At 68.2% G+C, this 57,671-nt stretch carries 8 protein-coding genes (2 of these 8 cut by a window edge); all 8 read left to right on the forward strand.

All coding sequences use genetic code 11. From position 1 onward, the window contains the following. Positions 1-2,680: the 3' portion of a hypothetical protein gene (locus BLW84_RS23805; protein ID WP_093269033.1), read on the forward strand. The gene continues 14 nt to the left of window position 1, outside the view; only the last 2,680 of its 2,694 coding nucleotides appear in the window; its start codon lies off the left edge, out of view; its stop codon occupies positions 2,678-2,680. A gap of 64 nt (positions 2,681-2,744) precedes the next feature. After that, complete coding sequence (locus tag BLW84_RS23810; RefSeq protein WP_093268978.1) at positions 2,745-6,047, forward strand: right-handed parallel beta-helix repeat-containing protein; 3,303 nt, start codon at positions 2,745-2,747, stop codon at positions 6,045-6,047. A gap of 111 nt (positions 6,048-6,158) precedes the next feature. Further along, entirely contained in the window at positions 6,159-6,569 is a 411-nt protein-coding gene (locus tag BLW84_RS23815; RefSeq protein ID WP_093268981.1) for a YbaB/EbfC family nucleoid-associated protein, read from the forward strand. Positions 6,570-6,675: 106 nt separating this feature from the next. Next, entirely contained in the window at positions 6,676-7,641 is a 966-nt protein-coding gene (locus BLW84_RS23820; RefSeq protein WP_093268984.1) for a hypothetical protein, read from the forward strand. A gap of 154 nt (positions 7,642-7,795) precedes the next feature. Then, a complete protein-coding gene (locus BLW84_RS23825) occupies positions 7,796-31,708 on the forward strand; it encodes a hypothetical protein (RefSeq protein ID WP_143061071.1) in 23,913 nt (7,970 codons plus the stop codon). Positions 31,709-31,906: 198 nt separating this feature from the next. Then, the gene (locus tag BLW84_RS23830) at positions 31,907-32,587 is read left to right on the forward strand and encodes a type VII secretion system-associated protein (RefSeq protein ID WP_093268989.1); all 681 of its coding nucleotides are present in this window, start codon (positions 31,907-31,909) and stop codon (positions 32,585-32,587) included. Positions 32,588-32,851: 264 nt separating this feature from the next. Next, the gene (locus BLW84_RS23835) at positions 32,852-34,141 is read left to right on the forward strand and encodes a YrhB domain-containing protein (protein ID WP_093269035.1); all 1,290 of its coding nucleotides are present in this window, start codon (positions 32,852-32,854) and stop codon (positions 34,139-34,141) included. Between the two features lie 562 nt (positions 34,142-34,703). Then, positions 34,704-57,671, forward strand: the 5' portion of a protein-coding gene (locus BLW84_RS23840; RefSeq protein ID WP_177226653.1) for a DnaJ domain-containing protein. Its footprint extends 5,532 nt past the window's final position; only the first 22,968 of its 28,500 coding nucleotides appear in the window; the start codon lies at positions 34,704-34,706; the stop codon falls past the right edge of the window.

A 57,671-nucleotide genomic window follows, 5' to 3' on the forward strand; every position in this document is an offset into this window, starting at 1 on the left:
CTCGTTGTCCCCGCTGAACAGGCGTCGCCGGGGCGCACCGGAGCTCGCGCTCGCCAGGCACACCGTCGGCAACGTGCTCGTCGTGTGCCCGGAGAAGAAGATGACCCCGGAGGCGCAGGCGCTGGCCATGTCCGTGGCCGCCGACGACGAGCACGAGATGGTCGTCGTCGACCTGCCCGTCGGCGTCCCGATCACGGCCTGGGATTCCGTCGCCGAGCTGCTGCCGCGGCGGCGTCGCGGGGTCCGGCTGATCCTCGGCGGCCGGTCCCGGGAGGCCACGGCCCTGACCGGCCAGTGGCTGTCGGAGCGCATCGGGCGCACCGTGGTGGCCCCGGACGGGGCGATCTTCCCTGGCGTGGGCGGGACGTTGTTCGTCCACTCCGGCAGGGGCAGCGGCTGGATCCGGTTCCGGCCGGGCCGGCCGCCAGAGTGGGAGGCGAAGCGCTTTCCCCGTCCTTCCTGGGATTCCGGCGCCACCGACCCCGTGCCCACCAGTTCCGTCGGCATGGCCGACCCGATCCCGGGCGGGGTGTGGATCCACGCCGCGGCCCGCGACGCCGGGTCGGGCGAGCATTGGTCGCGGCTGGTGAGCAGCATGCCCTGCCAACCGGACGTGCTCACCGTCGTGCTCGGTTGCCCGGGCACGCCGCCGCTCTCGCTCGACGACGTGAGCCGGTTCTGGCGGCAGCTCGACGACCAGGTCCGGGAGAAGGTCCGCTTCGTGCAGTACGGCCCCGTCCGGCTGCCGTCGGGCGGCACGCTCGGGCAGGCGCTCGCGGACCTGCTCGGAACCCGGGTCGTCTGCTACACGGGAATGCCGGTCGGCTCGACGACGACCCCGGACATCTACACGGTGTGCGCGGACGGCGGGCTCGGCTGGCACGCCTTCGCCCGCGAGGTCGGGTACCTGCCGAGGACGGACCCCGCGTTCCGGGAGACTCCCGTGCTGCTGTCGCACCGCATCCCGGTCGGCGGGGTGGAACAGGTCGCGCCGGCGGTCTACTGGTACACACCCGACGCGGTGCTGGAGGTCGTGCAGTCCGGCCTGTGGGTGCGCCCGCCGGAGGGCGCGCAGAACGCGGCGGCGGTGCGCGCCGAGCCGCCGCGCGCCGACGTCAACGTCCTGGCCTTCGACGCCACCGACGAGAAGCGCGCCGAGCGCATGCGGCTGCTCGCCCAGGACGTGCTGGCCCGGCTGGATCCCGCCACCCGGGTGCGGTGCCGGCTCGTGCCGGCCTCGGAAGTGGGCCGGGCGGAGATCCGCATCGCCGGTCCCGCGCAGGGCGAGCTGGTCGCCGAGGCGCAGCCGTCCGGGCCGTCGGTGGGCAACTCGTCGGTGATCGACACCGTGCAGCTGCCCGTGGTGAAGGCCGAGGTGCGCGCCGACACCGGTGGGCCCGCGGTCGTCGCGAGCCCGGTCGTCGAAACCCCGGTCGACACCGGGATTTCCCTCGACACCCGGGCGCCGGCCGACGTCGTCGTCGAGACCGGTGCCGAGGCCCCGCCTGAACCCGCGCCCACCATCGCAGCGGCCGCGTCCGAACCCGCACCCGCCATCGCAGCGGCCCCGTCCGAACCCGCACCCGTCATCGCAGCGGCCGCGATCGAACCCGCACCCATCGCCGCAGCGGTCACGACCGAGCCGCGGCCCGAGCCCGGCCCCGTCTCGGCGATGTCGATCCGCCTCGAGAGCTCTCCGATTCCCACCGTCGGCGAACCGCCTGCACCGCGACCGGCCGGCACCGCACCGTCGGCTCCGGAACCGCCCGCACCGAGTGCCACCCCGGCGCCGGAACCGGCCCCCGAACCGGCCCCCGAGCCGGTCAAGGCCGAAGACAGCCGCCCGGAAGAGCCGGAGGAATCCGCCGAGCCGCGACTCCAGCCCACCCCGCAGCCCGCGGCTTCGGCGCTGGTGGCCGATCACGGCCTCACCGAGGAGCGCGCCTGGCTGCGCCGGACCCTGAGCCGCGATTTCGACACCCTGTCCCACTCGATCTCCCGGATCCTCTCGGAACACCCCGGTTTCCAGGGCTCCGACGGCCGGTCGTCCGCCGACGTGCTGACCGATACCGTCGCCGTGCGGCTGTACCTCTCGGAGCGCGGCGACGCGATCGACCAGGCCCTGCGGACCGGCGCGAACGGGCCGCACGTGCCCTTCTCCCGCTGCGTGGTCTCCGGGCTGACCCGGCTGCCGTCGCATCGCGGCGCGACCACGTTCACGGCGTCGCCGACCCCGCAGCAGTGGGAGCTCTACCAGCAGCGGCGGTTGGTGACCGACTGGAGCTTCATCCACGCGCTGACCGAGCCCAGCCCGGACCAGCAGGGCGAGCTCGACGTGCTGGTGTGGTCGATGACGGCCCGCCGCACCAAGCTGCTCGAACCGGGCGGCGTCGACGAGGTCGACAACCGCGTTGTCTTCGTGCCCGGCACCAGCTTCAAGATCCTGGAAATGGCGGAGCCGGGAGCGGACGGCACGCGGGGCCGGATCCTCCTCCGCGAACTGGCGGAGTCCGAAGTGGACGAATCCGGGCGGGTGGACGCGCGCGGATCGCTGGACGAGCTGGCGATCACGTCCCTGCGGCGCTGCGTCGAACGCTGGTCGGCGGCCCAGCCCCGAGGCGTGGTGGGGGAGTCCGCCACCCGCCGGTTCGGCTGGATGCCGGGGCTGGTGCAGCGGTGATGGCGGGGGAGAACCGCGATTTCGCGCGGAAGCATCGAGGGCGGCGGAGAGAGGATGACGGGCGATGAACCGTGAACTGCTGGTGGTGGGCGGAGATCGGGCGGGGGCGCACCCCACGATCTCCTCGGCCCTCGCGGCGGCCCCCGACGGGGCGATGATCAGCGTCCGCGCCGGCCGGTACGAGGAGAACCTCGTCGTGAACCGGATGGTCAGCATCGCCGCCGAGGACGGCGACGGCTCGGTGGAGGTGCACGCCGCCGAGGGCAGCGCGCTGGTGGTCGACGCCGGCGGGGTCCAGCTCCGGGGCCTGCGGCTGGCCTGCGATGACGCCACCGTCGCGGCCGTGGACGTGCGGCACGGCGAGGTCGCTCTCGACGGCTGCTGGGTGGCGGGCTCGTCGTGGGCGGCCCTGCTGACCAGGGGCGCGGGATCGCTGGCCATGCGCGGGTGCGAGGTGACCAACACCGGCGGCGCCGGGATCGTGATCACCTCCTCGTCGCCGAGCACCGTGGAGGACACGGTCGTGGCCGACGTGGCCTCGTCGGCCGCCGTCGTCGGCGAGGACGGTTCCCTGACGCTGCGCCGGATCGTGGTCCAGCGACCGGCCGGCAACGGCATCTGCGTGAACGGGCGCGGCCGGTGCGTCATCGGCCAGGGCGTGATCACCGCCGCCGCGAAACCCGCGATCGTCGTGGAACAGGAGGGAAGTCTCGACGTCAGCGACCTGACCGTGCAGGACGGCGAGAACGTCGATCTCTACTTCACCGGCGGCTCCTCGATCACGATCGCCGAGTCCACGTTCTCCGGCGCCGCGGTGCAGGCCGCGCACATCTCGGGCACCGCGCGGCCGGTGCTGCGCGGCTGCACCTTCACCGGCGCCGGCCGCAACGCGGTGCAGGTGACGGGGCAGGCGGCGGCCAGGCTGATCGAATGCGTCCTGGCGGACTCCCCGGTGGGGCTCATCGTGGACGGCGAAGCGTCGCCCAGGGTCGAGAAGACCTCCGTGCGCGGGTCAACCGAGGCGATCGCGCAGCTGTCCACGGCCGCGTCGGTGCACTTCGCCGGTTTCCGGGCCAACGCGACCGAAGGTGCCGGCCTGCTGGTCGAAGGCGGCGTGGTCGAGTTCGACTACGCCTCGATCGAGACCGGCACCGCCACGGCGGTGGAGCTTTCCGGGACGGCGAAGGCGAAGCTCACCGACGTCACGATCAGCACCCGCGCCGAATCGGCCGTCGCGCTCACCGGCAACGGGCGCGCGGAGCTGACCTCCTCGATGCTGCGCGGCGGCGGGCTGGCGGTCGGCTCCGCCGAGGTCGTGATGCGGGACACCGAGATCGTCGACGTGTCGTCGGACGGCGTCCGGGTCGACCGGGGCGGCTCGATCATCGGCACCCGCTGCCGCATTCGCGGGGCGAGCGGGCACGGCATCCGCGTCACCGACGGCGCCCGCGCGGAGCTGGCGGAGTGCGAACTGCTCGACAGCGGCGGGGACGGCGCGCACTTGGAGACCGCCGAACCGGTGCGGTTGAGCCAATGCGTGGTGAAGAACAGCGGCGGCATGGCGGTCCGGCGCCCGGCCGATGATCGCCAGGTCGTGGTGGAGAACCTGGTGACCCAGTCCGCGAGCAGCTCGCCGCGGCCGACCGGGAACGAAGGGCCGCAGCCGGAACCCGAGGCGGCCGGACAGGGCGATGCAAGCCTTCGCGAGGCGGGCGGCGCGGTGCTCGACGGCCCGCTCGCCGAGCTCGACTCGCTCATCGGCCTGGAAGGCGTCAAGCAGGAAGTGCGCGGGCTGATCAACCTGATCCGGATGTCACAGGTGCGGCAGGAGATGGGCCTGCCGATGCCGCCGATGAGCCGGCACCTGGTGTTCGCCGGACCGCCCGGCACCGGTAAGACCACGGTCGCGCGGCTCTACGGCGCGGTGCTCGGCGAACTCGGCATCCTCTCCAGCGGCCACATGATCGAGGCCGCCCGCGCGGACCTCGTCGGGCAGTACATCGGGTCCACCGCCATCAAGACGACCGAGCTGGTGACCAAGGCGATCGGTGGGGTGCTGTTCATCGACGAGGCGTACACCCTGACCGCCAGCACCGGCGGCGTCGGCCCGGACTTCGGCCAGGAGGCCGTGGACGCGCTGATGAAGATGATGGAGGACCACCGCGACGAGCTGGTGGTGATCGTCGCCGGCTACTCCGAGCTGATGGAGAAGTTCCTCCAGTCCAACCCCGGTCTGGCCTCCCGGTTCACCCGGACCATCGAGTTCCCGAACTACAGCGTCGAAGAACTGGTCACGATCACGACCAACCTCTGCCGCAAGCACTACTACGAGCTCACCGACGACGCGGTGGAGGAGCTGACCGGGTACTTCACCCGGGTGCCCAAGGGGGAGACGTTCGGCAACGGCCGTGTGGCCCGCAAGCTCTTCGAGTCGATGATCAGCACCCAGGCATCGCGGCTCGCCCAGAGCCCGCCCGCCAGGGACACCGACTTCAGCCGGCTGACGGCGGCGGACATCGCTCCGCAGAGCGCGATGCTGGAACAACTTCCGGCCGAGGAGACGGCGTCCCCCGACGCCGCCACCGACCCCACCTCGGCGGTGCGGGCCAGCCGGGCGTGGCGGCGGATGTCCGACCTGATCGGGCTCGAAGGTCCGCGCCAGTCGGTCGGTGCGAAGCTCGTTTCGCTGTGCGAGCGCAAGAACCACCGCCGGGCCATCGGGCAGCACGGCAACGCGGTGCTGACCGGGCCGCGGGGCAGTGGCAAGCGGGAACTCGCCCGGCTCTACGCCCAGGGGCTTGCCGAGCTGGGGTTGGTCGGCATCGGCCAGGTGGTGCGCGCGTCGCTCACCGAGAACCTGCGCCCGGGGTGGCCAGGACAGGCGGAAACCTTGGTGCACAGGGCGTTCCAGGACGCGCAGGGCGGACTCCTCGTGGTGGACGTCGACGCGGACGGCGAGCCCCAGCCGGAGGAGGCGGAGGCGCTGCTGGTCGCATTGCGCTATCACGCCGCCGATCCGGTGGTGGTGCTGACCGGCACCCGCCCCGGTGTGGAGCGCCTGTTCGGGAGCGTGCCGCAGCTGCGCGACTCCTTCGGGGAGTGGTGGGAGATCGACGCGTACTCCGCGGCTGACCTGGCCGCCATCGCGGTCCGGCAGCTGCGCGAACGCGGCCACGAGGTGCCCGACGATGTGCGCGCAGCGTTGCGCGCGCACATCGAGGCGTCCGGGGAGACCACGGTGCACGGCGTTCACCAGCTCTCCCGGCACCTGGCAAGGATGGCGGCTTCGCGCACGTTGGCCGCCGCCGACTTGGCGGGCCTGGCGCGGGTCGTGCCCGCGGTCGGTGGGCTGGCCTCGGTCGGCTGAGGTGGTGGTCCGGGCACACCTCGTGCCCGGAGGGCTCCTGGTCGGCCCACGCCGACCAGGAGCGACTTGTCGTGCCGTTGACTTGATTCGGAAAGCTTTCAGGAGGCTCGAATGTCCGAAGTGGATCGTCGTAACGTGGAGATGTTGCGGGAGGAGTACGAACGCCAGGTCACCGGCCTCGCCGAGTCGCAGCGGCGGATGAGCGAGGCATCGGCGACCGCGGTGTCCCCGCGCCGCGAGCTGTCGGTCACGGTCGGCCCGCAGGGCGTGATCACCGAGCTGAAGTTCCTGACCAGCACGTACCGCCGGCTGGCGAAGAACGAGTTGTCGGAGCTGGTGATCCGCACGATCGCCGACGCCCGGGACAAGCTGAACGACCAGCTCGCGGAGATCATGACGCCGATGATGCCGCCGGGGCTGGACGTGAAAGCCATGCTGAACGGGGAGATCAGCGCCGAGAAGCTGGCCCCCGACGAGTCCAAGCTGCCGCCCCTGCTCAGGGAGCGGCTGAACCGGCGCTGAGGACCGGACGCCGCGCTTTTCGCGGCCGCGTTGGGGGCTTGCGCGCCCCGGAGAAGCGGTAACGGGACCGAACTCGACCACGGGTGTGAGCGGAGGAACGAGGACCATGAATCAGTTCTGGGTAGATCCGGAGAACCTGAGCAAGACCGGTCAGGGTTACGGAGAGGTGCATGCGAGGTTGATCGGGCTCCAGCAGCAGTCCGCCCCGCTCAGCGCCCGGTACCAGGCGAGCTTCGGCGACGACGACGAGGGCCGCGAGTTCTTCCAGAACTTCGAAGACGGCCAGCAGACGTTCCTCGACGGGGTGGGAGGGCAGTCCAAGGCGTTGCTCTACATCAGCGACGGCCTGTACGAGAACGGGAAGATGTACGCCGGTTCCCGGGACGAGGCCGACCAGGTGTCGCACAAGTTCAAGACCGCGGGCGAGAACGGTTCCGGCGATTCCCAGAAGCCGACGGGCTACAACCGTCCCGCCGAGAAGGTCCCGCTGGAAAAGACGACCGGCTACGTAGCGGCCAGGGCCTCGAAGGCGCTAGCGCCGAACCGCGGTGTCGAGCCGAGCAAGCCTTTGGAAAAAGGGAAGTTCGTGAAGTCGCAGCGTGCTGTTCCCGCCGGCGGGCACGCGAATGAGGGCCTCAAACCGCAGCTGCCCGTTTCCGACCGCGGATACGTGCTGAACGGGCTCAAATCGGAGGACGTGAAGGTTCGCAAGCCGGAAATGACCTCCGCGATGAAGCTGCGCGCCCTGCGCGAGAACGAGCAGCCCATGGTGTACGGCCACCCGTTGGGCGAGGGGCAGCACATCGTCAGCGCCACCGAACTGCCGAACGGGGCGGTGCGGATCGGCGTCGACGGCTACTCCGACATCACTCCGCTGAGCGGCCGCGATCTGACGCTCGACAACCCGAACAACCCGTCCGAGTCGAAGCCCTACCCGACCGAGGATGGGGAGCGGCTCTTCCTGGTCACGGAGAAGCCTGGATCGGAGCAGCCCGAGAAGTCGCTCGATGATCGGGTGTACATGGAGTTCCCGCGTGACGGGGAACCGAGTTTCTTCCGCTACCGCAAGTAGGCGAGAGGCCTGGTCGGGAGGTGGTGCGGCCGGCGGTACGTGTCTGAATCGGATGGTGTGGTGAGCGATGGGTGAGATCCAGATTCCTGAGGATGGCTTCTGGGCGCCTATTTACTATTCGATGTACGTGCTGGTCGGTAATAAGCCGCCGAAGGTGATTTCGAATGACATGTACGCGTTGGCTCGCGAGGCGCGGGAGAACGCGGATGCTTATGTGGCGATCACGAACAACGTTGCTGCGTTGTCCTCTGGTGTGTGGGCGAATCTGGAGGGTGAGACGGCGAATGCGTTCGGCGACCACATCAAGGGGTTGACGCAGCCGGTTCAGGCGCAGGCGGCTGCGATGCGGTATACGGCTGATTTGGTGGACAAGTTCGGGTTGAACGGGGAGGAGGCCGAGTACGAGATCCTCATCGCGCTGGCGTTTTTCGCGTCCACGATCGCTTCGCTGTACATGATGGGGCCGCCGGGGTGGGCGATGGTTCCGGAGTGGATTTCGGCTGGGCGTCAGTTCATCACTGAGATCATTGCGGTGGCGAAGCAGCAGGCGAAGTCGCTGTCGTCGTATTTGCAGTTGGGGTGGCAGGGCGTTCATGAGTTCGCCCAGGAGATGTTCGAGGCGTTCTTGCCTCAGGCGTTCACGACGGGGAACGGTAACCGCAAGCACGGTTGGGATGTCGATGACATGCTCATCGAGGGTGCTGTCGGGGGCTGGGCCGGGATCAACGGTTCGTTGTTGCATCGTCTGGCGAAGATGAACAAGCACACGGACAATTTTGTGAAGAAGCCGTTGGGGGCGGGGCAGCTGGATGCTGCTTCGGAGCTGCCGGCCGAGGGCATTGTGATCACGGCGATCGGCGGCGATTTCGACGCGTTCGGGACTTATATTTCGAGTGTTTCGATGGGCTCGATGGAGAAGCACGCGCATAACAGGGCGGTGGAGAGGCAGAACAACCGCAACGCGAATAATTCGCCGACCGGAGGCTCGAACCAGCCTCCGCCGCCGGCCTACAACCCGGACGGTAAGGGCCTGCCCGGCGACACGGAAACTCCCGGCGGAGGACCGGATTCGAAGGTGCCGCCGGTTGGGTCGGATTCGAAGGTGCCGCCGGTTGGGGTGGATTCGAAGACGCCGCCGGTCGGGTCGGATTCGAAGACGCCGCCCGTTGGGTCGGACTCGAAGGTGCCGCCCGTGGATTCCCCGGACGGGAGGCCTTCCGACGTCCCGCCGCCCCCGTACTCACCGCGTGGTGAGGCGCCACCATCCAACGAGGTGTGGGGGAACGAACAGCCCCCGCCCGCGTACCAGCCCCCGCCCGCGTACCAGCCCCCGGCCGCGGAGCAGCCTGCGGGCTCTCTGCCGCCTGGTTCGGTGCCCCCGCCTGTGGGTGTTTCGCCTGCGGGCTCTCCGCCGCCTGGTTCGGTCCCGCCGCCTGCGTCGGCGCCGCCGGTGGGGTCTCCGCCGCCGGGCGTCGGCGGGGAAACGCCGCCACCTGCGGGCATCGAAACCGGGCCGGTTTCGGTGGACCAACCGGCCGGGCAGCCGCCGGTTTCCGGCGGGCCGCAGGACATCGGCTCGGGCAAGGGCTTGCCCGGTTTCGACACGACGACGCCACCGGGTAACGCGCCGCTGGGCGTGGATCCGGCCGTCGGCGACCAGAATCCCCAGGCCCAGCAACCGTCTGCCGAGCAGCCGCCGGTGCGGCATACGCCCGTCGAGCAGCCGCCAGCCCAGCAGTCGCCGAACCTGCAGTCGCCGGAACAGCACGCTCCCGACCAGCAGACCCCGAACCAGCAGGTTCCGGGTCAGCAGGTTCCGGGTCAGCAGTCGCCGGAACAGTCGACGTCTGGTCAGCAGAACGCTGGTCAGCGCGGCCTTGACCCGAACCCGGTGTCGCTCGAGCGCGATCAGCCGGGAGCGGACCAGCGGGAGCAGGACGGAAACGCGTCAGCGCAGCTCCGCCCGACCGGCCAGCAGGCCGGGCCGGGGCAACCGTTGGGGACGCCGAGCGCCACGCCCACGACGTCTGGTCAGAGCAGCAACTCGCAGGCACCTTCGAACCCCGTCGGCACGCCGAGCACCGTTACGCAGGACGTGTCCCGGGACAAGTCCGGCCAGCCGGCCGTCGGTGATCAGGGCGGCCTGTCTCGGCTTTCGGCGCAGCTGTCCTACGAATCGCCGACGGGTGCGACGTCGACCGGGAGTCAGTCCCCGACTCAGCGTGACGTGCCGTCCGCGGTGTCCTCCGGTGGCGATCAGGGGACGAGTTCGACGACGTCTGGCAGGGCCGGAACGTCGAAGAGCGGTGGTGAACCGCGGTTGCAGGTGGCGCCGGAACGGCCGGTGGTGCCGGTGGAAGGCCCGCCCGGTGATGAAGGTTATGTGAGCGGGGACGAGTCCAGGGACGACGGGAACGCGTCGTTGGTCCGGGACGCGCCGGAGACGCCGGGGGAGACTGCCTCGGTGTCGGTCACGGACCAGCCGGTGGGTGCTGTTCCGGTGGTGGCTTCGGTGAAGGACTCGTTCGTCGATGAAGGTTATGAAAGTGGGGACGAGTCCGATCCCGACCCTGGTGGCGGGCGCCGCGACAGCGATTCCGGCGCCCTCGCCGATCAGGGCAGTTTCGACATCGGCAGGGGCCATGCCGGGAACGACCGCGACCGTGGGCAGCAGGAGGCCATCGAGTCGCTGTCCGATGAACACGCGTCCACGACGAACCAGCAGACATCGAACGCGGCCAACCCGTACCACTCGCATCTGCTGAACGACCCGAGCATGGCCGTGCCGCCGGGAGCGGTGCGCACGGCACGGGATTTCGCCAACGAGGAGGCCGGGCGCAAGTTTCTGCGGAACAACACCGAATACGGGCACTACGTCCTGGAGGCGAACCGGGCGACGCGGGAAAGCGGCGCGTCGGAGAACAACTGCGCGCCGGCCAACGCGCAGTTGGCGAATTCCATCGAACACAAGAAGATGTTCACCGCGGGCCCGAGCGGGAAGTGGTCGCTCCGCGATATGGAGCGGATGGCGAACCGAAAGGCCATGGGCCCGTTCTACGACAAAGACCCGGTCTCGAGGTTTCTGCTTTCCCCGGTCAACGACTACACCCAGGCATTGGTCACCCGGAAGACCGGTGACACCGGCCACGTCATGCTCGCATCCGTCGACGAACACGGCGTGGTCAACTATTTTGACGGGCAGAAGGGCAACTTCACCGAAGTTCTCCCGATCGATCCGAAGACCCCCTTCAAGGATCTGTATTCGGCCGACAACGGGATCAGGTTCATCCCGCTGCCGCATGACACGGTGTTGTCCGCGGACTTCGCCGCTTATAACAGGGAAACCGACTCCGCTTCCAACGCACGGCACGACAGCAGTCCGGAAGCCCGCCAGGACGGCAGCCACGAGAACAACCAGGACAAGGCCGTCTTCGGGGCCGACCGGAGCCATCGCCGGGACCGGAACCGACGGGATCGGGACCGGGATCGGGATCGGTCGGGGCGTTCCGGCCACTCGAGCCGGTCCGACCACGGTGGGGCACCGGACGCATTCGAGGGCCGAGGGGCCCAGGAATTCCGGGGTCCCTGGCCGACGATCACACCGGCGCCTCGCCCGAATCCCGAGTCGGTGCGGCAGCGTTTCGATCCGCCGGAGGAGCGGCTGGCGCATTACCTCGCCGCTATGGAGGGCGGTGAGCGCGAGACCATGCACGCGCGCCGGTCCGTGGCGCTTGCCGAGTTCGACCGGCCGATCCCCAGCCCGAAGCTGGTCGACGTGGACGAGCAGACCGCCGACTACCGGCCGCACCCCACGAAACCCGATAGCGAGGTTCCGGAGTCCGGCGGGCACTTCCACAACCTCTACGGGCGGGACGACGCGGGCAGTGTCGCCGTGATGATGGAGAACTACCGCGCCAGGGGGGAGAGGTACACCGCCAGTGATGCTTTCATCCATCAGTGGTCGAAGGCGGAGGCGCTGTTCAATGGGGTGACCAAGGCGAGGGAGATCGACAAGCGGGCTCCGAAGGTGTTCGGCAGGACGACGACGCCCGAGGATGTTCCGGATCGGCTTCCGGACACCATCTTCCGGCAGAACATCTCCGGCACGGCGGCGAAGGAGGTCTTCGGCAACTTGCTGGCCGGCAGGAACGGCGTGGATTTCGTTGCCCGTGATGGTGTCTACGCCGAGGTCATGAGGACGGTGAACGGTAAGTCCACGAGGAACATCGTGGACACGTTCAACGAGTTGAAGCAGCTGTCCGATGACCAGAAGTTCCACATCTCGGGTGGTGGCGTCAGGCGGGACGGCTCGGGCGGCTTCCAGTTGCGGTTCGACATCAGCAGGGTCCATGCCGGGACCGGCCGGCAATCCCCGCGCGGGTACGAGGGGCGGATTGTCCAGGACAACCACGCTCGGGATTGGTATGGACGGTATGACCGTGCCCAGGCCGGTGGGTGGGCTCCTGGTATGGGTGGTGCGTCGTCGGCGGTGTCGGGTGAGGCGTCGGTGCGTCCGGACGTGGTGTCGGCGGAGACTTTCGAGAATGATTCTGTGGGTAATGCTGCGTTCCTGAAGCGGCATTTCCCGGATATGCGTTTTGTGAACGAAGCGAATCGTGTTGCCGGTCTTGAGGGCAGTGGCACGAACTGTCTGGATTCCTCGCTTATGGGGATCAATCTGGACTTGCATCGGATGAAGCACGGTGACGTGACTCCCGAGCAGGCGGCGGAGTTCAAGGCCAAGCTGAGCGGGCCGGTGGACCCGAATCGCGTCCCGGAGTCGGGTTTGGGTCCGTTGTCCTTGCAGGGGCCGGGGCAGCAGGGTTACGCCAAGGTGTTCGACTATGTGGCCGGTAGGACGAACGACGGTCCGCATCAACTGGTGTACTCCTATTACGGCAACGGCAAGGGACATTTCATCGGCGCGTACAAGCGCGGTGACTACGTCGTGTTCGTCGATGCCGCGAACAACGAAATCGTGTTCGCTGGTGTCGATAAAAACGATTTGACGGAGCTGGGCAACCCGGAGCAGGTGTGGGCCTCGCCGGTGACTTCGGACCGGGTGCTCAAGCACGTGGTTTCGCCGGTGGGTACCAAGGTTCCTGGGGGGACCGAGAACCAGGCGAGTTCCGCCCAGGACGGTGCAGCGCGCCTCAAGCGCATCACCGACCTGGCCGACACCTACCCAGCGGACATCATTCGAGCGACCAGTGCCGAAATGGACCGGCACCCGGCAGAGCCGAACAACGTTGCCCTCCGCGACGGCCCGAACATGATCCCGCTGACTCCGGCGCTAGCCCGGGCATGGCTGGCCGAAAACGACATCACCTATCCCCGCGATGGTGGCATACCGCTGGCCGTCGCGCTTTACACCGCCGGCAGAGCGGACCCGGATAACGCGCCTCGCCAGGAATACAGGCTCGACGTCGACGAGGCACAGCGCTTCTACGAAACGGTTCGGAATCTGGCGGACCAGCACCAGCAGGCCGAGCGGCGGCACGTCTTGACCGGGATGGACGCGCTGGCGGGTCTGATCGTCCGCACCCATCCGCCGGACCGCTACAGCTATGTGGGTATCGGCCGCAGTCCGGCTCCGGTCGTCGCCGCTCTCCAGTCCCGGGGCCACGACGCGGTGTCCATTCCGCTGTCGTCCTTCCGGCCGTTGCCACCGCAAGATTCGGTTCTGCACGTGCCCTTCCAGACCCCCGGCCGCGGCGAACCCGCGTCCGAGCACTACTACGAACCCACGCCCGAGCAAATGAGCATGCTCGAAAGGCATTTCGACGAGTTCCTGGGGCATCTGCCCGCGGACCGTGATGTGGTGCTGTTGGACTACACCCAGTCCGGGCGTTCGCTGATCGCGGCGCAGTACTTCCTCCAGCAGCACCTTGGTTCCGGCCGGGTGGTGCGCGCGGTCGCGATGTACGCGCCCGGGGGGAGACTGCTCGATACCCACGCCCGCATCGCTAACAACGATGCTCTCGACTTGGCGGAACGCAAGCAGTGGTGGGAGCGGTTCGCGGTCCTGCCGGTCGACTCGAACAGATGGCTGGGCAATCGCGCCGATCTGGTGGTGGAGGCGTTCGAGAGGGAGACGTTCGACGAACAGGCCGAGTACGGCAAGTACAAGATCCTGAGCGCGAACCCGGACGACCCCATGCCGCGGCGAGCCGACCGCCAGGACGGCTACCGGACGCTGCGGGACGCCATGGACACGGCCCGCGGGATAAAGGACCCGGTAGCCGGGGACATTCCTCCCGGCCGCGGTGGTGGTGCCATGATGTCGACCCCGTCCGAGCGTCTTCAATGGATCGTCGATGCCGCCGAGGTATTCGACGAAGACATCACCCTCGTAACCGATGCCGAAGCCGCCCGGCACCCGGCGGGGTACAACGACGTCTACCTCCGTGACGGTCAGCACACGATCCCGCTGACGCCGGAGCGGGTCCGGATATGGCTGACCGAGAGCGGCATCAAGGAGTATCCCGTCGACGGTGGCATAGCGCTGGCCATCGCGCTGTACACCTCCAGGGAGCCGGCATGGGACGACGACGCACCCCTTCACCGGGAATACCGAATCGACGAGGCACAGCGCTTCTACGACACGGTCAGCCGCCTGGCAGCCCAGCACCATCTGGCTGAGCAGCAGGGGGTCGTGAGAGCGATGGACGGCGTGGCGGAGTCGATCGTCGCCAACTATCCGCCGGAATCGTTCAGCTATGTGGGTATCGGCCGCAGCCCTGCTCTGGTCATCGCCGCTCTCCAGAAACATCACCCGGACGCGGTCGCGGTCTCGATTCCGCTGTCGTCGTTCCGGCCGTCACCGCCGAAAAGCTCGTTCCTGCACAGGACCTTCCGGGAAGGCAAGTGGTTCGTACCCGATCGCGAACAGATCAGGCTGATAGGAGAGCATTTCGACGAGTTCCTGGGTGATCTGTCCGCGGACCGCGAGGTGCTGCTGGTCGACTACACCCAGTCGGGTCTGTCGCTGATCTCGGCGCAGTACCACCTCCAGCAGCATCTGAACGCACGGGCGGGCGGTTCCGGTCAGGTGGTGCGCGCTCTCGCGATGTACGGTCCCGTTTGGGAAAAGGACGTCCATCACATCTACGACAGCATCGTCAACGACAGGTTCCTCGACAGCGTCCGCGTAACGGAGGAACGCCGGCGGTGGCAGTCGCGTTTCGACCTCATGCCGCTGCACCACCTGCACGAGTCCGGAGATGCGGCGGAGCGCGCGCTCGATCGGGAGGCATTCGGAGGGCTCGCCGAGTACGGCTCCTACAAGGTCCTGCGTGCACGTCCGGGCGACCCGATGCCGCGGCGGACCGACCGCCGTCCGCAGGACGGCTACAAGTTGCTCCAGCTCCTCGTCGACGACGTCCGGCGGGGGCCGGATCCGGACAAGGCCGCTCGGTTCGAAACCGATGACGCCTTGTCGGGGCCGCCGGGCATGGGCGGCGCGTTGCCGGCCGGTCTCGTGTCGGCCGAGCGGACGGGCATGGTGTCGGACGACTCGGTCGGCACGACGTGGGATCCCGCCGCGCCTGCCGCCGACTGGGATCCGGCCGGGGCGGCCAGGGACTGGGATCCCACCCGGGCGATCCAGGACTGGAATCCCGCCGAATCAGACGTGACGCGGGATCGCGAGGGCGGACAGACCGAGACGCCGGCCCCTGTTGCGCAGCCGCCGGAAAACGATGTGCAGACGCCGACCGATACGCAGCAACCACCCGCCGGCGGGCGACTGGAGCAGGCCCGCGCCGAGCAGTGGAAACCGGCCGGCCCGATCGACGGCGCGGAGCTGCGGGCGAAGATCAAGGAACGCGTCGCCTCCGACGACGAGGTCCTGCAGCAGGTGATCGACAAGCAGTTCTCCGACGAGAAGCTGCAGGACAAGTGGTCGCTGTCGATGGAAGGCATGCACACCGAGAACCTCGGTCTGCACGCCGGGCGGGGCCCGGAGGTGACGCTCAAGGTCATCGACCTGACCGAGCCCACCGATCCGCACGAGATGACGGGCGAGACGACGACCGGCAGCGCCGGGCCCTCGGTGCGCTCCGGGGCATCCAGCAGCCGGCCCACCATCGGCACCGGGGCGTTCGCGTTCCGGGTGCCGACGCCGTTCATCACCGTCGCCGGCCGGATCATGGGCCTGTCCGCGAACAGCCGCGGATCGGGCCTGAGCGCTTCCTCCGAGCACAAGACCTCGACGAAGGTCACCGAGCGCAACGCGGGCGCGATCGCCGCCGGCCACAAGGTGACCTACCAGGTCGTCGTGCGCGAGGGGTACCAACGGCCGTGGAAGAGCGGTACCGAGTCGGCGGACACGGTGACGGTCGACGTGCCGCTGAAGTCGGTGCCGGCCGAATCCGACGGCGGCAAGCCGGGCCACCCGGACGCGATCGAACACGCGGAGTTCTCCGGAATCGGCGACATCTACCGCTCGGTGGAGAGCGCCATCGGCGGCAAGTTCGCCGAGAACGACCCCGAGGCCGGCCGGTTCCGCGACGTGCTGGACTCGCTGGGCGACCGCGATCAGGCCAGAGAGGTCTACGGTGGCCGGCTGTTCCTGGGATCCTTCGCCTTCAAGGGCGTTCGTTCCCCGATCGAGGTAACCCTCGCCGTGTCCGACGCGCGGCGGCTGAAACTGCCCACAGTGGACGGAACCGTCGAGCGGACCAGCGAGGCGACCGGCAAGACCGGTTCGGACAGGTCGATCACGGCCAAGTCCGGTGGCACCGGGTTCATCGGCGGCGGCGACCCCACCGCGGTCATCGGCGGTTTCATCGGCCCGATCGCGGAACGGGTCTGGACGGATTCCGCCAGCAGCGGCACGACCGAGTCCTTCGGGCACAAGACCAAGACCAAATACGACGGCCCGCTGGACAAGCACCGGGTCGGCCACACCTTCGTCGTGGACATCAAGCGCCGCGATGGAAAGCCGCTCACCCCGCCTGACCGCAACGGTGACGGTGAACAGCTGACCAAGAGCACGATCAAGACCGTCCCCGGCGCGGCGACGCTGTGGATGAAGCCGAGCAACGCCGCGAAGTACGGCTGGTCCGGCGACACGGCCCCGGCGCCTGTGCAGACGACGGACGCCGATGTGCGGACGAAGGACGCCAGTGCGCAGACGACGGCCCCGGCGAGGTCGAAGGAGGAGCTGGAACAGATACCGTACCGGGCCGACGCGCGTTACGAGATGCCCGACTTCACGGTGGACACGGTGGTCGGTCCCGCGCTGACACAGATCCAGGCGAAGCACCAGCTCAAGTCGAACGACCTGGCGCGTGTCGCCAAGGAGTTCCGGAACTTCGTGCGCAAGCGCGGCAAGGACATCAACCAGGGCGGCGCTCGGTTCCCGCTGAGCGCGCATGTCAGGGGCGCCCCGGACATCTTCGTCAAGGGCACGATGCACAGCGCGGACGCCGAGCCCATCGACGCCGACAAGCGGGAGACCGCGAAGAGCGAAATCTCCGTCGGCCACTCCCGCGACGTCGAGATCGCCCGGGGCAAGACCGGCGCGACTGGCATCGCGGCCATGCTCTCCAGCGAGTTGGTCTGGCCGACCCTGAAGGGGCTCACCCGGCAGAAGATGGTCACCAACGCCGGGAAGATCAAGCAGAGCACCGGCCGCAAGCACGTCTTGTCCGCCAAGCGCCCGTTGGAGAACCTCCGGTACCCGACGAGCTTCGACATGTGGATGGGCGGCACCTGGTCCTCCCCGGGCGAGCGGATCGGCGTCAACGACCAGGGTGTCTCCGAGCTCATCGCGGACGTCAACGTGTCGGTGCCGGAACAGGTCGGTGTCGCGCTCGGCCAGCCGGCTACCAGCCACACCGAAGACTCTGCGCAGATGACGGAAACCGGTGGGCAGACGACGGAAACCGGTGTGCAGACCACGGAAACCCGTGGACGGACTGCGGAAACCGCTGCTGAACCGGTCTGGCGAGATGGCACCGCGCCGGCGCCGGAACGCGAAGGCCTGTTGCCCGAGGGATTCCAGCTGGAGTCGGCCAGGCCCGTGCCCGGGTTGATGACGACCGTGGCGGGCATGCTGGGCAAGACCCCCGCGGCACACTGGAAGGAGTGGCTGAAGCTGCCGGTCATCGGGCGCAAGCCGGTCCGGTTCGACGAGCACAGCGGCCACCCGGTTCGTCCCGCGGCGCACGTGCAGAACGAACGCAACGCCGCGCTGAGCGCCCTGGAGAACTTCGCGAACGTGGACGCGCGGATGGCCCGGTTCGACCGCGCCGCCATGCGGAACGGGCAGCACTCGGTGCATCTGAAGACCCACAACCACGGCGGACTTTTCGGGAGTCGTGAGCTGTTCGGTACCGCGGCCCTGCAGACGAAGCTGAGTAACCCGACCATCGTGCGGCGCGACGACGACCACGAGTTCAGCGCGGAGGCGTACCGATCGACCGCGACGGCCCAGGGCGACAAGCGTGCGAAGGGGTGGCGCCTGGAAGGCGGCTTCACCCTCTTCTTGCCGGTCTTGCAGTTCCTTACGATGGGCATCGACTTCAGCGGCGATATCAAGCTCATGCGCGGCAAGTCCGGCGAGGTCGCCCAGAAGTCCAAGACGACCAAGAAGTACAGCCAACGTGGACGGCGCTACCTGGTCCGCTATGACGACACCCACCAGGTGCGGACCTCTGTGCGGCGACGCTGGCAGTCCGTCTTCCACTCGGTGCACGACGGCGCCTCCACCGACAAGGTCAAGTGGGTGCACGTGCCCGGGGCGAGGGAGGTCTGGGTCAAGGCCAGCGAGATCCACACGATCGGCGAGCTGACCGATGCCGACCTGGCCAAGCTGGAGCCGGAGGACGCCGCCCGGTACCGCAGGAACCACGTGGTCGCCGAGGAACGCGACGCCACGGACCAGACCGAGACGCCCGGCACCGAGAACACGGCGCCCGACAACGAGAACGAGACGTCCGACACTCAAACGAGCATGTCCGGCGAGCGTCCGGCCGTGCCGACCGGGCCGAACGGCAACGAGGTGCGGCCGCCCGCCAACGTCGGCCGCGGTCGCGGCGATGTCGGCATGCACCGGCCGGAGTCGGGCCGTGAACTGGCGGACAAGATCGCCGCGTCGATCACGAAGTGGACCCGGGAGCAGCGGGACGCCCGCGCTTTCCAGCCCGCCGGCCCGGAGAGCCTGGCGGACCGGATGGCCCGCGGGCTGCGTCGGGCGGCGAAGAAGGTGCTCGCACCACCCGGCATGAGCCACTTCGACGCCATCAACGACTCGATGCTGCATGACGAGCTGGAACCGGTGCTCGGCTCTGGCGACGCGAACCTGGCGGTCGAGGAGATCATCAACGGCGGATGGCCGGTGTTCATGTCCGCCGACACGCCGTTCGGCAAGGTCGAGCAGCTCATCATGGTGCGCGGCCGGCTCGGCGACGGCAGTTACCACAACACGATCGACCGGACAGGTGAGGAGGGGCACGAGGTCACCCGCCGGGAGACCGATGTAGCCGAGCGCCAGAAGTCGGCGGTGGTGGGCGTCGCGGCCATCTTCTACCCGTCGACCAAGAAGCACGCGAACTTGCACGGATTCGCCGGGCAGGCGGGTTTCAGCAGCGACAAGGGGGACGAGTTCTCGAAGAAGCTGTCCGATGCCGTGACGATGCCCGTGGACGGCAAACACCACCAGTTCGCGCACGACCTGATCATCGACCAGCTCGACGTGTATCCGTACGCGAGCGCCGGGACCTACCGGAAGTTCCTCGCGGGCGTGTTCTCGCAGCCGACGATGTTCGGCAAGCCGTGGCGCGCCGACCCGATCGTGCTGGAGGGCGCCGCGCGGTCCACGGTGCGTAGCGATGAAACGGTCGAGGAAGGCTTCTCGGAGCGCGCCCCGATCGCCGTGAAGCGAGGCGCGCTGCGAGTGTGGCAGGTCGGCAACGGCCGCCGGCCCGGGTTCTCGGACAACGCGATCGTGCACACCCGCTCGTTCGAGGCACCGAAGCTCCGCGCGAAGCTGAAGGGACTCATCGACGGCGAGCCGGACATCGGGCGGCCCGCGTTGCGCCCGGAGACGGCGAACCAGGTGCTCGCCGCGACGACGGCCGCGAAGATGCGCACCAACCTGCCGGCGGCGATGAAGTCGAACGGCTACGAGATCGAGATGGCGACCGGCGAGCTGGAAAAGCTGCGGGTCAGCGCGCACATCTACCGCCGCAGCCTGCTGAAGGTGCGGAAACAACCGCTGAAGAGGAGCCAGGGCACGGAGCACGGCGTGAAGTCGACGACCGAACGTCACTTCGGGGTGGTCCCCGGGGAGGTCGGGCAGATCCGTGAGGCGGCGATCGAAGAGTCGAACTTCCGGCCGATGCAACAGTTCCTCGAGGCCGAGAACGAGGTATTCGGCTTCAGCTCGGGGAACGAGCTCAGCGCCTCCTCCGGGACTACGGAGGACAGCGTCACCGAGACCAGTTACCTGGTCTCGGTGACGCCCCGCTGGCGGCTCCGCCCGTACTACCGCGGCGACAACATCCCCAAGTTCTGGAAGGAGACCATCCGCACCGGCCCCGACGAGCCGATCGAGATGTGGGTCGACCGGCAAGGCCTGGCCGACCTCGGTTTCACCGACGATGACCTCAGAGCGGTCGAGGGCGACGAGACCCCGAAGCAGACCGAGCAGTCCCCGCAGACCGAGCAGTCCCCGGAAACTGTCGACTTGCACCGCGGTGTCGACGACGCGCAGGTGACGGAGGACGAGACTGCTCGTACCGAGCGGACACCGGAACCCGAGTCGTCGTTCCCGCGCCTCACTCCCGACGACCGGACGTCGACGAGCCCGGAGCGGCACGAGGATTCCACCTCCCAGAACACGCTCCAGCAAACCCGGGAAACGCCCGAACAACGGGAATTCCGGGCGCGCTACCCGGAGCTGTGGGGCGTCAACGGCGAGAAGTATGCGAACCAGGTTCCGGGGCACACCGAGAACTGCGGGCAGTCGCTGATCGCCGCCGAGCAGACGGTGGTCAATGCCCGGTCCGGCAACCGGGCGGGCGGCGTCACGGTGCCCGCGGCCAGCGGTCCGCCGATGAAGCTGGGCGAGCTGACGGAGCACTTCCGCGCGAAGGCTGTGACGGCGACCCAGGACCAGGTCGAGGCGCACATGAGCCGCCAGGACCCCGGCTCCATGGGTGCGGTCTTGCTGGAGAGCCGGGACGGCATGGTGCATGTCGTGATGGCCGAGAAGGGACCGGATACCCGCGAGGGCGCGGGAGACGGGCTGGTCGACTTCCTGGACCAGCAGAAGGCCGAGATGCTGGGCAAGGGCGCGCTCAAGGTGGTCGGCTTCATGCCGCTGCCGCGTACCGGTGCCAAACCGATGGACGGCGCGGAACTCGACCCCGATCTGCTGGTCGGGGCGCCGTCTGGGAGCAGGCACACCGGCCTACGCGGCATGTTCAGCAGGCTGGCCCAGCGGCCGAGCCGGGAAGGGCGCGGTCCGGACAACACCGCTGACGCTGGTGGGCAGCGGGCTCCTGTCGGCGAAGCGGTGCGGGACAACGCCGGGCAGGGGGCCGCGCCGCGTAACAATCCGCGGCGCAGTGCCAATGGCAGGGCGCGGACGCTGGAGCGTCGGGACGACATGACCCCGGTTCGCGGCGAGCATGCCGGGGGAGATGCCCGTGAACGCGCGATCCCGGCGACGCTGCCGCCGCCTGGCTCCGGTGAACCTGAAACCGAGCCGCCCGCGCATGACGTCTTCACCGAGCAGTTCAGGACGCACTACTCCGCTTTGTTGACGGTGAACCGGCAGCGCTACGGGCAGCACGGCGGCACCGTGAACTCCGCGCACGCGGCGATCGCCGCGGCGCGGCAGCTCGGGATCGGCTCGAGCCCGGCCGGCGGTCAGACTGTGCGGGCGGAGCCCAACTTCACCGGAATCGACGCGAACGGCCGGCCGGTCCAGTTCACCGCGGATGCGGTGCGCCGTACTCCGTTCACCCTCGATGTTCTCGCGGGAAATTACGGCTGGAGGTCCGAGGGGGCCAACGCCCGGATCGAAGCCGCGGTCAACGACGAGGCACGCAGAACGGGTTTCCAAGGCAGTCGCCCGGCCCTGCACCTGCGCCACGTGGCCGAGGATGTGCGTGACGGTGTGGTTCGTGGGCTCCGTTTCGACGCGGACACGGTGGCCAGGATGTACGACATCAGCCCTTACGAGGCCGGGCAATTGTTGTCGGCTGAGGCTCGCGCTCATGCGCGTGAGACCCGCAACGGTGCGGAGCCGGTCAGTGCGCGGGATCTGCAGGACTGGTACGGGATCGCTCCGGGTGAGGCGCGGCGCTATATCTATGAGGCCCGGAACCTTCCGGAGGATTCCGACGCGGAGTCTGTGCTGGGCGAGGACGAATACCGGGCCGTGTCCGCTTCTCAGGAGGCTGCCCCGCAGGCCCGGCAGGCTGTCCAGCAGGCGGAGCAGGCCTGGCAGGTTGCTGAGCGGGCTGCCGAGGAGGCTGTGCGGGCTGCGGAGCAGGCGCGGTTGGTCCGGCGGGCTGCCGAGCAGGCCCGGCGGGCTGCCGAGCAGGCCGAGCAGGCCGACCGGCGGGTCCGGCGGGCCCGGCTGGTCCGGCGGGCTGCCGAGCGGGCTGTCGAGCAGGCTCGGCAGGCTGCCTGGAAGGCTCAGCAGGCTGCCTGGGCTGCCGAGCAGGCTGCCCGGGAGACCCAGCAGGCCCTGCGGGCTGCCCAGCGAGCCCAGCGGGCCCTGCTGGCTGCCCAGCAGGTCGAGCAGGTTGCTCAGCAGGCCGAGCAGGCCCGGCTGGCTGCCCAGGAGGCTGCCGGGCAGGCCCAGCGGGCTGCCCGGCAGGCCGAACAGGCTCAGCAGGCTGCTCGGCAGGCGCAGGAGGTTGCTCAGGAGTTCCAGCTGGTTGTTCAGCAGACCGAGCAGGTCCAGTCGGCTCCGGTCCACTCCGCTGGCCAGGGTGGTGTGGCGCATGTCGATGAGGGGCATGTCGCGGACTTGGATGACGGTGATCCGGGTTCGGAGTCTGATGATGAAGACGGGCCGGCTGCTCTTTCTGCGGCGAATCAGGAGTTTTTGGATGTTCATCCCGATTTGTGGGGTGTGAACGGTCCGCGTTACGCGGCTGGGTTGCCGGGTTATACGGAGAACTGTGCGCCGTCGTTGGTCGCGGCGGAAAAGACGCTGGTACGTAACGCGAAGATTGCCCGTGAGGGCGGGAATGCCGGTACTGCAAGGGATCTTCCGCTCGACGCTATCCCCGCGATGCCTAGTGGCTTGATGCCGTTGGGTCGGCTGGAGCAGGACCTGAACGCGTCCTATGAGGACGGTGTGGAGGACCACGCTGTGGAGGCGACTTATGACGAGGTCGTGGCGCACATGGGTGGTCATGAGGGTGAGGTGTGGGGTTCGGTAGTCCTGCGGGAGGGCGATGGTCCTGGGCACGTCATCTTGGTTCAGCGGACGTCGGATGGCCGTGTTCGTTTCGCCGACCAGCAGCAGGGAATCATTCCCAGGGAGGGGCTGCGTAATGTGGCCGGATTCCTGCCGCTGAGGCGTCTGGGTTCGAAGCCGATGCCCGGCGAGCGGACGCGGATGGACCCGGACATGCTGGTCGGGGCGCCGGGTGGGAGCAGTTTCGGGCTGGACCGGAACGTCGGTGGCATGGCACGGCGCGGGAATTCCGCAGGGGGTTCCTCGCTGCGGGTGGACAAGCTGATGGAAACCCATGGCATCAGTGAGGAGCACGCCTTCGACCTGGTGGCGCCTGAGGTGTTCCAAGACGTACGCGACGCCGTGGCATGGCGCCGGGCTGACGGTCTTCGGAGCGTGGCCGAAAAGTACCAGATCAGCAAGTATCGGCTGCGCGGCGTGATCGAGGACGTGGTGCTGGCGGATGTGCGCCGGGCCGCCAACGCCAGGCGCCCGTACAACGAGAATCTCGTGAATGAGAAGTACTATTTCATTCGGAGTTTCTACCCGCGCTTCGATGCCGCGCTGATCAGGAGAGCGGCGGTGATCGCGGATGTGCGTGAGTCGGCGGACAATGGCCGACGGTACACCGATGATGAGCTGGCTGCCAAGCACGCCATCACTCCCGGGATGGCAGCCGGGGCGATCAGGATCGCGGCGCTGGCGGATGTGCTCGAAGCGGTCGATTCTGGTGGCTGGCCCCACACTGCGGCCGAACTGGACGCGCGCTATGGCAGGGGACTCGTGTGGGGGTTCGAGGTGCGTGCGCTGGCAGCGTCGATGCGGGTGCACCCGTCGAAGGCCGACGAGCTCCTGGCATCGAGCCTCCCCAAGGTAGGCAGGATCACCGGGTTTCGGCCGGATGGTCCGGCCCCCGCTCCGGCAGGGGATCGGGAATTGCGGGCGCGGGCAGCTGTGCGTGCGGCGGCCGATAGCCGTGCCCCGATTTCCGCACGGGCACTGGCCGAGCGCTTCGGCGAGTCTGTGGAATGGGCCCAGGTTCAGATCAACGTGGCCGCGCACCGCGATGTGGTCGAGGCGATGGGGCGCCGGCAGCCTTACACCGTGCAGGCACTGGCCGCGAAGTACGGCATGAGCCACGATTGGGCGCGTACCCGGATTCTCGATGCGCCTGTCATCGAGCGGGTCATGGGGCGTGCCGCACGGCAGGCCGCACAGCAGGCGGCTGCGAACGGGCGGCCGGTCGCTACCCGGGATCTGGCCGACCGGTACGGCATCAGTCTGGCGAAGGCCGAGGCGTCGATCGCCGATGCGGCGAAGCGGGATGTAGAGCGCCGTGCCCGGGAGGCCGATCCCATTGACGACAAGGAGCTGGCTCGCCGGTACGGCAAGTCCCTGGAATGGGCCGGTGACCAGATCTACGCCGCCGTGCGCGACGGGATCGCCCGTTCGGTCCACCAGCGCCCGATCGGGCTCACCTATGACAGGGTGCGGAGGCGTTACCACATCGAGCAGGGCCGGTACGAGGATGCCATGCGCGACGTCCTGCGGGCCGAAGTGGGAATTTCCGTGGGCTGGCGCAACACTGTCCCCTCCGAGGAGAAAGCGGACCGGTACGGGGTGGATGTCGGTGTCGTCGATCGACTGGTCGACGAGGTGGCCGCGGACGAGGTGGCCGCGACCGCGGTCCTGGGCGCCCAGTACACAGTGGACCAACTGGCACGGCGGTTCGGCAAGGACACCGGGTGGGCGCAGCGGCAAGGTGTCGTGGTCCCGAACGAACCGCGCCTGCGCTACGAACCGTACGCGGCGGCGGAGCCTCCGGCTTCCGGTTTGCTGGACGATCCTCTCGGTTTGCTGGACGATCCGCCCACCTACGAGCAGTCGGTGATCGCGCTGCCGGAGCGCTATTCGCACCTGGCGGGGGTGAACAGGCCGGGACACCGTGCGCACACCGTTGTCGAACTCGCCAGTAGTTCCGGTATCGGCGGCGGTTCTGTCGTCGGGCCTGTCGGCGGACCGCATAATGGTCCGGCCGGTGGGGCCCGTGTTGAGCCCGGTGGCGAAGGGTCCATGGTGGTCGACGGGGCGGTTCCGCCCGCCTATGAGCAGGCGGTGGTCACGGCTCGGGATTTCGTGGTGTCGGGTGAATCCGAGTCCTATGTGCGGGAGCACTACCCGTTTCTGGCGGGGGTGAACGGGCCGGGGCATCGTGCGGAGGGGCGTGCGGAGAACTGCGCGTACACGATGGTCGCGGGGGAGCGGACGCTGGCGAGTCTGCGGGACTTTGAGGCCGGTCGTGTGGGTGAGCTGACGCTGGAGATCGCGCGGCCTGGCGAGCCGATGAGGTTGGGGGAGTTGGAGGAGCTCCTCGGTGCGCACGCGGTGAAGGCGTCGTTCGGTGACGTGGTGGCGCACATGAACCGGTCGTTCGACGAGGTCACGCGGCGTGATGGCCGGCAGCCGGGGAGTATTTGGGGCGGGGCGCTGGTGCAGACCGGGCGCGGCAAGGCGCATGGTGTTTTCGTCGAGCGGCGCGCGGACGGGACGGTCACTTTCGTCGACCAGCACCGGAAAGTCGTCGCGGACGCGACGCAGGACGACGTGATCGGTTTCGTGCCGCTGACCCGCCTCGGTTCGATGCCGATGCCCGGCGCGCGGATGGACAAGGACATGCTGGTCGGCGCTCCGCCCGGGACAAGGGGCGGGTCGCGCTGGCCCAAGCAGAAGTCCCTTGCAGCAGACGCATTCGAGGGCCGAGGGGTTTCCGGCACCCGGCGGCAGAACGCCGGCTCGAGGTCGAATGGTCTGAATGCGATCGCGCGGGATATCGATGCCCTGAGCGACTCGGACCGCAGTGCCTTCCTCCGTGATTCCCGGAACAGGTCGGCCAGCGATGTGATCACCGAGGCATTCGGTGGGCCGAAACGGGTGGCCGCGCTGGCTGACTGGTACTGGAAGGAGTCCTTGAGCAGGGCCGGGAAGCTGTTCGGGGCCGGAAGTTCGGGGAATCCCGTTCAGCAGTCCGCGCGCGAGGGGTCGGAGCCGAGCGCTGCGGAGCGGTTCTTCGCTCTGCCGGAACTGCAGCATTGGTGGGAGTTGAATCTTGCTGATGTGCTGACGTATGTCGCCCGGGCTTCGAACCAGCAGCTGGTGCGTTACCTCGGCCCGGTCCGCGCAGCCGAATTGCTGGGTCCTGATGACAGAGTCGTCGAAGAGCTGGGGTTCGAAGACCCTGTAAAGGTGATGTGGAAAGTGCTCGGGGCACGGGATGTGCTGGCCAAGCCCCATGCTTCTAGGCTGCGGCTGGGTGTTCTGCGGGCGATCGCGGACGAGCTCCTTCAGCCGGAGCCGTCCACGGCGCGGCCGGAGACGCCCGTGGAGTTGGTGTGGAGCGAGGACGGGATCTCGGCGGCGGCGGACCGTTTTGCGTGGACGTTCGCTACGAAGGGCGATGAGATCCAGTCCGGCGCGTACGAAACGTGGGACCGGATGAAATCCGAGGTCTCGCATCTCCATCCCGAATCGCAGCGGATTCTGGCCGCGTTCAACGACCGGGCCCGGCGGTCGGTCGACTACTTCGTCGTTCAGGCGCTGCTCGGTAATGTGGATGCGAAGAGCATGCTGGAACGGTCGGGGATCGTGATTCCTGATCGCGGTAGTCGCCGGAGCCAGGTTCTGCAGCTGTTCGGGCAGATCGCCGACAAGTTCAGGGCGAGCGGTCAGGTGCTGACCGATGATGCGCTGCGTCGGCTTGTGGGGGAACGGGAGCGCGAGGCGTTCCGGACGAAGGCAGGTATTTCTCCGCTCGGTGACGTGGTGGGCAGAGATAATGAGGCCGCTCCTGTTTCGCCTCCTCGCCTGATGCGCGACGCCGTTGCGGTGCGGGATTTCATGCTGGCCAACTCGGGTGCAGAGCACTTCCTCGTGGTGCGAGTGCCGACGAAGGGCTCGCAGGAAGCGCCGCGGGCGGTCTACGTGCTCAACGATGCGGCGGGGTCCGTCTCGTCCGGGTCGCATCCGGCCGCGTCGAGTCGTCGTTACTTCCTGCGGAGGAGCAACTTTTTCGAAGGTGGGGAGGCGCACTATTTTGTGAGCGGGGTCGGGCGCTATGGCCATCGGGCCTTCCCTCGGTCGGATCTCCCGTTGGAGGCGGGAAAGCGTGCGAAGGACGATGTGGCTTGGTGGGCGGAGTCCGGTGGGCTGCGTGCCTCCGTTGCCGACGGGGTGAGGTTGGGCGAGCCCAGCACTGGCGCTGTTTCGGGGACGTCTGCTTCGCGGGACGACGTTGTGGACGACCTGGTGGAGGTTCTGGGCGGGCCGGACCGGGTGGCGCGGCTGGATGGCCGGTTGCCGCAGGTGAAGAAGTTGCTCGGCCTGCCGGAGGATGCGCGGCTGGATCGGGTCGGTGACCTGGTCACCCATGTCAACGGGCTCCGCACTCTCGACCTGGCCGGAATCATCGGTCGCCGGAAGGCCATCTCGATCGGCAGGGACAAGGCGAAATTGCGCCGCGCCGCGTTCCAGGCCATCGCTGATCAGCTCGCTCCGAAGGCGGAGATGAGTGCGGACGGCTCCGAAACGCGTGCTCATGTCGAGTACCGGGCTCGTTTCCCGGAGTTCCGGGGGATCAACGCGGGGAACTACAACCAGGACGCGTCGGGGCGTGTGGACTGTGGTCTGTTGTTGATCGCGGGTAAGAGGACTCTTGAGGCCGGGGTGACCGTCAAGGTCGATGAGAAGGGTCCGGTGACTGTCGGTCGGTTGCAGGATGAGTTCGGTGGGCAGGCTGTGCGGGCGTCCTACGACCAGGTCGCGGACCACTTACGAGAGCAGGATGCCGAGAATCCTGAGTCGCAGCGCGGAGATCGTATCCGGGGGGTGGCGTTCCTGCGCGGTTCCCGTGGCATGCTGCACGGGGGGTTCGCCGTCACGCTCGGAAAGGACGGACAGCCCGAATTCGTGGATCCGCAGCGCGAGACGGTCGAAACTGGTCCGCTCGACGTGGTGGCCTTCCTACCGGCGTTCGGCACGACGCCGCTGGCCGGCGAGCGGCTGGATCCGCACCTCCTGGTCGGCGCCCCGCCGGAGTCCGCACCGACACCTCAGCAACCGCCCCTGCCCGGCGTGAAACCTGACAGGCACGCCGATCCGGTGGCGGTGGCCGAGCAACTGTCCGACTTGGAGGCCAAGGCTGAGAACTCTCCAGCACACCAGCGGCAGCCCGGCACCGAGCTGCTGGGTGCGGATCCGCTCGGGGTGCGAGACACTCCGGATCCGTTGCCGGGGATGAAGGATCTCGACTTCGACCGACTGTCGGCGGCGCAGACGATGGAGCTGCTCGACCGTGTGGACATGCTGGCGGGTCGGCCGCCGGTGAATCTGACCGCGGAATCGCTGACGGGCGATGGTCAGCGCACGTGGACGAGGGATTGGCGGCCCGGTGAGCGGGCGGCCTGGGCAGAGCGGATGAGCGGTATCGGTTCGGCGGCTGTGCCGGACCGGATCGAGATGCCACGGACCGTGCACACGATCTGGGTCGGTGGTCCGTTCACTGCTGGTCCGAGGCAGGACAACTTCGTGCGGTCGGCCCGCATGCTCGATGCACAGGCGGTGCTGTGGACGGACGTTCCGCGCACGCAGGTCGAAGCCGCCGTCCGTGGTGCGGATGTTCCCCAAGGCGTGCGGGAAATGGTGCGGTGGGCGCAGGCCAACAACATCCGCTTGGTCAACGTGTACGAACTGGGTGGCACACCACTGCGCCGACGGATGGATCCCTTCCTCCGCATGGAGCTCGCCAAGGGATCCGGCCTCGGCTACGGCGCCACCGCGGACCTGCTGCGGACGGAGATCGAATACCGCTTCGGCGGCCTGTACATCGACAGCGACGACGTCGTGACCAGTCCCGATGTGCTCAGCAAGATCCTGGACTCGGAGCACCGCTTCGGGTACGCGAGCACGACGGTCAACAGAGGAGGTAGCGAGAAGGTCCGGAGAGGCAACAACGCGATCGCGCAGCCGAAGGGGCACCCCGCCGCGCTGGTGTACCTCGACCTGCAGCTGGGCAACTACGGGCTGCCCCAGCTCGATCTCTTCACCCGGTCCACTGTTTCCCGGTCGTCGATTCTTCACCAGCCGAAGGAATACTTCGGCCGTACCGGGGAGGGCCGGATCCGGCGCAACTCGATCATCCCGCGCGTCGGGCCCCTGGTGCTCCGCCAGCTCCGCGACCGGCTCGGGCTGAGCGACCTGCCGTCGCTCGACGGCGTGTCCTTCAACAGCGAACAGGCGTGGCTGGACAACCCGAAGCCGGCCGAAGACACGCGCATCCGCCCCGATGACGTCGAGGCCAAGGCCGATCTGACGGCGCATGCCGTTCACACCCTGACCCGCGGCCTGGTGAACCGGCAGGGGAACCTCGATCTGACCTCGGTGCGGCACTTGGTGGCGAAGCACCCGGATCCAGATGTCGCGTGGACGGCGATCTTGGAGTTCATCGCGAGCGTGCCCGCGTGGCGTAAGCAGGTTCGCAGTGTCACCTCGCGTTGGTACGGCCACAGGGGATACGAGACTCTCGACCTGCCTGCCGACGCGGCCAAGCTGCTGTCGCGCACAGGCGAGCCGCAGACTGAGTTCCTCGGCGAGGTGCTCGTGCCTGCTGTCATGCACGAGCCCACCTCACCGCGACCGGATTCGACGTGGCGCTCGCGGATTCCCGACCACGAGGTCGGCGACATCGTCAGCGACATCAGGAAACGACGTGCGGAGGAGAAACCCTCCATCAGTCAGCTGGCGGCGCGGCGACGGCGCCGCGTCCCCGTCAAAATCGACTACTCCCCGACCACTGGGGCAGCGGACGCATTCGAGGGCCGAGGGGACCAGGAATTCCGGGATGGCCATCCTGAATTGCGGGGCGTGAACGGAGGCCGGTACGCGGAGGAAGAGATCACCGGCGAGGTGATCAATATCGTGCAATCACCCGGGTCGAAGAGCGGCAAGTCGTCCAAGCACCGGGCACCGCGTGGTGACTCCGGTAAGGTGCCGCGGAGCGGTGCGGACAAGGCTGGGCCTGCTATTCCGGAGCGTACGCGTCGGCCGTATGGCAGTTCCGGGCCGCGTGGGCCAGAACCCGCCGGGTCGAGCGCCGGTGTGCACCGTGGCCCGGCCGAGGACGACTCGGTTCGCGCTGGTTCGGGTGATCGTTCGCCGCAGGGGTACGCCGGTGCCGGTGTGGGTCGGCGGGAGTCGACCGGGCGTGGTGCGGGTCAGCGGGAGTCGACCGGGACCGTCCCGCCGGATCAGCCAGGGCGAAGCTCCGGCCGCGTCACGGAGGAAGTCGAGAACGCGCGCCTCCACAAGCGAAAGTGCACTGTCCGAGGCGAGATCGACGGCATGCTGTCCGGAGGGAGCTTCACCGGCAGGTTCACCGGATCGGTCCTGCTCACCGACGCCAGTCTGCTGCGCGGCTACATCGAGTACCAGGTCGACAACGAGTTCGTCAGCTACGAGAAAGCCACGCTCACCGGCAAGATGGACGGAACCGCTGATGGGGAGTTCTTCGCGGCGACTGTTTCCGGCACGGTGGAGTACCCGGCGGGGGAGCCGCCCGTGGTTCCGGCCACGGACAACCGGACAGGCGGCGAGGACGACCACGCTCGACCCGAGCCCGAGGTGGTGCGCCCGAGCGGTCCCCCGCCGAGGAGCACCCCGGCGCCTCGCCCGAATCCCGAGCCGGCGAGGCAGCGGTATATCGCCTTCGACGACCAGGACCGTCCCATCGCATTCTTCGCCGATGAGATGTTCGCCGAGCTCTTCGAGGACGCGAACGGCAGGAGGCGTTTCCTCAGCCTGCACAGCGATCCCGGGGAATCGTTGGCAAGAAGGAGTTTCGCCGGCTCCGTACATGATCTGAGCTACGCGGTGTTGACCCTTCCCGGTGAAATCGCTCCACCTAGCCCGGAATTGGACCTCGAAGCTCTTAACCGCCCTGCTCGTGGGTACTCCGTCCCGCTGTGGGACGGGAGGAACTGCGGTGTCGTGCTCGCTCACGGGACCGGTGACGATGTCTCCGGGCTAACCCGAGGTCGGTTCGTCGTCACCCTCATGGGCAAGGACCGCAGCATCACGGCATTCGTTCCCGGAAATGACTACTTCCGGGCGCTCAGCGAGAAGCCGCAATGGCATGAGCTCCAGGTGGTGATAGGCCGCGATGTCACCGGGGGATGGGTCCAGCGCGACCTTCTGGTGGGGTCCTGCCACGCGGCGGCGCGTGACGCATCGGCTCTTTTCGTGGCGGCCGCACATGCGTCGTCCGTCGGCCTCCCGGATTCGGAGAAGACCTTCTTCCACGCGGCTAGGGATGTTCTCGGGCTTGCCAACGCGGGTTACCCGGGTACCGAGTACGTTTACGTCTCGAACAACGCGGGGTTCGTCAGCTATTACGGGGACGGTCGCGGGGTGATGCGAACAGAGACGATTTACACCGACGAGCAGATCGAGAACATCCGGTGGGGGCCGCACATGCCGTTGCACCCGGAAGACTACGGCGGCGCCGGCTACTGGCCGCAACAGCCCGTCGACGCGTCGAATCAGTTCGGAGAGTGGACCGTTGCACCGCAGGATGCCGAGTGGAGCGAGTAGATCGGTTCCGTGACGCAATCACCCGGGGGCGGTCGCGGGGTCACGCGAACAAAGACGATTTACACCGACGAGCAGATCAAGGACATCCGGCGGCGCGGCCGCCGTCGGTAGCGGTGAACGCGCGGAACCACCAGCGGCGGTGCCGAGCCGCAGCGAGCCGGTTCAGCCGGGACGAACCAGGTACGAAGAGGGCGAGCAGTGCAAGACGCGGACAGCACGCAGGAAACGGCTGAAGAGGCCCAGGAACGGGGAGACCGCTGGTTCTTCCTGCCCGACCCGAGCTGGGAGCCGGACGGCGATGACGAACAGCCGCCGCCGGAGCTGATCGTCGGCTCGTGGTTCGTCACGGCCGACGGCGTGAGCGGCCCGTTCCAGGGCAACCCCGCGTACGCGCCCCCGTCGCCGGCGTCCCCGACCGACCCGGTGGACGCGGCGATCCGGCTGGCGATCGAGGAGGACCCGCCCGCAAGCGAGCCGGTGCTCAACGCGCTGCCGTCGGTGGTGCTCGGCATCGCGCTGGACGACGAGGGGAACGCGCTGGTGGCCTCGCTGCCGGACGAGGTGCAAGCCGTGCTGGTCACCACCGCACCGGTCAACCGCGGCTACATCGACGTCCCGGGTTGGCAGGAGGCGATGCTCTGGCAGATCGCCGAGGCCCTGCCGGAAGGCGTGGACATGGTCGTGAACCCGGGTGCACCGGTGTCGATGCGGCTGCAACGCGGAACGGTGCTCGACGCGGGGGTCCGGCCGGAAGGCTTCGAACCGGCCGGCGCAAAGCCGGCGGATGCGGCCCCCGGCGCGGCGGATCCGACCGGTGCGGAACCGGACGGGAACGGCGCCACGGAAACCGCTGTCGCGGAGGACCGGCCCAGCACGTGACACCGCGGACCGCGGCACCAACGCGAAGCGGCGCCCACCGGTGGCGAAGGGCCGTGCCGGGAGACACCGGCCCAGAAATCGACGATGAGCTGCAACAACGGCTCGGGACTGCGTCGGTGGGGGTTTTCCCGTATGCCGTGTGCGGACAGGCGCGGAAGCCGGGGCCATGGCCCACGATGGGCATGCTCGACGGCTGTTCCAGCAGGGCGCGGCGGCCGGAGCGACCAGAGGCCGAGCTGCCGGACGAGACATACCGAGGTGACGATGAGCGAGGACCCCGCCAACAGGGCAGCGCAGTGGCTGGAACGAACGTACGGGGGTCTGGTCACCCTCACCGATGATCAGCCCCTGCTCGACGGTGACCGGACCCAGCTGTTCGGCTGTGACTATGTGGGTGGCTCCGCAGAGCCGCTGCTGGCTGCCACGATCGCGGTGCCCAAGGACGGCGGGCAGCCGTTCCCGGTCTCCAACGCCGACCCGTTGGACGAGGAGCTGAACGCGGCGCTGGCGATGGACCTCAACCCCGAGCCGTGGCGGTGGCGGGTCAACGCGCGCGGCTGCCTGGTCGCGACGGACGCCGCGGTGGACCGCCGGCCGGCTTCGGCGCTGCCGTGGGCACCGGCGGATGAGGCGCCCGGCTGGTGGGACCGGATGCTGGCCGCGCACTTCCCGGACGCCGAGGTGTTCACCGCGTCCACGTGGGCGGACGTGACATCGACACTGCTGGAGGGCGGTCCGGGCACGCGCACCGCGGTGTGGCTGCGTCGGCAGCTGTCCGGAGCCGAGCTCACCGGCCACCTGCTGTACGGCTTCCAGGATGAGAAGCAGGCGGTTTTCCTGGACGGGCAGCGGGGTTCGCTGGCCCGGCTGGACGACGACGAGATCGGTCAGCTCGTGGTCGCGCGGTTTTTCCGCCCGGTGGTGACCGAATCGGCGAACTTCACGGTTCCCTGGGAGGCACCGGCGCCGAACTTGCAGGCCGCGCTGGACAAGGCGACCAGCTGGCTGGAGCACACCTACCCGGAGCCGGTCGTCGTCCTAGGGCCCGGCGACGAAGACGAAACCGAACGCGGCTGGCTGTTCGCGTGCACCACGCAGCGGTTCCTGGATACCGGCGAGTGGCAGGACCAGATGCTGGACGCCGCGTTGGTGGTGCCCAAGGAAGCAGGCCAGGCACCGTTCGGGCTGCCCAACAACGACCCGTGGTCCTACATGTCCGGATGGGATGCCGGACGAGACGGGATCGGCCGGCCCCCGGCGCCAGGGGCGGCCGCCTGGTACGCGCCGACGATGCGCGAGCTGGGCACCCCGCTGAGCTCCACCGAGCACCGCAGCTGGGGCGAGGCACTGACGGAGATGGCCGACACGCCGCAGGATTCGCGGGCGCTGGTGTGGATCCGCCGCCAGGACGCGCGCGGTCGGGAAACCGTCGGCAACCTCCTGGTCGCGGTCAACGAGGGCGGCGAGATCCGGCTGGTCGACTCGATGGCGGAGGACGGCCTGCCCACCTTCGACCAGGAGCCGTTGGCGGTGCACGTCATCCGCTACCGGTGAGGCCCGGGGAACGCGGGTCGTACCGGTCCAACCCCTATCGGCGTTCACCGCGTCGGGACGGCCGCCGTCGAAGCACAATGGCGGTGCCGGTGATGTAGGAGGTGTGGGGGCGCCCGCAGAATGTCGTGGCCGCACCGAATTCCGTTGGTTCGCCGTAGCGCCCGGCCGGGATCGCAGCCGCCGAGGCCGCTCGTCGCTGACTGGCGGTGGCTGCGCTCGTTCGCCGGATTCCGTTGAGAGGAGCGAAGTGATGGGAGGCTACCCGTTCCGTGGCAGCTCGGGGGTGCGATTCCGCCGGGCCGCCCGACGAGGATCGACCTGCGCTGAAGCACATTGAGCTGCACTTGACCGTCCACAACGGAATCGCCCTGTCCTGGTGGATCTCCACCACCGCAGTTCGGGGCGTTGGTGGGTCACCATTCGCTGCGCGACGGTCGGGTGTACATGGAATTTCCGCGTGACGGGGGACCGAGTTTCTTCCGCTTCCGCAGGTAGTCGTGCGGCCTGGTTGTGAGGTGGCGTGGCCGGCGGTATGAGTTCGAATCGGATGGTGTGGTGAGCGATGGGTGAGATCCAGATTCCTGAGGATGGGTTCTGGGCGCCTATTTACTATTCGATGTACGTGCTGGTCGGTAATAAGCCGCCGAAGGTGATTTCGAATGACATGTACGCGTTGGCCCGGGAGGCGCGGGAGAACGCGGATGCTTATGTGGCGATCACGAACAACGTTGCCGCGTTGTCCTCTGGTGTGTGGGCGAATCTGGAGGGTGAGACGGCGAATGCGTTCGGCGATCATATTAAGGGGTTGACTCAGCCGGTTCAGGCGCAGGCGGCTGCGATGCGGTATACGGCTGATTTGGTGGACAAGTTCGGGTTGAACGGGGAGGAGGCCGAGTACGAGATCCTTATCGCGCTGGCGTTTTTCGCGTCGACGATCGCTTCGCTGTACATGATGGGGCCGCCGGGGTGGGCGATGGTTCCGGAGTGGATTTCGGCTGGACGTCAGTTCATCACTGAGATCATTGCGGTGGCGAAGCAGCAGGCGAAGTTGCTGTCGTCGTATTTGCAGTTGGGGTGGCAGGGCGTTCATGAGTTCGCTCAGGAGATGTTCGAGGCGTTCTTGCCTCAGGCGTTCACGACGGGGAACGGTAACCGCAGGCACGGTTGGGATGTCGATGACATGCTCATCGAGGGTGCTGTCGGGGGCTGGGCCGGGATCAATGGTTCGTTGTTGCATCGTCTGGCGAGGATGAACAAGCACACGGACAACTTCGTGCGCAAGCCGCTGGGGGCGGGGCAGCTGGATGCTGCTTCGGAGATGCCGGCCGAGGGCATTGTGATCACGGCGATCGGCGGCGATTTCGACGCGTTCGGGACTTATATTTCGAGTGTTTCGATGGGCTCGATGGAGAAGGACGCGCATAACAGGGCGGTGGAGAGGCAGAACAACCGGAACAAGAACAATTCGCCGGCCGGGGGCTCGAACCAGCCGCCGCCGCCGGCCTACAACCCGGACGGTAAGGGCCTGCCTGGCGACACGGAAACTCCCGGCGGAGGACCGGATTCGAAGGTGCCGCCTGTTGGGTCGGATTCGAAGGTGCCGCCTGTTGGGTCGGATTCGAAGGTGCCGCCTGTCGGGTCTGATTCGAAGGTGCCGCCCGTTGGGTCGGATTCGAAAGTACCTGTGGATTCCCCGGCTGGGAAGCCTTCCGATGTTCCGCCGCCTCCGTACTCGCCGCGTGGTGAGGCGCCGCCGTCCAATGAGGTGTCGGGGAACGAACAGCCCCCGCCTGCCTACCAGCCCCCGGGCGAGGAACCGCCGCCCGCGTACCAGCCCCCCGCGGCGGAGCAGCCTGCGGGCTCCCCGCCGCCCGCTTCGGTGCCCCCGCCTGTGGGTGTTTCGCCCGTGGTGTCTCCGCCGCCTGCGTCGGCGCCTCCCGCTGGGTCTCCGCCACCCGGTTCGGCTCCGCCGCCCGCAGGCGTCTCGCCTGTGGGGTCTCCACCGCCTGGTTCGGTCCCGCCGCCTGTGTCGGCTCCGCCGGTGGGGTCTCCGCCGCCGGGTGTCGGCGGGGAAGCGTCGCCGCCTGTGGGTATCGAGACCGGGCCGGTTTCGGTGGAGCAACCGGCCGGACAGCCGCCGGTTTCTGGTGGGCCGCAGGACGTCGGTTCGGGTAAGGGCTTGCCCGGTTTCGATACGACGACGCCGCCCGGAGTCGCGCCGCAGGGCGTGGGTCCGGCCGTCGGTGACCAGAATCCCCAGGCCCAGCAACCGTCCGCGGAGCAGCCGCCGGTGCGGCATACGCCCGTCGAGCAGCCGCCGAACCAGCAGTTGCCGGGGCTGCAGTCGCCGAATCAGCAGGTTCCGGGGCAGCAGTCGCCGGAATTGTCGACGTCTGGTCAGCAGAACGCTGGTCAGCGTGGCCTTGACCCGAACCCGGCGTCGCTTGAGCGCGATCAGCCGCGAGTGGACCAGCGGGAGCAGGACGGAAACGCGTCTGCGCAGCTCCGCCCGGCCGGTCAGCAGGCTGGGCCGGGGCAATCGTCGGGGACGCCGAGCGTCACGCCCACGACGTCTGGTCAGAGCAGTAACTCGCAAGTGCCTTCGAATCCCGTCGGCACGCCGAGCACCTCGACCCAGGACGTGTCCCGGGACAAGTCCGGCCAGCCGGCCATCGGTCATCAGGACGGCCCGTCTCGGCCTTCGGCGCAGCTGTCCTACGAATCGCCGACGGATGAGACGTCGACCGGGAACCAACCCCTGACCCAGCGCGACGCGCCGTCCACTGTGCCCTCCGGCAGTGATCAGAAGACGAGTTCGACGACGTCCGGCAGGGCCGGGGCGTCGAAGAGCGGTGGTGAGCCGCGGTTGCAGGTGGCGCCGGAACAGCCGGTGGTGCCGGTGGAAGGCCCGCCCGTTGATGACGAAGGTTATGTGAGCGGGGACGAGTCCAGCGACGACGGGAACGCGTCGTTCGTCCAGGATGCCCCGGTGTCGGTCGCGGACCAGCCGGCGGGTGCTGTTCCGGTGGTGGCGCCGGTGAAGGACTCGTTCGTCGATGAAGGTTATGAAAGTGGGGACGAGTCCGATCCCGACGTAGATGTCCAGAGCCCGTCGGAGACTCCGGCCGAGACGGCTTCGCGCGATCTGTCCGAGTTCGAGCACTGGCAGGGCCCGCTGCCCCAGGTGGTGTCGCTGGAAAGCTTCCCGAACGATGTCGCCGCGGAAGCGTTCATGCGGCGGGAGTTCCCCGAGGCCGGCAAGGTGAACCGGGCGCCGGAGGGCAACACCGATCCCACGCTGGCGGATGATGCGCCTGGGCGCCGGATCAACTGTGGCGTTGCCACGATTCAGGAATTCCGCAGCAGGAAGCACGGCCGGCAGTTCCACGCCGGCCCGGTTTCCCAGGAAATGTCGCTGCGCGAGATGCACGACTACTTCGGCGCGCGGCTCAAGGAGCAGAAGGGCGGTCCGTCCACTCTCGACAAGACCATTCTGGACACCTGGGATCCTGGTGCGCAGGGAGTCGTGTACATCAGGTCTCCCAAGGGCAAGGGGCACTTCTTCTTCGCGGAGAAGAACGACGCAGGCCGGGTGACCTATGTCGATTCCGAGGATCAGAGAGGGCGTCCGGCTTTCCTGCCGCAGGATCCCGACAACAGGATCCTTTTGCTGTCGATCCCGCCGGGGCACTCCGCCGGCCCGCTCAAGACCGCGTCCCCAGTCGTCGGCGACGCAGGTCCCGCACCGGCTGCCACCGACATCGATGATTCTTTGACCGGCGGGGCTGGGGAGGAGTTCTCCCGCCCGGAGGGTGCGGAGCGGCTGGGGGACTTCCACGTCAGCCGTCAGGACGGTCAGCGGCACAGCATCGGCGACGCCACGGTCAACCAGCAGGTTTCTTCGGGGCGGCGGCGTTTCGATCCGCCGGAGGAGCGGCTGGCGTACTACCTCGCCGCTGTGGAGGGCGGTGAGCGCGAGACCATGCACGCGCGCCGGTCCGTGGCGCTTGCCGAGTTCGGCCGGCCCATCCCCAGTCCGAAGCTGGTCGACGTGGACGAGCGGACCGCCGACTACCGGCCGCATCCCACGAAACCGGAGAGCGAGGCCCCGGAGTCCGGGGGGCATTTCCACAATCTCTACGGGCGGGATGACGCGGGCAGTGTCGCCGTGATGATGGAGAACTACCGGGCCAGGGGGGAGAGGTACACCGCCAGCGAGGCGTTCATCCATCAGTGGTCGAAGGCGGAGGCGCTGTTCAATGGGGTGACCAAGGCGAGGGAGATCGACAAGCGGGCTCCGAAGCTGTTCGGCAGGACGACGACACCCGAGGACGTTCCGGATCGGCTTCCGGACACCATCTTCCGGCAGAATATCTCCGGCACGGCGGCGAAGGAAGTCTTCGGCAACTTGCTGGCCGGCGGGAGCGGTGTGGACTTCGATGCCCACGATGATGTCCACGCCGAGGTCATGAAGACGGTGAACGGCAAGTCCACGAAGAACATCGTGGACACGTTCAACGAGTTGAAACAGCTGCCCGAGGACCAGAAGTTCCACATCTCGGGTGGTGGTGTCAGGCGGGACGGCTCGGGCGGCTTCCAGTTGCGGTTCGACATCAGCAGGGTTCATGCCGGGACCGTCCGGCAATCCCCGCGCGGGGACAAGGCGCGGATTGTCCAGGGCGACCACGCTCGGCGTGAGCCGAGCCATTGGGGTGGCGCGTCGTCGTCGGTGAAGCTCGACGACAACGCGGCCCGCGGCACTGAGCAGGCTCCGGTTGGGGAGCAGGCCAAGCCGACGGTCGACGCGTTGATGTCGTTGGACGCGCGCGACGTGCTGGGCCAGCAGAGCCCGTCGGAGGCTCCGGCCGAGAATCCGCAGGGTAGGAGCGGCTTTGCTGGTGCCCCGCCGAACACCGGCCACCAATCCGCGGCGACGGACTCCTTGACCAAGGCGAAGGAGATCATCGACGGCTACCTCGACGTAATCGCGGATGTGACGGGCAAGAAGCGGCTCGGCGCCGACCTTCTCCTGGCGAAATGGCTGAACAAGAAACCAGCAGACATGAGCCGGGAGGAGCGGGGCGTTGCCCAGTTGCTCTCCCGCGCGTATGGCGGTGGACCTCGTCCGGCGGCGGACGCCGGACAGGTGGACGCGGCGGTGCACATCCTCAAGGGGATGGAGCAGGAACTCGCCGTCCGGAAGATCACCGCCACGGCGTTCGCGGATTCGTGGAGCGCGCTCGGGAATTCGGTGCGCTTCGGGACCGAGTTCACCTTCAAGCAGGAGAGCATCAACGGGCTCGTCGTCACCTCCCCGCCGACGGACAAGGAAGGGAAGAAGCTCCAGGAGCAGATCTCGAAGAAGGCCGCGCGCTTGATCAACGACTGGGCCAAGCGCGTGGAAGCGGACGCCCGCACCCTCAAGGGCCAGGGCATCGACTTGGAGGTGGAGACTTCCAGCGACGGCAGGAAGTTCACCTACACCAAGGACGGCGAGACCTGGTGGTGGGCGGTGAGCCTGGACGACGGCTGCCTGGAGACGAAGACGAAGCCCGTCCCGGCGGCTGCGTTCGAGCGGGGCTGGATCGCCACGATCGTCGACAACGACATCTTCAAACAGGCCAAGGGCTTGGGCTTCGAGATCGACAAGTCCGTGCACGGCGGCGGCGGGCATCTGTCGGTCGATGCGAATACCGCGTTCGGTGGCAGCCCGGAGCTGTTCCTGACCACGATCAAGAGCCTCCAGGACGGGCACCGGGACTGGAAGGAAGCGTTCCAGAACGCCGAAGACCTGGCGAACTCGCCCTGGCTGAGCGATTTCCCCCCGCCGGCCGGCAAGAGCGGCAGCAATGCGCTGGAAGCGTTCGGGACCGAAATCCAGGGATTGATGGCGAAGGTCCGCACCGGGCACCTCGACATCCCGGCCGCGACCGCTGCGATCAACGAGTTCAACGCGAGCCTGACCAACCCGGCGTTGGATCACCTCAACATCAGCGACGCCGCCAAGGCCAACATCCGCAGCGCTCCCTCGCACTACCAGGCGATCAACGTTGAGCACATGACGGATCGCGACCTCGGCAGCCGGAGGCTTGAGCTGAGGGACATCCCCGCGCAGGACGGCCGCGCGGAGCTGCTGAAGCAGTTCCGCTACGTCCTCGACCGGATCCAGGCCGTCCGCGGCGAGGTCCGCGCCGAGCAGCAGGACCGCATCAGCGAGCTTCGAGACCGCAAGGCCGGGCCGGGTTCCACGACAGGGGGCCGGCCGGAGGGAACGACCAGGGCTGGGCGTCCCACCGGTTTCGGTGGTGCGTCGTCGGTGTCGGTGGGTGCGGCGTCGGTGCGGCCGGGTGTGGTGTCGGCGGAGTCGTTCGAGGGTGATCCGGCCGGCGAGGCTGCGTATGTGCGTGAGAATTTCGGGGGTATGGAGGGGATCAACCGGGACAAGTATGTCGCGGGTGTTGCGGGGCATGAGACGAATTGCCTGCCGTCGTCGGTTCAGGCGTTGAACCGGGAGATGCATCCGGATCGGGCGGCGGAGTTCGTGGCCGGTCCGAGTGGTGTGGTGCATCGGGATGAGGTGTCGAAGACGGGCCTGCCGCCGATGGCGAAGCAGGACCGGGGTTATGACGATGTGACGGATTTCGTGGCGGGCAAGGACGCCGATGGCGCGTATGGCCTGGTATATGCGGATTTCGGCGACGGGGAAGGGCATTTCTTCACCGTGCACAAGCGCGGTGGGGATGTGGTGTTCTACGACGCCGAGGCGCATTCGCTTGTGCGGTTGGGTTCTCCGGTGGAGGTGTGGTTCTCGCCGGTGACCTCGGACAAGGTCCTGACCCCGGTGTACACACCGTTCGACAGCGACCAGGATTCCGACGACGAGTTCTTCGACGCCCGGTCGACGCCGGCCGAGGATTCCGAATCGGCTCCGGTCAGCTCGGAGGTCAGGCAACCGTCCGGTTTGGGCGGTGGTTCGCGGCGTTACCGGGGCGAGGATGACGCAGGGCGCCCGGTCAAGTTCGGGCGTGATGAAGTGGCGGTGACGGGGATCGATGCAGGCGAGATGAAGCTGGTCTCCGCGCTGCCGGACATCGGTCTTGCCAACAAGGTGAAGCGCTGGGTGCGAGGTGTCCGCGACGCCACGTTCACCGTGGTGCGTACGTTGCCCGGCGAATCAGCGGCCAAGGCCGTGGAGAACAGCCCGGCTCGTAACGGCGAAGTGACCATGAAATTCCACGGTGCGGTGGTTCTGGCGGTCAACGCCCGGGGGGACGGCAGGTACGCGCTGCCCGTCCGCACCGATAGCGGGGAACTCCGGGTCTGGGTGGATGCGAAGACTGCTGCGCAGGCGCTCGTGGCCCATTCGAAGAGCATCCGCCGAGCCAACTCCGTGCTACTGCTGCTATCGGGACCCTATTCGCCCGATGCCCCGGTGAAACTCGGTCGAGAGCTGGCCGCTGCCGAGCCTGAACTCTTGGTGAACACCGGTGACGGCCCGATGGAACTGCAACGCGGTGGACGCCTGGTCGTGCTGGACAACGGCGGAATGCTGACCTTCCGTGGCACCACGGACATCGCTTATGGCACGACCCGCTTCTCGCGGGCCGAGATCGACGAAATCAATGGACGGTCAACGGTTCGGCCGGAACGGGAGACCCGGCCTCGCGCGGATTCCCGTCCGTACGATCGGCCCGCTCCCCAGCCCGTACCCAGGCCGGAGCCGGAGTTCCGGCCTAGCGCGGATTCCCGTCCGTACGATCGGCCCGCTCCCCGGCCCGCGCCCCAGCCGGCTGCGCCCGAGTTGTACCCCGGACTGAATGATTCCAACCGTTCCGTCACTTTCGCTCGAGAAGATGCGAAGTTCGGCTCGCTGCGCGACGCGGACGGGCGGCGTGGTTTCGAGTTGCTGGCGGATCCGGCGGAAAGGACGAAGTTCCGCGATTGGGCCAAGGGCATCCGGGGCCCGATCCGCGTGGTGCGCACCATGCCCGGTGAATCGGTCAGCCAAGCAAGGCTCATGAACGGGCCCCGGCCCAACAGCGAGATCGCAGACTCTCCCTTCGCTAACTCACTGGTCCTCGCGGTCCGTCCCGTCAGACACGGGTTCATGATCCCGGTCGACCCCGCCAGAGGCACCACCGAGATCTGGGTCACCGGAACCACGTTGGCGAACTTCCTCGCCGATTCCGAACGGGTCCATGAAGCCATTCGGCTCCGGGGATTCGATTCGCTGTTGCTGCCGGTGCACGGTGCCTCGCAAGCAAGCGGCGTCAGGGACCTGACCGCTCGCTTGCACTGGCGCGGGCTTCCGTTGCGGGTGTTCACCGCGGACACCGAGATGGGGCTGGCGTCTGGTGGACGCATCGGGGCCAGGGACAACGGAAATTGGCAGGGCTATTACGACCAGGCGACTCCGTCCAACACCGGCACGGGGCCGGAGGTCCTGTCCTACTTCTGGGCGGAAGGCGGTTACTCGACCGCCGAACTGCGCGACGAGATTCGCCGGCGTGAAGCGAACCACTCGGAGCCGCGCCCGCGCCCGGACGCACCCGGTGCGCGACCGACCGCGTCTGGCTCGCGGCCGAGCACATCCGACGCGCGACCGGCTCCGGAGAGCCCGCCGACGGACCCCTACGAGGTGCTGGGTGTCGAGCGTGGTGCGCCGTTGCACCGGATTGAGCGGGCGTTCGAGCGGCTGCGATTGGCGGGTCTCTCGGACGCTGAATGGCGGCGGATCGAAGAGGCATTCGCCAAGATCAACAAGAATCCGCCGCGCGATCCCTACGAAGTGCTGGGTGTCGAGCAAGATGCGCCGTTGCACCGGATCGAGCGGGCGTTCGAGCGGCTGCGATTGACGAATCTCTCCGCCGCGGAGCGCCAGGACGTCGACGATGCGTACGCCAAGCTGACCGAGCGTGCCTACGGCGGCCAGAGCGAGGAGTCCTCCGGCGCGCAGCCGCGTCCCGAGTCGACCTCCCGGCCCACCGGTCAGCCGCCGAAACCCGAGCGGAAGTCCAAGCCGGAACGGAAGCCGGAATCGAAGACCAAGGCGGAGTCGAAGCCTAAGCCGAAGCCCACCGGGCGGCCCGAGAAGGAGGCGCCTCGCCCCGAGGCGGGGACGTCGCGGCCCGGCCCGGCCGGGTCGAGTTCTGAGCCGAAGCCATCGGGCCGGAGCGAGCAGGCCGGGTCTCGCCCGGGTGCGGAGTCGTCGCCTGGGCAGGAGGCGCCGGGGACAGGTCAGCAGCCGGGACAGCAGGACGGGCCGAAGCAGTCGTTCGCGGATCCGGAGAAGTACTACGACGTGCTGGGTGTCGATCGGGACGCGCAAGCCGCCGATATCAAGAAGGCGTACCGGAAGCTGGCCGTGAAGTGGCATCCGGACAAGAACAAGGCCCCTGAGGCCGCGGACAACTTCAAAATGATCAATGACGCCAACGAGGTCTTGTCAGATCAACAGAAGCGGCAGAGGTACGACGACAAGCTCAAACTGGACGAGCTGCGGGCGAAGTTCCAGCGGACGCACCCGCAGTCGAATCCGTGGGATTTCCCGGCGCCGGGGCCGAGCGATTGGGGTGTCCCGCGCCGCCCCACCGCCCCGGGGAGTGGCGGGAACTATCGCAGCGACGGCACGTCCCGCCATCGCCGGCACAGCCGGGGACCGAGTTGGTTCGGTTTCGGTGGTGCGTCGTCGGTGCGGCCGGGTGTGGTGTCGGCGGAGTATGTGCAAGAGCATCAAGAGCTTCTCGAACTCATGCGCGGGGTGAACAAGGACAACTTCGATGGCGATGTCGACGGCGATCTGGGGTATCGGACGAATTGTGCTGCGGCGACGATTCAGCTCTTGAACCGGTTGGCGCATCCTGATCGGGCCAGGGAATTCGTGGCCGGGCCGAGTGGGAAGGTGCATCGGGATCGGATCGAGGGTTCGGGTCTGAGGTATGTGGGCGAGTTCTCGGGAGTTGCCGATGTCGAGGAATATGTGTCACGCCTGGAGCGCGGCGCGTCCGGCATGGTGCTCGCGTATTACCCTGACGGTGGCCATTATTTCGCGGCTGTCAAGAAAGATCGCCCCATTTTCCTGAATGCTCAGGAGGAGAGCCAGCAGATCTGGGGTTCTCCGTCGAAGGTGGAGTTCTGGGAGGCTCCCCGGGGTGTGGTGCTGACACCGATGTACTCGCCGGTCGGCATGCGCTCGGCGGCCGAACGAATGGCGGAGCCCGATTCGGTTCCTGACAGCCGGGGCGGGAACGCGCATCAGCCCAGCCTGACGCCTGGCGAGGCCGCCGTCCTTTCCGACTCGGTCCCGGAAAGCGAGTGGTGGCGGTTCTACATCAACCCCAAGGACCACGAGGCGGCAATCGAACGATTCCCGGACAACCCGGGCGTCTACTACGACCGGGACAGGTCCCCTGGTTTCCAGGAGACGATGCTCGCGGCGTACCGGGACGTGCTGGACACCCGCAACGGGATCGACAAGCGGGTGGACGCCGCGGAGTTCGAGCGGATGCACGGGCTGGTCACGCGCAACTTCACCGGCGAGGCGCAGGCCGAGCTGCGGTGGTCCGACGGTGGGGTCACGAACCACCCACTGAGTGCCAACGGCGTATCCCCAGAAATCCTCGAGGAGAAGGTCGCAGGCCGCCCTCTGGTCTACGACATGGGTACGCACGACTGGAGCAAGAAGCAGAACCTCGACCCGCCGCCCATCACGATCATCGACCGGCAGTCGTTCGGCAACGCGGCACTGCGAACGAACCACGGCAAGGGTGAAACGCCGAAGCTGGTCGATGCGGTCTTCGACCGGTACTACCAGGAAATCGGCGATGCCGGTAACAACGCTGACCTGAAGCTCGCCGCCATCACGCGGGCGGTTCGTGCGCTCCACGTGCTGCACCCGTTCACCGACGCCAACACGAGACTGGCCGTCCAGCTGCTGTTGCCCAAGCTCATGCTGCAGCAGGGCTTCCCGCCGGTGGTGGCCAATGGCAGGGAAAGGTTGTTCTCCGGCGGCTACTCGACCGCGGAGATAGTGCACTCGCTGCGAAACGAGGTGCTCACCAGCGAGGTGACCGCGGCGCGGGCACAGTTCGACCGCGCCGTTCGGACTCAGGAAGACCCGGGAGAAGAAGCGCTCGAACGGCTCACCAACGCGATCAACAACGAGGCCTCGCGGGACGCTGAGAACCGCCTGGGATCGTCCGCCGACGAATCCCGATGGGGCGGGGGGCCCAGCCGCTCGGAGCCGCCGGGTACGGGCAGCGGCAGGGACCCGGAGCACAGCGGAACGATTTCCGACGCGCAGGACCCGGACTCTGTCGACGCTGGTCGGACGGCCCAGCCGGCCACCGACGAGCAGGCCCGGTCGACGGAGAGCCGGCACGTGGTGGGCGATTCACGGCCGGAGGCACCGGAGGACACCGCCGGGAGCCGCGATGACGCCACCGAGCACCAGCGCGACGAGATTGCGAGCATCGAGAACCGCGACGATGCCGAAGTCACCGAGAACCGCGACAGCGTGCCGGCGCAGCAGGGCGACGACACCGAAGTCACCGAGAACCGCGATGACACCGACGTAGCGGGGCGTACCACCACCGAACCCGCTCCGCGCGGCTGGCGGCGGCTCCTGCCGCGCTACCTGCGCCGCAACCGGGGTCTCGGTGCGGGCAAGCAGCTCACCCGCACCGAAGGCGCCGACCGGGTGGTCGCCGCCGCCAAGAGCTTGGTGACCGGCGAGCCGACCGCCCAGGAGATCAAGGACCTGCGGGCGGCCGTGGAGAACGAGTTCGAGTCCTTCATGGGCGACGGCCGGGAAATGATCCTGGACGGGCAACGCGTCCTGGTCCGGGCCGAAGTGGACTTGTCGCACGCCGAGCCGACCGACGCGGACGCGGGGACGAGTTCGGCGAGCGTCGAGCAGACGCGGGCCTCCACCGTCGGAACCTCGGCCAGCCGCACCCCGATGTCACGGTGGCTCTACTTCGTCCCGATGGTTCCGGGCCTGTTCCTCACCGGCTCCGTCAACGCGCCGACGGCCGCGGCGACCTCCCACGGCTTTTCGCAGCAGAATTCGCAGCGCGTGCAGACCCGCGTCTCGCTCCCGAAGAACTCGACGAGCGAGACGGGCTTCCAGGGGATGCGCTCGGTGCGCGCCCCGGCGACGTTCACCCTCAACCGGCTCGGCGCCGATGGGGAACCGACCCTGCCCAAGATCTGGGTCGGCCGGGCAGTGGGTCGCGACGACACCCCGGTGTCGGTCGAGCTGAGCGTGCCCATCGGACTGGACGGCGACGGCACCGAGATCCCGACGCCGCCTTCGGAGCTGCCCGCCTCGGTGATCGAGGCAGCCGACGTCCAGCGCAGGGACGTGTTCGACCGGGCCCACCAGTACGTCGGCCCGCTGAGCAAGGCGGGCCGGAGCACCCTCCGGAAGTTCGTCGGCTCCCGCAACATCGAGGAACGCCTGCCGGAGATGGCGGTGACCCCGGAACAGGCCGCGCGGGGCGACGGCTGGGTGTCCTCGCCCGCGTTGCTGCCGGAGGGAAATCCGCTCAAGCGGCTGCTGAGCACCAAGGGCCGGCGGGTGCAGATGCGCGTCGTCGCCCGGCGCGTCTACTTCGACCAGGACATCGACGGAGCGCAGTTCGAGGAAACCACCTCGGAGACCGCCGCCACCGAGGGCTCCTACGAGGCGAGCCACGACGCGAGCTTCGCGATCTCGGGAGGCCCCGGCTACGACGTGGGCATGGTGTCGGTCGGCGGCGGTATCCACACAGGCGGGGGGCGGGGCACCAGCCATGCGCAGGGCCAGGGCCGCGCGACGGGTGCCGAGACCACTCGTTCCTACACAGGTTCGCTGACCCGCTACTACACCCGCTACGACTTGCAGGTTCGCAAGCCCGGCCACGCTCCGATCACGTTCACCGGTGCCGTGAACGCCCGCCACTGGGCGAAGCAGGCGGACGCGGAGCGCGCCGGCATCAGCGCCGCCGCGGTGGGGAAGGCACCCGGACGCCAGGAACTGACCGACACCGCGGCCCGCGCCGCATTGCAGCTCGACGAGGCCAGCGGACTGCTGAGCAAGATCATGCGGGACTCCACGGCCGAACTGCCCGGACACCACCGGTGGAAGTGGCGGGACACCAAGTTCGTCACCGAGTTCGACGACTCCGCCCTGGCCGACGGCATCCCCGCGAAGTACGAGCCGAAACTGGCCAGGGGCGAGGAGATCCGCAGCGAGATCACCGCCGAGCAACTGGCCCGCCACGCACCGGACATCCTGGCCGACCGCCACCCCCTGGTGCTGGACCTAGAACCGGAACCCGGGCGGGCCCACGACTACCACGCCACGCTCAAACTGCACGCGAGCCTGGAAGGCGACCTGGTCGACCTCGGCCCCGCCGACGGCCCCACCACGGCCGAGGAGCTCTCGGAGGTGACCAGCGGCAGCTACACACAAGGCCGGAACTGGATGCTCGCCGGCGGCTTCATCGCCCGCGTGTACTCGTCGCTGCTGAGCTCGGAGATGCTGACCATCACCCAGCGGATCTCCTTCAACCGGTCGAAGAAGTCCGGAACGGCGCAGGAGACCGAGCTTTCCAGCGGCGGCGTGCGCGGCGCGGAACTCGACGAGTCCGGCGAGGTGCGGCCAGAACCGTTGCGGCGGTACCGGGCGCGGGTGAAGCTCAGCGTTTCCGGAAACCACTGGTCCCGGCACAACGCGCTGATCCGCGGCATCTCGGTCGGCCTCCCCGGGAAGAAAACCCCGCAGCTGCACGAGCTGACGATCGTGGACCCCTCGGCCGCCGAGCAGGGCCGCGAACCGGGCACGGTCACCGTCGACGTGGTGCTCGAACTCCCCGCCTCCTACGGCGCTCTGAACGCCGACGTGGCACCGGTCAACGGCACGCAGCTCGACGACGTCTCGATCAACTGGAGCAAGGAGCTCGGCCGCGGTGCGTCCCGAAAGCTCGACGGCGTGCGGATCGTGTCCTTCAAGGGGCTGGAGCACGTGCGCGACAAGCTGCGTTCGCTGCTGGTGCGGGCCTCGAACGACCCGATCTACCAGTTCGAGGACGGCGACAACTCCGGCCTGATCGACCAGACGTTCTCGTTGAAGGCGCTGCGCGGCGACTGGCGGGCCTTCAACCGCAAGTTCCGGCTGAACGGATTGGGCTGGAACCGCAGGCGGACGAGCGCGGTGGGCAAGGCCGCGGTGTCCTTCACGCTGCGCGACCCGGAGGTGCTTGAGACCGTCTGGCAGCAGTCGAACCGGTCGGCGGTCGGCGGCAGCACCACCAGCAGCGAACTCGGCGGCACCTGGACCGCAAGCGTCAAGATCGAACCCTTCTTCGGCCCGTCCAGCGAGACCTCGAACCACACCCCCGGCACGATCACCGGCGGCATGGGCCTGCTCTTGAGTGAGCTGAACCCGTGGATGGGCAGCTTCAGCCGCGAGAAAGGCCACAGCACCAAGGTTTCCCACGGGCGCTCGGTGTCCGGGGAACCCCGCCGCATGCACCGGATCATCGCCACCGTGGAGGCGACGATGGCGGCCGAGACGGTGGACTGGAGCAACCTGGACCGTTGGAAGCTGTTCAGGCCGAAGGTCGGCGAGGTCGCCGCGAGCTCGGCCATGTCCGTCGCGCTCGCGCCCATCATGGCGCTGTTCAAGCCGAAGACGGGCCGGGCCGCCGAGCGCTTCGAGCTGCCGCGTGCGGCAGAGGTGTGGGTCACCGACGAGCAACTGCACGAGATCCGGATTAGGCAGGCCCAGGAGGACGCGCGGCGCGCCGCCGAGACGCCCGCGCAGGAACCGCCGGCGCTCCCGGAGCAGGATGTGCCAACCGATGCCGACGAGCTCAGCCCCGTACCGGAGGGGCACCACGTCGGCGCCCCGAAGTGGGCCGACGGCGTCACCGAGCCGATCGACCTCTACGACGAAACCATCGATGCGCTGCGCGACGGCCTGGTGCAGCGCCTCGGCCAGGAGCGGGCCGACCGGCTGCTGCCCCCCTCGTCGTTGCAGACCGAACACGACAACTCCGGCGAGGTCGAGCGGTACCTGTCGCAGTTCCAGGCATCCCTGGGCGATCTCGCCAACGGTGGCACCGGCACCCCGCTGCGGTTGCAGGACCGGATCACCGGTGAGACCTACGAGCTGCGGGTGGACGCCGAGCTGTTGAGCACGCCGACGCCGAACGGGATCAAGCACGGCAGGCTGACGAGGTTCACCAAGGCGACGTTCCAGGAGAGCTCCAGCCGCAAGGTCACCAGGGTGCTGGCCGAGATGTTCACCGTCTTGCTGCCCGCCGGGATGTTCCAGAACGACTCCGCCGTGGCGGATGCCGCGGCGAAGCCCGGCGACCACGGCGCGACGTACGCGAACTTGGGCTTCGGGCTCGGGCACGCGTTCGAATGGCTCAAGCAGGTCCGGGAGACCCGAAACGTTCGCACGACCGAGCACGTCCACACCGAGACGGTGGAGGGCGCGCTGGCCGAGCACCGCGCGGAGTTGTTGTTCGACGTGCGCATCGAGCGGAATGGCGAGCGCATCGCGGCGGCACCTGCCGTCCGCACCGTCACCGCGCACACCCCGGTCGAGGACACCGCGGTTTCCGATGCCGGGGAGAAATCACGCGGGGGCAACGTTGTCGTGCGCTCCGCCGAGGATGCGAACGAGCAACGCATCGCGGAGTGGCGCGCCGCCGACAACCCGGCGGCCCTGCCGGACGACCCGAACAAGTCCCGGGTGATGGACTTCAAGGGCGATGTCGCCGACCTGGTCCGCGCGGCGGAGCAGGCCATCGAAGCGGCGGGCGGCAAGGTCGATTCGCACACCCGCCGGATGCTGCGCGCCGAACTCACCCCGAGCCGCGTGAGCGCGATCCAGGGCACTCACGGCACCGAGGCGGTGCCGCTGGAGCTGCCGCCGGGTCTCGGGCTGAAACTGGGCGTCTACCCGAAGCTGCCCGGTCATGGCGAGCTCAGGGGCGTCAGCGACCGCATCCGCATTGCCGGCGCCAAGACGCCGCACGGCATGTCGGAGACGAAGGTCGGCTCGGGCAATGCCAACATGCTGGCGGCGATTCCGCTTCTCGCGGCGGGCGCGCCCCAGCACCCGGACTCGGCCAGCTATCCCGACCGGAAGACGTTCGGCGGGATGAGCGGCTGGGCGCTGATGATGGAGCCGCTCGGCGCGCACAATACCGAGCACGAGCACCAAGATGCCGACGAGACCGGAGGCAGCGAGCTGCCCAGGGCAGGTGAGAAGCCCGCCACGGACGGGATCACCAGCGCCTGGTTGCACGGCGCCGGTTTCCGGTTCGTCGCCGAGCCGACGTCCAAGGTCAGCTTGCGGCGCACCGCCGTCGTGGACGTCGACTTCGCGCAGGGGTACGAGGTCCGTCGTACGGACCGGACCGATCTGCTGCCCGAGCCGCTGGTCGACGCAGCCAAGGAGCTCGCCGCGCGGGACGCGGAGTGGACGGCGGCCCGCGGCCGGTGGCGTGCCGCCGACCCGTTCGGGCTGAGCGATCGGGGCGGTGACCTGGGCAGCCAGGTGGACGCCGAGTCCGCCTTCCAGGATGCCGCCGAAGCCGAGCAGGCCGCCGCGGCGGCGTTCTGGCGGGCGAAGCAGGTCTACGAGCAGGAACTGGCGCACGCCCGGCAGGACCCGGGCCTCGGCGGCGTGGAACCCGACGCGCGCGTGGTGTTCCCCGCCGATGCGGACCGGCTCCCGTTGGCGGAGCGAAGCAAGCTGTACCCGCTGGTGAAGCAGGTGTTGGCCGCCCACGAGTCCGGTGCGCGGCCGACCGTGCGGTACCGGGTGCACGGTGATGTCGAATCTTCCCGCGCGGCCGACGATTTCTCCGCCACCGCAAAGGAATTGGGCCGCCTGCTCAAGCTGGCGCAATCGGCGACGCCGGGCGCCGAGCGGCTGGGTCACAGCGATCTCGGCTTCGACGTGGCGCCGCACTTCGTGCGCTCCGAGGGGCCGACGGAGGTGGAGGTGTGGCTCGAAACGCCGGACCGCACCGACTCCGAAAGGGCGTTCCGGGACCGCTACCCGCAGCTGTGGGGCGTGAACGCGGAGAACTACCGGCAAAACCGGCCGGGGCACACGGAGAACTGCGGGCTGGCGTTGATCGCGGCCGCGAAGACCCGCTCCGGCGGGGTAACGGTCACGGCCGACGCCTGCGGCCCGGTCACCGTGGCGTCGTTGCAGGAGGAGTTCGGCGAGCAGGCCGTCGCGGCGACCCGCGACCAGGTCGAGGCGCACATGGGCGCGGAGCCGGGTGCCTGGGGCGCGGTGTTCCTCCGCGGCCCGCGCGGCATGGTGCACGGCGTGTTCGTGGAGACCGGCGAGGACGGCCGCGTCAGGTACCCGGACGCGCACCAAGGCGAGATGGCCGAACCCGGACCGGATGACGTGGTGGGCTTCCTGCCGCTGACCGAGACCGGTGCGACGCCGTTGCGCGGCGCGGAGCTGGACCCGCACCTCCTGGTCGGGATGCCGAACCGGGATCCCGGTGGTGACGGTGGGAGCGGTCGGCGTCGGGCGGGTGGTGGTGCTCCGAGGGCGTCGTTGCAGCACGAGGATGCGGTCTTGTCGTCCGATCGTCGGGGCGAGTCCACGGCACAGGACTCCGGTGGTGGGAGCGGTCGGCGTCGGGCGGGTGGTGGTGCTCCGAGGGCGTCGTTGCAGCACGAGGATGCGGTCTTGTCGTCCGATCGTCGGGGCGAGTCCACGGCACAGGACTCCGGTGGTCGGAGCAATCGGCGTCGGACAGCTGGCGCTGCTCCGACGTCGTTGCAGCACGAGGACGCGGGTCTGCCGTCCGATCGTCTGGGCGAGTCCACAGCGAGGGATTCCCGCCGTGGTGGTCCGTTGGTGCGGCGCTGGGACGAGGGCTTGCAGGGGCACGACTCGGCGCCGGTCGAGCGGGTCGCGGACCTGACCTTCGCCGAACCCTTCGCGGGCGTCCGCGAAGGTACCGTCGACGGCTCCTTCATCGGCGCCTTCACCGGCAAGGTCTACGGCGTGGTCACGACCCGCGCGGAGGGCACCAGGTCCGTGCAGGGCAGCATCTCGGTCGACAACGCCATCATCCGCGGCACCATGATCGGCCGCTTCGAAGGACTGTCGGTGGGCACCGTCTACGGCACCATCCGCACCGACATCACCCGGCCCGCGTCGAGCGGTCCCGCTCCGGCGATCCGGTTCGGTTTCGACCAACAGGGCGCGCCCGTCGTCTTCGACGACCGCGACGTCGACGCCGAGGTGATGCGCACCGACGAGGACGGGGCGCCCGTCGTCAACCTCAGGTCGCAGGAGTCCGATGCCGTGCGCCAATGGGCGGCCGGGTTCGGGCGCATGCACGACGTCCTGCGCTCTCTCCCGGGCGAGACCACGTTGCGCTCGTCCTCAGTGCTGCTCCGCCCCGGAAGCTTCGCCCAGGCACCCTGGCGCAATCCAGGCTGGCTGTTCGTCGAATCGGACGGCGATACCTTCTCCGTGCCGCTGCGCCGCGGCGAACAGTCCGAAACCGTCGTCGTCGCGGGGGACGAACTCTGGCACGTCACCGAGAGCCGGGGCTGGTTCGAGACCCACGGTGACCCCGGGATCGTCCTGCTCCACGACCGCGACGAGAACTCCACAGGACTCAGGCTCTTCGCCCGCACCGGTCACGAGAACGGTGGCGACGCCACCGTTTTCGGCCCACGGGGTCCGTACGGGACCCTTCCCGCGAACGGGGAGGACCCGTCCGCGATCTGCGTCGGCGACAACCAGGGCTGGGAAAGCCATCGCATCGGGGGACGGCGGATCCTCCACGAGGAAACCCGTTTCTCGGCGGAGGAAATCGCTCAGATCTCCGCGATCGAACGAGCACTGACCAGCGCGGAGCAGGCGGGGCCTGCGGGATCATCGCTCGCGCACCTGTACCCCGAGACGCCGAGTGCGGACGGCGAACTGCACAGCGGGTACCGGCTGGACGACGGTCGGCCGTTCGAGTTCCGCAGCCGCGAGGTCGATCGTCTGCTTGTGGTGAACGCGCACCGGCAGGCACGGGTCCTCAGCTTCGGCACCCAGCCCACGTCGCACGAGGAGCTGGGCAGATGGGCGGAGGGCATGACGCGGGTGAGCCACGTGATGCGCACGATGCACCACGAGACCATCCCGGCCGCAGACCTCCACCTGAGCCGGACGAACGGGAACGTGCAGGCACCCTGGACCGTTGATCCGGTCTGGCTCGCCATCGGCATCCATGGCGACCGCTTCCACCTCCGGGTGGAGCGAGGCCCAGATCTCGTCGACGTCTCCGTCCCCGCCGACACCTACTACCGGATCCTCCGCGAGATGCCCGAATACCGGTCGCTGCGCGCCTACAACTCCAACTCCGACATCGTCCTGCTCACCAACGACATCGAGCAGGGCGCCACCGATCAGCTCGCCGGAGCGGCTCACCAGAACAACGATCCCGTCACCATCCACGTCGGAGGCGGCACGACGCTGGCCGTTCCGCCGGACCGCTCGCCCAACCGCGGTCGGTCCGCGATCACGGTCAGCCACAACGGCGGCTGGTTCAGCTACCGCCCGGACGGCACCATCGCCAGCTACACCTACACCCGGTTCTCGCCGGAGGAGATCGAGCACCTCAGCTCCTTGGGGGTGACCGACGTGGAGACGCCTCCGCCTTATGCGGATCCGCTGGCGGACCCACCCGCTTACACCGAAGCCGACCCCGACCTGCCGGTTGCCGGAACGTGGGCGTCGCTGCCCCCGGGTTCGGTGGTCACCGCCGCTTCCTTCCCCGACGAGGCGAGCGCGACCGAGGCCTACCGGGTTCGCTACCCGGCATTGCGGGGGGTGAACCGGAACGGCTACGCGCTGGGTGTGTTCGGACGAAGCCAGAACTGCGGGCCGGTGTTGATCGCGGCCGAGCGGACCCTCACCGGAGGTGTGATGGTCGTTGCCGACCCCGGTGGTCCGATGAACATCAGGTCGTTGGAGAAGGCTCTCGGTGCCACTGCGGTGGAAGCGACGTACGCGCAGGTTCTGACACTTACGCGCGACCAGCCGGAGGGCTCCTTCGGAGTTGCGCTCCTGCGGACGAACAGGTTCATGACGCACGGCGTGCTGGTCGAGAGCCGCGGAAACGAAGCCCCGGTAGCCGTGGACCCGCATCGCGAGACGATCGCGGATGTCGACCCGGGCGAGGTCATCGGGTACCTCCCACTCCCCGGCACCGGCGCGGCGCCGGTCGGTGGAAAGCGACTGGACCCGAGGCTCTTGGTCGGGGCGCCGGCCGGAAGCGGGACGAGCGGTGCGGATCCGCGCAGCGTGCTCGGCGAGCTGATCCAGCGGGTGAGCCAGGACAGCACCGCTGAGTCCGATTCGGAGTTCGATGCCGGTGCGCAGTCCGATTCGGATTCGGATTCCGATTGGGACATGGATGACGATCCGGACGTTCCTCTGCTGCAGGTTTCGGACTCCGAGGACGACGCGGACAGCGACGTGCCGCCCGAACCGGAATCAGGCGAGGACGACGCGGACACCGACGCGGACACCGACGCGCAGTCCGATTCGGAGTCCGATGACGGCTGGGACTGGTCGTACACCTCGGAATTCGTGTTCGCGGCCAACAGCTTCCCCGACGAGGAGGGCGCTGCCGCGTATTTCAGGGACGTCTTGCCGGAACTGCGAGGGGTGAACAAGGGCGGCCCCGCTCGGGGCGTGCCCGGGCGAAGCCAGAACTGCGCGCTGGCGTTGATCGCGGCCGAGCAGAGGCTCACCGGGGGTGTCAAGGTCGTCGCCGAAGAGGGCGGCCCGATGAACATCAGGGCGTTGGAGGCCAGCCTCGGGTCCGATGTCCAAGCGGTGGAAGCGACGTACGACGAGGTCCTGAGCCACACGGCCATGCAGCCGCCCGGCTCCTACGGGGCCGTGATCCTGCAGGAGCGCGCGGACAGCGATCTGGTGCACACCGTGCTGGTGAAGAGAGACGCGGACGACCGGATCCTCTTCGCGGATCAGCACGGCGAAACGATGGCGAACGTCAACCCGGGCAACGTCATCGGGTACATCCCGCTCGCCGAGACCGGCGCGGCGCCGATGGAAGACCGGGTGCGGATGGACCGGAACCTCCTGGTCGGAGCACCGGCCGGCGCGCCCACGTCGAGCCGATCCGGCCGGCCGTCGTCTTCCGGGCGCTCGGCGATTCCCCTTCGGACCGTCCCGGTGCGGACCGGTTTCGTGGATCCCGATGCCAGGGTGCGGGTGCGGGACAGGAGGACGGGCCAGGAGATCAAGGTCCGGATGGGCGACCTCGCGTACCAGCGGATGCGGGGTACCGGCCACGGTGTGTCGTTCACGCGCCAGAACGAGTACGACTTGAGCGGCGACTACCTCCGGACCATCAAGACGATGCCCGGGGAAGCACCCGCCGAAGCCGCACAACACCCCGATCGTCCCGGAACCACGACCGAACAGAACACCTTCCACGTCGACATCGATCACGACGTGAAGAGCTACGCCATGACGTTGCAGAACGGTCGTTCGGTGGACGTCGAGGACAAGGCCGTCGGTGCCATCCTGATGAACCTCCGAGAGGTCCAAGACCTCGTGGCCAGCGATCCCGACCTCAAGATCCGGTTGCTGACCTCGGACAACTTGGACCTGGGGAGCACTGCCAAGAGGCTGGCGAAATCGGGGTTCACCGGCTCGGTCGAAGGAACCCACGGCAAGGTGTCCCAGCTCTCGGACGGCCGCTTCGGCGTCTCCGGCAACAAGGGCTGGATCGAGTACCGCAACGGCGAGAAGCGCCGAGTCGGCAAGTACTCGCCGGAAAACATCGCCAACATCAGGTTCTTCGAGCAGTTCCTCCCGGACGCCTCGTACATCCTGGACGCAGACGAGCCACTCGTCGGAAGAAGGTCTTCGGATGGCAAGGAGTTCACGTTCTACGCGCACGAGGTGGTGGCCGGCAAGCTCACCAGCGACAGCACCGGGTGGGAACGGGTCAACGGCCTGACGCTGTCCCCTCCGGAAGAGCGGCACATCGACGAGGAGTTCGCCGGTGAGCTCGATGGCATGTCCTCCGTGGCGCGAACCAGGTCGAACGAAGACAATGTGGGAGTTTTCGTCCGCAACGACGGAAGCCTCAACGACCTGTACAGCAGCGATCCGTTGAAACGGCTGGCGCCCAGTCCGTTCGCTCCGGCCACTACCACGCTCACCCACCCCGACACCGGTGCTCAGGTCCAGGTGAAGGTGGGCCCGAACCTCTTCGCCGGACACGGCAAAAAGGATCACGCTTCTCTCACCATCAACCGCGACGGCGAGGACATCGAGCTGGAGGTGTCCGGGTCCACGCTGACCAAGGTGCAGTTCCAGCGGGAAGAGTTCCACCGCATGCATGCGGCGAACCCGAACGGTCACATGCTGTTCATGTTCTGCCACGCCGCCGAGGACACGGAAACCGGTTTCGCGAACCGCCAGCCCGAGCAAGCCGCGACGCTGCTGCGGGACTCGGTGGCAACGGCCCGCGAGCTCGGCTTCAAGAACATCTACGACGCCGGCCGGGATGTCGTGGCGGCGACCAACCCGGTCACGGCATCGAACAACGCGGGCTGGGCCAGCAGCTACCTCGTCAAGGACGGGCGCGACTACATCAAGGTGCACAAGAGAACCCAGTACAGCGCAGCAGAACTCAGCAGCCTTCCCGAGTACACGCCGATCTCGAACACCGGATCCAGCTCCGCGCAGCGGCACGGCGGCCCCACGCCGGAAGGCTTCGACCCGAGCCTTTACCAGCGCGGCCCGGCGAATCCCCACCGGACCGTGTCGGTGCGGGCCGATTTCCTGAACCCCAACCTCACGGTGGCGGCATACCACGGAAACCAGAAGGTCCGGATCGGGATGGCCGACCTCGCGTACCACTGGATGCGCGGGGACGGGGTCGGCATAGCGTTCACCCGCGCCAGCAGGTACGTCCTGAGCGGCGGCTACCTCCGCACCGTCAAGACGATGCCCGGCGAAACACCCGGCAGTGCCGCACAGCACCCCAACCGACCCGGAGCCGATGTCGGGGAATCCAGAAACGTCCTCCACGTCGACTACGACGTCGACAGCGCTGATCGGTTCCTCGACATCCCGTTGCGAGACGGTCGTTCGGTGAACATCGACGGCGCTGGCCTCGGCAAGATCCTGATGAACATCAGAGGGATCGGAGATCTCGGCGTCAACGATCCCGACCTCAAGGTCCGGTTGCTGACTCCGCACAGCAGGCATCTGCAGCGCGTTGTCGAGCAGATGGCGAAGTCGGGCTTCACGGACGTGGTCGAAGGACCCGGGGGAGAGGTGTCCCAGCTTCCGGACGGCCGCTTCGGCGTTTCCGGCAACAAGGGCTGGATCGAATACCCCTCCAAGTTCTCGCACCAGGTCACCGGCACGTACTCGCCGGGCAACATCGCCAACATCAACTTCTTCGAACGCTTCCTCCCGAACGCCTCGTACATCCTGGACGCCGAC

This window comes from Saccharopolyspora shandongensis, from assembly GCF_900106995.1.
GTDB lineage: Bacteria > Actinomycetota > Actinomycetes > Mycobacteriales > Pseudonocardiaceae > Saccharopolyspora > Saccharopolyspora shandongensis.

Coding starts and splice junctions, on each gene's coding strand:
- BLW84_RS23810 (WP_093268978.1), top strand. CDS start 2,745: ATGAACCGTGAACTGCTGGTGGTGGGCGGAGATCGGGCGGGGGCGCAC.
- BLW84_RS23815 (WP_093268981.1), top strand. CDS start 6,159: ATGTCCGAAGTGGATCGTCGTAACGTGGAGATGTTGCGGGAGGAGTAC.
- BLW84_RS23820 (WP_093268984.1), top strand. CDS start 6,676: ATGAATCAGTTCTGGGTAGATCCGGAGAACCTGAGCAAGACCGGTCAG.
- BLW84_RS23835 (WP_093269035.1), top strand. CDS start 32,852: ATGAGCGAGGACCCCGCCAACAGGGCAGCGCAGTGGCTGGAACGAACG.